Here is a 57,671-nt window from a genome sequence, read left to right on the forward strand (position 1 = left end):
ACCAAAAACTGGCATCAAAAAAACACCACACCCACAAACGGGAAAACAGGGCATGGCAAAAAACAACAACAAACAAAAACCACCAAACACACTATTGAGTTCTCAAACAACACACCCGCACGGCCGCGCCACTAGTCCGCGGCTTTGAAGCCGCGTACTCGTAGTGCGGACGCTCAGGAACCCACCGAAGTGGGATTTCCCTCTGGGAGTCGCCGCGCTCTTCGGGCTTGGCCCGTGTCGCAGCGACGAGTCCATAAGTTACGTGAGGGAAAAGTAGGAGTCAAATGGCCTGATAGAACGGGTTTTTCAGATCGATACCCGTCGCGCGCACCGGAGTGCGTTGGCTCCTACCGAGGTGTTCAACGCTTCCCCCCGCGTTATTGTTCCCGCCTCGCTCGAGCCCTCAAGCCACCCGTTCGATGCCGGCGATGTTGCGCTTACCGCGACGCAGCACCAGCCATCGCTCATGCAGGAAGTCAGCGGGCTGTGGAACCCATTCCTCGCTGTCGACCCGGGCATTGTTGACGTAGACGCCGCCTTCGGCGACGGTGCGCCTGGCCGCACCCCTGCTCGGCGAGAGCCCACTGGCCACGAGCAGGTCGATGATCGTGTCGGGCCCGCCGGGGTCCAGCTGGGCTACGGCGGCCTCGCGCAGCGCGGCACCCAGTGTCGGCTCGTCCAGCTCTGCCAGCTCGGCCCGGCCGAAAAGAGCCTGGCTGGCGTGCTCGACGGACTGCGTCGCGGCTTCGCCGTGCACCAATGTGGTGAGCTCGCGCGCCAGGCGTCGCTGCGCGGCACGTTCGTGGGCCCGTTCCGCCGTCGCCTGTTCCAGCTCGGTCAACTCCTCGGGCGACAGGAAGGTGAACCAACGCAAATAGCGGACGACGTCCGCGTCGGCGGTGTTGATGAAGTACTGGTACCAGGCGTACGGGCTCGTCATCTCGGGGTCCAGCCACAGGCTGCCGCCTCCGGTCGACTTACCGAACTTCTTGCCTTCGGAGTCGGTCACCAACGGGGTGGTCAGGGCGTGCACCGTGGCTGCGTCCTTCTGGCGGACCAGCCGGACGCCGGCGATGATGTTGCCCCACTGATCGGAACCGCCGATCTGCAGAGAACAGTCGTAGCGCCGATGCAGCTCCACATAATCGTTGGCCTGCAGCAGCATGTAGCTGAACTCGGTGTAGGAGATGCCCTCGCCCTCGAGGCGGCGCCGGACGGTGTCGCGGTCGAGCATGACGTTGACAGAGAAGTACTTGCCGACGTCGCGCAGGAACTCGATCGCCGACAGCGGGCGGGTCCACGACAGGTTGTTCTCGATGACGGCCCCGGTGTCGGTGTCGTCGAACTCGACGAAGCGCTCGAGCTGCCCGCGGATACGGTCCGCCCATTCCGCGACGGTGTCGGCGGTGTTCAGCGTGCGTTCCCCGGCATCGCGGGGGTCACCGATCATGCCGGTCGCACCGCCTGCCAGAACGATGGGCCGATGGCCCGACTGCTGGAAGCGGCGCAGTGTCAGCAGCGGGATGAGATGGCCCGCATGCAGGCTCGGAGCGGTCGGGTCAAAGCCCGAGTAGACGGTGACCGGTCCGGCCCCAAGTGCTTCGGCCAGCGCGTCACGGTCGGTGGATTGCGCGATCAGCCCGCGCCACTCCAATTCGTCGAGGATCGACGTACCCATGCGTGCGATCTTTCCGTACTAGTCGCTTTCTCCGGGAGCCGGTGCCCGCGGGCTCCGCCGATACGCCGACACCTCGGGTCGGCCTTCCAGCCAGAATCGCCAGGGACGGTCGGCGGCCTTGCTCACGCCGACGCGCGGCCCCTCGGCGGCCACATGCCGCTCACCCAGCGTCAACTGGATCGGGCTGTCGGGGCCGAAGATGTCGATCCCGTTGTCTTCCATCGTGATTCCCAGTGCCGAGCACAGGTTGCCCGGCCCTCGAGCCAGCGCAGCGGGGCGGACCGACTCTCCGCGGCGGGCGTATGCGGCGCTCAAACCCGCCTCGATGGCGGCGGCCCTGAGCAGCACGGCACCTGCCACACCGTCCGTCGCGCACACGACGTTGGCGCAGACGTGGATGCCGTGGCTGCGATAGGTGTACAGCCGCCCCGGCGGGCCGAACATCACGCGATTGCGCGTTCCGGGTCCGCGGTACGAATGGGCGGCGGCGTCGGGCCACGGTCCGTCCGGTGGCCCGCCGTAGGCCTCGACCTCGACGATCATTGCGCTGACCCCGCGGCAGGTGAGGTCGGCGCCGAGCAGTCGGTGGGCAGCGGTCAGCGGGTCGACCGACAACAGTTCAGTGGTCACCGTCGACCGGGCCTTTTCGATTCATCGATGGCGATCCTACGGAGGCTCTTGACACGACGGCGCAGCGCGAGGATATTTCATCACATGATGACTTCATCGGCTGATGAATTACTCGAGCAGCGTGTTTCTCCGGCCGTTGAGATCAGGAACCTGCGGGTCATCCGCGGTAATCGCCTGGCAGTCGATGACGTCACGGTGTCCGTCGCCCCCGGCACGATCACGGGCCTGCTCGGACCATCCGGCTGCGGCAAGACGACGCTGATGCGAAGCGTTGTCGGCACCCAGATCATCAGTTCCGGCACGGTGACGGTGCTAGGGAAACCGGTCGGCTCGGCCGGCCTACGCCACCGCGTCGGCTATGTCACCCAGAACCCCACGATCTACGACGACCTACGGGTCATCGACAACGTCCGCTACTTCGCATCGCTGTACGGCACCGGCGCCGACTCCGCCGACGACGCCGTAACCGCCGTAGGGCTCAACGACCACAGAACAGCGTTGGGGGCCAACCTTTCCGGAGGCCAACGTACGCGGGTCTCGCTGGCGTGTGCGTTGGTCTCGCATCCCGATCTGCTGGTGCTCGACGAACCCACCGTGGGACTCGATCCCGTTCTGCGCGTGGAGCTGTGGGCCCATTTTCAGCAGCTGTCCCGCCAAGGGACCACTCTCCTGGTCTCCAGCCATGTGATGGACGAGGCCGACCACTGCGGCGACCTGCTGCTCATGCGTGAAGGCCGGGTGCTCGCCCACACCACGCCCTCGAAACTACGAGAGGACACGAGATGTCAGTCACTGGAGGAGGCGTTTCTCTCCGTCATCAAGCGCAGCACCGCAGCCAGCGCAGCCGGAGCCGACTGAGCCCGCAGGCGTACCTGGCCACCACCGGCCGCATCCTGCGCCAACTCGCCACCGATCACCGCAGTGTCGCGATGATCTTGATCGTGCCGAGCGCGGTCATCGCCCTGATGTACTTCATGTTTCAGAATTCCCCGCACCCGCCCGGTGCACCGAGTCCGTTCAACACCGCCTGCCTGATCATGCTCGGTCTGTTCCCCCTGGTGGTGATGTTTCTGATCACATCGATAACGATGCAGCGGGAACGGGTTTCGGGCACGTTGGAGCGGATCCTGACCACTCCCCTGCGCAGGCTCGACCTGCTCGCGGCGTACGGCACCGCGTTCTCGCTTGCCGCCGCAGCTCAGGCGACGATCGCGTGCGTCGTGTCCTACGCGTTCTTCGGCCTGCACACCGAAGGCAGCCCGGTGTGGGTCTTCACGATCGCGATCATCAACGCCGTCCTCGGAGTCGGGTTGGGATTGTTGTGTAGCGCGTTCGCGCGCACCGAATTTCAGGCCGTGCAGTTCATGCCCGTGGTGATCGTCCCCCAACTTCTGCTGAGCGGGATCATCGTGCCGCGCGCCGTGCTGCCGGAGTGGCTGCAGTGGATCAGCAACGTGATGCCGGCAAGTTACGCTCTGGAGGCGCTGCAACAGGTCGGGGCATACGCAGAGCCGACCTTCACCGTGGTGCGCGACGTCGCGGTCGTCATCGGCTTCGCGGTCGTCTCCCTCTGCCTGGCCGCGGCCACGCTACGACGAAGGACACCGTGACTACGTTGACCACCAACGCCGAACGTAAACGGCCGGGACGCCCACCCGGGCCGTCCGATACCCGTGAACGGATCCTGAACAGTGCGCGGGAGTTGTTCGCGCGCAATGGTATCGACAAGACCTCGATCCGCGCGATCGCCGCGGCGGCGGGCGTCGACCCCGCGCTGGTACATCACTACTTCGGAACCAAGACCCAGCTGTTCGCCGCGGCGATTCACATTCCGATCGATCCCATGCAGGTCATCGGCCCGCTGCAGCAAGTCCCCGTCGAGGAGATCGGCCGCACGCTGCCGTCCCTTCTGCTGCCGCTGTGGGATTCGGAACTGGGTAAGGGTTTCATCGCGACGTTGCGGTCGATCATCGCCGGCAACGACACCTCGTTGGTGCGGTCCTTCCTGCAGGAGGTGATCGCCAGAGAAGTCGGTTCGCGCGTCGACGATCCCCCGGGCAGCGGACCGGTCCGCGTGCAGTTCGTCGCCTCGCAACTGGTGGGCGTGGTGATGGCCCGCTACATCCTCGAACTCGAGCCGTTCAAATCGCTGCCGGTGGACCAGATCGTCGACACCATTGCCCCGAATCTGCAGCGCTACCTCACCGGAGAGCTACCCGGGTTCACCTGATGCGCGATCCAGCATCCGCTGATGCTCGGCGTCATCGGTGATGTCGACGGCCTCGTCGATCAGCAGCACCGGGATGCCGTCGTCGATGCGATACGCCCGGCGCAGCCGCGGGTTGTAGAGGAATTCGTCGCCGATGAGCAGCAAGGAGCCCCGGTCCTGCGGGCATACCAGGATGTCGAGCAGTTTCTCGTCGAGGGCCACGGCGATCAGCCGGCCGGGACGGGGACGGCGGGCGTGACGGGAATCCCGGCGATCGACCCGCCGCCGGCAGCGGCCTGCTGCGCCGCGCGCGCCTGCATCTTGCGCTGGTGGGTGATCGTTTCCTTGAGCGCTTCGACCAGCGGCGTCTGATTCGGCCGGTCCTCGAGGGCCTCCTTGAGCGCGATGGCGTTCGCGTTGGACGGTCGGAAGCCCAGCTTGCGCAGCTTCACGGCGTCGTCGATCAGCACAGAGACCTGGCCGCCGCCGTCGCCCTGCCGGTACTCCTCGTGGATCATCTGCAGTACCTGGTCAGCGTTGACCTTCGGCGCGGTCTCCTCGGCCCTGTTGCAGTCGTCGCCGGTGCACGGTCTCTTCGGGCTGTCGGCTTGCGGCTCGGGCGCCTCGGTCTGAACGGTCGGCTCGGCGGGCTGCGCCACAGCCGTCGGACCCGCGACACCGATGAGTACACCGACTGTCAATACGCCTCCGGCCATACCGCCGATGACGAGGCGGCGCCAGATGTCGCGTGAGCTACCGGTTCGCGATGTCATCAATCCTCCAGCTCGGTGGCGCGGTCGCCAGGCTGCCGACTTAGCGGGAGCCTAACAGCGCTCGGCCCCGCCGGCAGGTCGTCATGACCGACCTTCGCTACTGGCCTTCGGCGATCTCGGAGCGGACCGCCACGGTCAGCCGCTTGTACCGATTCGTATCGGGGTCGAGGTACCACGCGTTACGCGACGGCTTCGGAACGCCCTCCGCCCGCAGCGGGCTGACCAGCGGCCGGTAGGACGCGCTGAGCGCCATCCCCGGCACCACATGGACGATGTCGGGTGGTTCGCCGACGGCCAGGTTCGCGAGGGCCTCGGTCAGGTCGGCAGACGGAATGCTGCCGCCGGGCTGCAACTCCAACGCCGTGATGGCCAGCTGGCGCCCGTTGGCTTGCACCCCGTAGGTGACCGCGAGGTCGACCGCGCCGAGGCAGCCGACCGCATCGTTGACGGTCGATGAGTAGACGCAGCCACGGTCGGTCTGGATGACCAGTCCGCGGCTGTCGACAAGCCAGTAGTCGCCGTCGTCGTCGCGACGGAACAGGTACTCGGTGGACACCCAGGTGTCGGCCGGGGCGAAAACGCCCCGCTTGATCGGGGCGGTCGGGTCGACCGGCCCGCGTGGCCGGGCGAGCAGCACACCGACTTCGTTGGTCTCGGCGCGGCGGACGAAGCCCTGGTCGTCCTCCAGAATCAGGTCCTCGGCGGGGTCGTAGGCCGCCAGCGCGAGTTCGCGTGCACCCGGCAGCGGGCGGCCCTTGCTGCCGATCTTCGCGCCGGACACGTTGGCCAGCACGGCTTGTCCGTCGGTGGTCGCGAAGAATTCGACGACGTGGGCGGGTTGGAAGATTTCGACCACACGCTTCCACAGTCCGGTCGGCATACCCGAACCGATGAACAGCCGAACCGGGTGGCTGCCGTGCAGCGCGAACGACGGGTCGTCGATGACGTCGCGCAGCATCGCCCACGTGTAGCTGACGACCGTGACGCCGTACTGGCGAAGCTCGTTGAGGAACCGGTCCGGCCGCAGGCTGCGCGACAGCGCGATCCGCGAGCCGCCGACGGTGGCGCCGCCGATCGCCACCAACAGGGCGGACTGGTGGTGTAGCGGCGTCAGGCAGTAGACCGTGTCGCTGCGGCTGAGATTGGCCGCCGACGCGGTGCCGAACGCCGAGATCGCCCACCGAGCGTTGGTGATCTGACGAGCGACCAGGTCGCCGCTGATCGAGCTGAAACCGATGAAGGCCAGGTCGCGGGCCAGACCGGGGTTCGGCCGGTACCACCCGGGCAGGTCGACCGCTTCCGGATCGATCTTCTCCATGTCGATGACGTCGCTGTCCTCGGGAACGTCGAGGTCGCGGGCCTCACCGCCGCCGAGCACCAGCACACGCATATCGAGTCGCCGGGCGGCTTCGAGGTTGCTGGGGTCGGTGATGATGTCGGACACCGAGCCGAGCCGCGCAGCGGTGGGTAGATCGACGTCCGGCGGCATGAGCACCGCCACCGCGCCCAGTCGCGAGAGCGCGGCGATCGCCACCAGCGCGCTGGGCCTGGTCTCCATCAGGACGCCGACGCGCGTGCCTTGGCGTACCCCGACCTCGATGAGGCCTCGGACGACGTTGTTGATGCGCCGGTCCACTGCTTCATAGGTGTGGACTCGGCCGTCGAACAGCAGGCAGTCACCGCGCGGGAAGTCGCGGGCCTGTTCGGACATGATGCGGCCGAACGAGATTCGGGTGTGCTCGTTGATCTGGCCGAGCCGGGCCAGGCGCGGCAGCGTGCGCGCCGTTTCGACGGCCAGTGCTCTGGCCGACTTGTTGGCGCTCACCACGGCGTCGGCAGCCGAGCGGGCCAGGGTCCACGCCATCTCGGTCGCCGCGGCGGTGCCGTGCGCCAGGCGTGAGCTGATCGAGACGCCGGTCTCGTTGGGTTCGGCTTGCTGCAGGGCCATCGGGTTGACGCCTTCGGGCCGCTCGCCGGTGCCGTCGAGCCACTTGACCCACTGCGCCACCGCCGGCCACGTCTGGCTGGATGCCTTCGATCCGACGACAAGCCCGAAATGGCCTGCGCGAATGAGGAATTCGTAGACATCGGCTTTCGGGGCGGCGCGCTTGATACCGCGCACCGAAGCCGGCTGGCCGATGTCGTCGACTTCGCCGACCACGGCCAGCACCGGGCACTCGATATCCGACAGCGTGACCAGGTCACCGTGAATCGAGAAGCCGCCGCTCATCATCCGGTTGTGCGCGATGAACTGTTTCAGCAGCTCGGCGATGGCGGGGCCCGACCACGCGATCCAGCCATCGGAGGCCAGGAACCGGCGTTGCTGCTCGCGGGGCAACAGGGCCTCGCGATCGTGTAGCTGACGCAGGAAGTCGAGGCGCGACTGGGCGGTCTTGATCGGGTCGAGCATCTGGAAGCCGGTGCGGGCCAGCCAGCCCGGGATGTCGATCCGGCTGAACACGTGGTCGGCCATGAAATCGGCGGCCGCGGGCGCGACGCTGGCGGGCAGGTTCATCGGCAGCGCGGCCAAGGTGTCGACCGGCGAGCCGAATGCGATGATGCTCGCCAGATCCTTCGACCTGCGGTAGGCCGCGACCTGGTAGGCGAACATTCCGCCCTGCGAGTAGCCGGCCAGATGCACGTCGCGACCGGTGACCTCTTTGACGGTGTCGATGGCCTCGCTGAGCGCGACGACGTGGTCGGCCAGCGTGCGTTCCATACCGCCTTCGACCTTGTCGGGTGAGCCGAAGTCGATGACCCACGGGTCGATGCCCGCGTTGTGCAGGATGCCGACGGCGCCGTCGTCGCGGGTGACGTCCCACATATCGGCGGACATCATCATCGGGTGCACCATCAGCACGGGCGGGCCGGGTTGCTTGGATCCCGGCCTCGTGTCAGGCGGGAAATAGCGCCGCAACCGGTACATCGGCACGCTCTGGATGATCTGGAACGGCGAGGGTACGGCGCCGGTCTCCAGGCCGCCGTACCGCAGCACCTCCAGCCCGTTCTGGGCGGTCGCCACCAGCCGTCCGACCGGGTTCGTTATCGCCGACAGATCCACGCCGCACGCTCCCCTTCTGGCCGCCATAGAACCCCCGAATCGGCCGACGTCATCATGGCACAGGGGCCCGGCGGGCAGGGCCGACCTATCATCGGCGGCTGATGACGAACCTGATCAATGTCGAGCGCGCGACCGTCGGCTACGGCACCCGCACGCTTCTCGATGCGGTCAGCCTGGGCATCGACGACGGCGACGCGATCGGCGTGGTCGGGCGCAACGGCGACGGTAAGACCACGCTGCTGCAGATCTTGACGCTCACCCGCGAGCCGGATTCGGGCCGGGTGACCCACACCTCGGGGTTGTCGGTGGGCTATCTGCGGCAGAGTGACGACTTCGCCGCCGACTCCACCGTGCGCGATGTGATCGTCGGTGGCCGTCCCGATCACGTCTGGGCGGCCGAACCCGAGACCCGCGACGTCGTCTCGCACCTATTGGCCGACGTCTCTCTCGACAGTGCGGTCGGCCGGCTCTCCGGCGGCGAGCGGCGCCGGGTGGCGCTGGCAGCGGTGCTGATCGCCGGTCATGACGTCCTCGTGCTCGACGAGCCGACCAACCACCTCGACGTCGAGGTGATCGGCTGGCTGGCCGCACACCTCAATCGGCGCCTGGCCAAGGCACTGGTGGTGGTGAGCCACGACCGCTGGTTCCTCGACGCGGTGTGCACAAGGACGTGGGAGGTGCATGCCAGCAGCGGAAAAGGGAAGGTAGACGGCTACGAAGGCGGTTACGCGGCCTACGTGCTCGCGCGGGCAGAGCGGATGCGGCTGGCGGCCGGTGCCGAGGCGCGCAGGCAGAACCTCATGCGCAAGGAGCTGGCATGGCTGCGGCGCGGACCGCCGGCGCGGACGTCGAAACCGAAGTTCCGCATCCAGGCCGCCAACGAGTTGATCGCCAACGAACCGCCGCCACGGGACTCCCTGGTTCTGCAGCGGTTCGCCACCACCCGGCTGGGCAAGGATGTGTTCGACCTGCACCGGGTGCGGCTCGAGGTGGGCGACACCGTGGTGCTGGACCAAGTCGACTGGTCGATCGGCCCCGGCGCGCGGATCGGGCTGGTCGGCGTCAACGGCACCGGCAAGACGTCGGTGCTGCGACTGCTGGCAGGTGAGCTAGCGCCGACGGCGGGCACGATCAAGCGGGGCGCGACGCTGCGGATCGGTTACCTCAGCCAGGCCCTGGCCGAACTCGACGGCGCCGACCGGGTGCTGGACGCGGTCGAGGACCGACGAAGGATCACCCAACTGGCCGGCGGCGGCGAGATCAGCGCCGACACGTTGCTGCGCGACTTTGGGTTCACGGGCGACAAGCTGACGACGCGGGTGTCGGAGCTCTCAGGTGGTGAACGGCGCAGGTTGCAGTTTCTGCGGCTGTTGCTCGACGAACCGAACGTGCTGCTGCTCGACGAGCCGACCAACGACCTCGATATCGACACGTTGACCGTCATCGAGGATTATCTCGACGGCTGGCCGGGCACGCTGATCGCCGTCACCCACGATCGTTACTTCCTCGAACGGGTCTCCGATGTCACCTACGCCCTGACCGGAGGTGGGCGCTGCGAGCTGTTGCCGGGCGGAATCGAGCAGTATCTGGCGGACCGCGCGGCGGCCGCGTCACCGGCACCTACATCGACGGCGAGTGCAGCGACGGCGGGTTCACAAGGCGAAACAGCGTCCGCGCGGGAGCGACGCACCGGCAAGGAGATGGCGCGCATCGAGGGGCAGCTGGAAAAACTGGAGTCGCGAATCGCCGCGCTGCACGAGTCCATGGCCGAGGCCGCCGCGGACCACGTCCGGTTGGGTGAGCTCAACGCCGAGCTCCAAGAGCTGTTGAACCGCAAGGAATCTCTCGAAGAAGCGTGGCTGGCCGCCGCAGACGGCTGACGCCGTAGCCTGGGAGCATGGCAACCAGATCGATCGGTGTCACCGCGCTCGCCGGGGTCGCTCTGCTCCTTCCGGGGTGCGGCTCGGGCGCCGAACCCCAGTCCACGGTGACCGTCACGGAGTCCGCCTCGCCCTCGAGCAGTCCACAGGCCCCGCCGCCCCAGACCACACCGCCGCCTGCGGCGCCGCAGACGGGAGTCGCCGCCCCCGCCCGGCCGGCCCGCAATCAATGCGTCCGCCTCGAACCCGCCCCGGATGGGCGGTACCAGGTGTACGACGCGGGGTCAGCAGTCGTCACATTCGCTGACGGTCGCCTCACCCTCGAGTCGGTGACGCCGGCCGAGGGTTGGACGCATCGGGTCGACGATCAGGAACCCGAGGAGGTCGAGATCTCGTTCCGCAGAGGGGCTGAGGACCTCGACCTGGAAATCGAGGTCGACGACGGTCGTCTCGAGGTCAGCATCTGCAACGACGACGACTGATTCTGGGCGGCTAAGCGAGTACCCGGCGCAGGAACGCGATCTGATCCGCGATCACGCGCTGCCGGACGTCGTCGCGGTAGAAGTCGAAATGGGCGAGGTCGTAGCTCTTTAGCTCACCTCGGGGCGCGAGTTCAGCCAGTCGTGCCGCGTCGGCCTCTTGAATTTCCTTGTCCTGCTTGCCGATGCACACCAACACGGGCGCACGCACGCGTGGTGCATGGTCGCCGGGCTTGTAGCGCATCATCGCGAAGAGCGCTCGCGGTGCGACCTCGTTGCGCCAGGTCGCGCTCTGCATGCCCTCGATGGTCTGGTGCGCCTCGGAAGTGGCCATGACCGCGAGCTCACCCGGCTCTCCCACCGCTTTGATGTAAGCGGGCGATGCACCCAGAGCGCCGCGCACGGTGTCGGTGGTCATCGCCCACAGCAACCGCAGAGTGGCGGCCCTCGACCGCCCCTCGACCTTCTTCGGAAATCCGTTGAACGGGATCTGGGCGATCACCGCCGCGATCCGTGGGTCGCGTGCCGCGGCCGTGACCACATGGCCACCACCGAGCGAGCTGCCCCACAACACGATGCGGTCGGGGTCGATACCGCTGCGGCCGCGAGCGAACGTGACCGCTGCGGCGATGTCGTCGAGTTGGCCGCCGATGTCCACCAGTTGCCTTGGTTCACCTTGGCTTTCACCGAAGTTGCGGTAGTCGAACGTGAGGGCCGCGTAACCGGCGGCGGCGAAGCCCGTCGCGTTCGCCGTCAACGCCGGGGTGTCCTGCGTGCCGCCGAAGCCGTGGCACAGCACCACACACGGCCGGGGTTCGTCGGGGTCGCCGTCGTAGAGGTGGCCGACCAGAGTCGTCGCACCGGAGCGGAATTCGACGCGTTCGGTCATCTCCTCAACCGTAGCCGCAGCCGGTCAGCGGTTTCGCGCACGGCGCCGAGCTGCCGGGCGACCTGCGTCGGTGCAGTGCCGCCGCGGGCGTCGCGGGAGTCGACCGATCCCTCGACGGTCAGGACCTCACGCACCTGCGGGGTGAGTTCGGGATGGATTGCGGCGAGTTCGGCGTCCTCGAGTTTTTCCAGCCCGATGCCGCGCGCTTCGGCTGCGCGCACCGCGGCACCCGCCGCCTCATGCGCCACCCGGAACGGCACTCCCCTGCGCACAAGCCATTCGGCGACGTCGGTGGCCAGGGTGTAGCCGAGCGGCGCGAGCTCGGTCATCCGGTCGACGTCGAAGCGCAAGGTCGCCACCAGCCCCGCCATGGCCGGCAGCAGGAGTTCGAGCTGCGCGACGGAGTCGAACACCGGTTCCTTGTCCTCCTGCAGGTCCCGGTTGTAGGCCAGCGGTTGAGCTTTGAGCGTCGCCAGCAGCCCGGTGAGGTTGCCGATCAACCGGCCGGACTTGCCGCGGGCGAGTTCGGCGATGTCGGGGTTCTTCTTCTGCGGCATGATGGAGCTACCGGTCGACCAGGCGTCGTGCAGGGTGACGTAGCCGAATTCGGTTGTGCTCCATAAGATGATGTCCTCGGCCAGCCGCGACAGGTCGACGCCGATCATCGAGAACACGAATGCCGCCTCCGCGGCGAAGTCGCGCGACGCGGTGGCATCGATCGAATTGTCGGCGGCGGTGTCGAAGCCGAGATCCTCGGCGATCGCGTCGGGGTTCAAGCCCAGGGACGACCCGGCCAGCGCACCGGACCCGTAGGGCGATACCGCAGCCCGCTTGTCGAAATCGGCCAGGCGGTCGACGTCGCGCAGCAACGGATGCGCATGCGCCAGTAGGTGATGCGCGAGGAGCACGGGTTGTGCGGACTGCAGATGCGTCTTGCCCGGCATGATCGCGGTCGGGTGGGCGGCCGCCTGGGTCGCCAACGCGTCGACGACCTGCAGAGCCCCGTCGGCGACGCGCCTGATCGCGTCGCGCAGCCACATCCGAAACAGCGTGGCAACCTGGTCGTTTCGCGACCGGCCCGCCCGCAACCGGCCGCCAAGTTCCGCGCCGACCCGATCGATCAGGCCGCGCTCGAGGGCGCCGTGCACGTCTTCGTCCGTGACCAGGGGTTCGAAGCTGCCGTCGGCGACGTCGGCGGCCAGGCTGTCGAGGCCCGCGAGTAGCCCGTCGCGCTGATCGTCGGTCAGTAGCCCGGCGCCGTGCAGCACCTGCGCGTGCGCCTTCGACGCCCGGATGTCGTAAGGAGCGAGCACCCAGTCGAAGTGGGTCGACTTCGACAGGGCCGCGAGCGCGTCGGACGGTCCGTCGGCGAACCGTCCGCCCCACAGCGAACCTTCGTTCGTGCTCATCTGAGGACCCTCACTTCTGGCGAGTGACCGCGGTTGTACGCCCGAACCCGGCGTGTCGCCGTACAGACACGGTCGCTCGCGGTAGTGGAGCGGAGGGCATCACGTGTCGAGGTCCCGGCGGGCGGCGATGCTGGACGACAGACCGTGGATCTGCACGAAACCGCGGGCCGCCGACTGGTCGAACGTATCGCCCTCGTCGTAGGTGGCGAGGTTGAAGTCGTAGAGCGACTCGGCGCTGCGACGGCCGTTCACCGCGATGTGTCCGCCGTGCAACACCAGCCGGATCTCTCCGGTCACGTGCTCCTGGGTCTTGGCGACGAAGGACTCGAGCGCGGTCTTCAGCGGCGAGTACCAGAGCCCGTCGTAGACCAGCTCCCCCCACTTCTGGTCGGTGTGGCGCTTGAACCGGCCGAGTTCGCGCTCCAGCGTGACGTGTTCGAGTTCGGTGTGCGCGGTGATCAACACCATCGCGCCCGGCGCCTCGTAGATCTCGCGGCTCTTGATGCCGACCAGCCGGTCCTCGACGACGTCGAGCCTGCCGACACCCTGTTCGCCGGCCCGGCGGTTCAACTCCTCGATCGCCTGCAGCACCGTCACCGGGCGCCCGTCGATCGACACCGGCACGCCACGCTCGAAACCGATGATCACCTCGTCGGGTGTGCTCCAGTTGACCGTCGGATCCTCGGTGTAGTCGTAGACGTCCTTGGTCGGGGCGTTCCACAGATGCTCGAGGAAGCCGGTCTCCACGGCGCGACCCCAGACGTTCTGATCGATCGAGAACGGCGAACGTTTGGTGACGTTGATCGGGATCGCGTTCTCCTCGGCGAACGCGATCGCCTTCTCCCGTGTCCAGGCGTAGTCACGCACCGGCGCCAGCACCTTGAGATCCGGTGCCAGCGAAGCGAACCCGACCTCGAAGCGGACCTGGTCGTTGCCCTTGCCGGTGCAGCCGTGCGCGACGGTGCCGCCGCCGTGTTCGCGCGCCGCGGCCACGAGGTGCTTGACGATCAGCGGTCGGCTCAGCGCCGAGACCAGTGGGTAGCGGTCCATGTACAGCGCGTTCGACTGGATCGCGGGCAGGCAGTACTCGTCGGCGAACTCGTCCTTGGCGTCGACGACGACGGCTTCCACGGCGCCGCAGTCGATGGCGCGCTTGCGCACAACCTCCATGTCCTCACCGCCCTGGCCGAGATCGATTGCGACAGCGACGACCTCGCGCCCGGTCTCCTTGCCGATCCAGCTGATCGCCACCGAGGTGTCCAGGCCACCGGAATAGGCCAGGATGACGCGTTCGGACATCAGCAGGTCTCCTTTTGTCTAATGCTCTCGAGTTTCGTTGCCAGTTCGGCGCCGGTCATCGGCTCACGCGCGACGACCAGGATGGTGTCGTCGCCGGCGACGGTGCCGACGACGAACGGAAGCGCCGCGCGGTCCATCGCGCTGGCAAGGTAGTGCGCCGCCCCGGGCGGGGTGCGCAGGATGGCCAGGTTGCCGCTGGAGTCGGTCGACACGAGCAGTTCGGCCAGCAGCCGCGACATCCTCTCGGTGCCACCGGAAACGCCGCGCACCGGGCTGCCGTCCTCGGGGACGATGTACACGCCGACGCCGCCGTCGGCGCCGCGCAGTTTCACCGCGCCGAGTTCTTCCAGGTCGCGCGACAGCGTGGCCTGCGTGACCTCGATGCCCTCCTCGGCCAGCAGGGCGGCCAGCTCGGTCTGGCTGTGCACCGACCGCGACGACAGGATCGCCACGATGCGGGCCTGCCGCCCGGCACGAGTCACCGCGGAAGTCACTGCCCGGCTCCCGCCCGCTCCAGCAGCCACACCAGCAGCGCCTTCTGCGCGTGCAGGCGGTTCTCGGCTTCATCCCACACCGCGCTCTGCGCCCCGTCGATCACCTCGTCGGTGATCTCTTCACCACGGTGCGCCGGAAGGCAGTGCAGCACAACCGCATCGGCGTCGGCACGGCCCAGCAGGGCTTCGTTGACCTGATACGGCCGGAACGGCCCCACCCGGTCCAGGCCGTCGTTCTCCTGACCCATCGACGTCCACGTGTCGGTGACCAGGACGTCGGCACCGTCGGCTGCTGCGTTCGCATCGGCGGTCACCGTGACCGTCGCACCGGTCTCCGAAGCGCGTTTCTGTGCGGCGCCGACGAAGTCCGGATGCGGTTGGAAGCCGTCCGGTGCCGCGATCGTCACATCCACGCCCGCCGTGACGCCGCCCAGCATGAGCGAGTGCGCCATGTTGTTGGCGCCGTCGCCGAGATAGGTCATCCGCAAGCCCGCCAGCCTGCCCTTGCGCTCGGCGAGCGTCTGCAGATCGGCCAGCACCTGGCACGGGTGAAACTCGTCGGACAGCGCGTTGACGATCGGCACACTCGCACCCGCGGCCATCGCGGTCAACCGGTCTTGTGCGAAGGTGCGCCACACGATCGCCTTGACGTAGCGCGACAGCACCCGGCCGGTGTCCTCCAGCGTCTCGTCTCGACCCAGCTGAGTGCTGCGGCCGTCGACCACGACGGCGTGGCCACCGAGTTGGGCAACGCCCAACTCGAACGAGAACCGGGTCCGCGTGGAGTTCTTGTCGAAGATCACCGCTACGCCGCTCGGACCCTCCAGAGGCCGACGGCTGAACGGCTGAGCTTTCAATTCGGCTGCCAAAGCGAGCACCTCGGCCTGCTCGGCGGGGCTCAGATCGTCGTCACGCAGGAAGTGCCGGATGGTTGCGGTCATGAGGTTGCGCCCTTTTCAGAGCCGGTGTCGAGGACGGCGGGAAGCGCGGCGAGGAAGTCGTCGACCTGAGCCTCGCTGATCACCAGCGGCGGGGCCAGCCGGACCACGTCGGGAGCCGCGGCGTTGACGAGGAAGCCGGCGTCGCGGGCCGCGGTCTCGACGGCTTTGGCGGCTTCGGCGGTCAGCGCGACACCGAGCAGCAGGCCGCGGCCGCGGACGTGGTCGATCAACGGATGCCCGGTGGCCTCGATGCCCGTCGACAGCGTTTTGCCGAGCACGTCGGCGCGGCTGATCAGATCGTCGTCGGCCAGCACCCGCAGCACCGCGAGCGCGGCGGCGGTGCAGACAGGGTTGCCGCCGAACGTGCTGCCGTGCAATCCGGGCGTCAGCAGCTCCGCGGTGGCGCCCGTCGCGATGCATGCGCCGATCGGCAACCCGCCGCCGAGGCCCTTGGCCAGGGTTACGACATCCGGAGTGATCCCGTCGTGCTGATGCGCGAAAAACGCTCCGGTGCGGCCCATTCCGGTCTGCACCTCGTCGAGAACCAGCAGCGCGTTGTGCTGCGCGGTGATCTCGCGGGCGGCGACGAGGTAGCCGGCGGGCGGAACCACGACCCCGCCTTCGCCCATGATCGGCTCGAGAAACACCGCGGCGGTTTCGTCGTCGACGGCGGCTCGCAGCGCATCGATGTCGCCGTAGGGCACATGGGTCACCTCACCCGGAAGCGGCGCGAACGGCGCCTGCTTGGACGGCTGACCGGTGAGCGCAAGAGAGCCCATGGTGCGACCGTGGAAGGCGCCTTGCGCCGCAACCAGTTTCGTGCGCCCGGTGAGTCGTGTGATCTTGAAAGCGACTTCGTTGGCTTCGGTGCCGGAGTTGCAGAAGAACACCCTGGCGGGCGCGCCCGGGCCCGCTCCGAGCAGCCCGACCAGCGCTTCGGCCAGCGCGACACCGGGTTCGGTCGCATACAGGTTCGACGTGTGGCCCAGCGTGTTGAGCTGAGCGGTGACGGCTTCGATGACCGCGGGGTGTCGGTGGCCCAGGATGTTGACCGCGATGCCGCCGAGCAAATCGACATAGGTCTTGCCGTCGACGTCGGTCACCACCGCGCCGTCACCGCTGGACAACGCCAGCGGCGGGGTGCCGTAGTTATTCATCATCACGGTCTGCCACCGCTCCAGCAGGGTCATGACCGAACCACTTTCGTCCCCGTCCCCTCGTCGGTGAGCAGTTCGACCAGCACGCAATGCTCGACGCGACCGTCGATGACATGTGCGCTCGGCACACCGCCGGCGACCGCGCGCAGGCACGCCTCGATCTTGGGCACCATTCCGGCCTCCAGTGTCGGCAGCATTTGCGTCAGTGCAGCGGAGTCGATTTCACTGACCAGCGAGCCGCGGTCGGGCCAATTCGTATACAGGCCCTCCACATCGGTGAGCATCAGCAGCTTCTCGGCGCCCAACGCCTCGGCCAGCGCGGCGGCCGCCGTGTCGGCGTTGATGTTGTGCACCACCCCGCCGATATCGGGAGCGATGGTCGACACCACCGGAATCCGGCCCGCGGCAATGAGGTCCAGCAACGATTCGGCGTTGACCCTCTCGACGTCGCCGACCAGGCCGATGTCAGTGGCCACACCGTCGACGGTCACGCTGCGCCGCACCGCGGTGAACAACTGGGCATCCTCGCCGGTGACCCCGACCGCGTACGGGCCGTGGGCGTTGATCAGCCCGACCAGTTCCCGGCCGACCTGACCGAAAAGCACCATGCGCGCCACGTCCAGCACCTCGGGTGTGGTGACCCGGAATCCGCCCTTGAAATCGCCTTCAATGCCGAGGCGTTTGAGCATCGCGCTGATCTGCGGGCCGCCGCCGTGTACCACGACGGGATGGACCCCGCAGTTACGCAGGAAGACCATGTCGGCGGCGAACGCGGCCTTGAGCACGTCGTCGGTCATCGCGTTGCCGCCGTACTTGATCACGACGGTCTTGCCGTGCAGCTGTTTGAGCCACTCCAGTGCTTCGGCCAAAACCTTTGCCTTGACCGGGGTTTCAACGCTCATGAGCTGTACGCCGAGTTCTCTTCGACGTAACCGTGCGATAGGTCGGTGGTGCGGACGGAGGCCTGCGCCGACCCGTCGCCGAGGTCGATGGTGACGGTGATGTCGGCACCGGAGAGATCCACGTCGCGTGAACCCGGTTGCGGCGCCCCGTCCCGCCAGACCGCAAACCCGTTGAAGGACACGGTGACCCGCTCCGGATCCACCTTGAACGGCGCCATGCCGATGGCTGCCAGCACCCGACCCCAGTTCGGGTCCGAGCCGAACAGCGCGGTCTTGACGAGGCTGTCCCGCGCGACGATGCGGGCGCCGAGCAGTGCGTCGTCCTCGGAAGCCGCACCGGCCACCGTGATGACGATCCGTTTCGTCACACCCTCGGCGTCGGCCTGCAGCTGATGGCACAGGTCGTCGCACACCCTCAGGATCGCCTCGTCGAGTTCGCTCTGGCTGGGCTTGACCGCGCTGGCGCCGGACGACAGAAGCAATACCGAGTCGTTCGTCGAACAGCTGCCGTCGACGTCGAGACGGTCGAAGGTCAGCGAGGTGGCCTTGCGCAGCGCCTCGTCGAGTGCGGCGGAATCGGCGACCGCGTCGGTGGTGAGCACGCACAGCATCGTCGCCAGCGAAGGGGCGATCATGCCTGCGCCCTTGGCCATGCCGCCGACGGTCCAGTTGTCGGCGTGGTGCAGCGCGACCTGCTTGGGCACGGTGTCGGTGGTCATGATGGCCCGCGCGGCCTCTTCGCCGCCGTGCAGTCCACCCGACAGTTCGTGCACGATCTCGGTGACGCCGGGGAGCACTTTGTCCATCGGCAGCCGGTCGCCGATCAGCCCGGTCGAACAGACCGCGACCTCGATCGCGCCGGTTTCGGTGCCCCAGTCGCTCAACGCCGCCGCGACCGCCTCGGCGGTGGCGTGGGTGTCCTGGAAGCCCTGCGGCCCGGTGCAGGCGTTGGCGCCGCCGGAGTTCAGGATCACCGCGCGCAGGCGGCGGCCGGTGGTGAGCACTTGGCGGCTCCACAGCACCGGCGCGGCCTTGACCTGATTGCGGGTGAACACCCCCGCAGCGGCGTAGTCGGGACCCTCGTTGAACACCAACGCCAGGTCCGGCGCGCCGGATGCTTTGATGCCTGCGGCGATTCCGGTCGCGCGGAAGCCTTCGGGTGCCGTGACGCCCTGGGTGCGAAGCAGCCGGGTTCCGGAAGTCATGGTGCCATGCCCACGATCGAAAGCCCCTCGGTCTCGGGCCAACCCAGCGCCAGGTTCATCGACTGCACCGCGGCGCCGCCGGTGCCCTTGACGAGGTTGTCGATCGCGGCGACGGCGATCAACGTCTTCGCATCCTCGTCCAGGGCGACGGCCAGCTGGGCGGCGTTGCTGCCCAGCACCGAACCCGTCTTCGGCAGTTGCCCTTCGGGAAGCACATGGACGAACGGCTCGGCGTCGTAGGCCTTTTCGTAGGCGGCGCGGATCTCCGGAAGCGAGGCGTCGGTGCGTGCGGTGCAGGTGGCCAGGATGCCGCGAGAGGTCGGTATGAGCACCGGCGTGAACGACACGGTCACGTCCTTGTGGCCGACCGCGCGCAGCCCCTGGGCGATCTCCGGTGTGTGCCGGTGCTTACCGCCGATGTTGTACGCGCGTGCCGAGCCGATCACCTCGGCGCCCAGCAGATCGGGTTTGGCGGCCCGGCCCGCCCCCGACGCGCCGCTGACCGACACCACGGTCACGGCCGGCTCGATGAGGTCCTCTGCCACCGCGGGCCACAGCGCGAGCAGGGCCGCGGTCGGGTAGCACCCGGGCACGGCGATCCGCTTCGCACCGCGCAGCCGGTCGCGCGCACCCGGAAGCTCCGGCAGCCCGTAGGGCCAGGTACCGGCGTGCTCGGAGCCGTAGAACCGCTCCCAGGCGGCGGCGTCGGTGAGCCGGAAGTCGGCGCCGCAGTCCACGATCAGCGTGTCGTCGCCGAGTTGTTCGGCCAGCTGAGCGGAGTGCCCGTGCGGCAACCCCAGGAACACCACGTCGTGTCCCCGCAGCACCCCTTCGTCGGTGGCCTCCAGCACGCGGTCGGCCAGCGGCAACAGGTGCGGGTGATGCTCGGCCAGCGAGGTGCCCGCACTCGCCGCTGCGGTCAGCGCACCGATCGTCAGCCGGCCGTCGGCGTAGGCGGGATGTCCGAGAAGCAGGCGTAGGATCTCACCGCCGGCATATCCGCTGGCGCCCGCTACCGCAACTGAAACCATGCAGGCAATTCTGCATGTTTATGCATACCTATGCAAATTCATTACTATCAGCGGCGTTGTTCGGCGCCGACCCGCTCCGTGGCGGCCTGCACGGCCGCTTCGCGCGCCGCGCTGGCTTCGTCCTCGGTGAGCGTGCGATCGGCGGCACGGAACCGCAGTGCGAACGCCAGCGATTTGCGGCCCTCGCCGACCTGCGGACCGGTGTAGACGTCGAACAGCCGCACGTCCTCCAGCAGCGGCCCCGCGCCGGCCCGCACCGCCTCGACCACGGCGGCCGCGGCGACGTCCTCGTCGACGACCAGGCTGATGTCCTGAAATACGGCGGGAAACGGCGACACCCTCGGAGCCGGAAGTCGCTCGACGATGGGAATGGCGTCCAGATCCAGTTCGAGGGCACAGGTGCGCTTGGGCAGACCCGACCGCTCGACGACCGCCGGGTGCAGTTCACCGGCGTGGCCGACGACGGTCCCACTCTGCCGGTCGCCCAGCACCACTTCGGCGCAGCGGCCCGGATGCCACGGCAGGCGCTGAGCGGCGCGCAGGCTCAGCTCGACACCGGCGGCGCGAGCGATCACCTGCACCGCCTCGAACACGTCGCCGGGTTGCACCGCGCGACCCGGACCCCATGGGCCTGCGGGCTCGCGCAACCCGGCCACCACCAGGGCGACGTGCTGGGGCTGTCGCGGCAGCGACGCGTTCAGCGCGGCGATCTCGTCGTCGTCGGGCCGCCGGTCGGTCGGTATCCGTTCGAGGGAACGGGTGTCCGGCGTAGGTTGGACGACCTGCTGGATCGCGAACAAACCGACGTCCACGGTTCCGCGAGACACGTTGCGGCTCAGTGCCTCCAGTAGTCCTGGCAGCAGGGTGGTGGCCAACTGCGGGCGGTCGGAATCCAGCGGGTTGAGCACGTTGGTCGTGATCCGGCGGACGTCGTCGGCGGGCAGGCCCCACTGGTCGAACACGCCCGCGGGCAGAAACGGGGTGGGCAGGATCTCCACATACCCGTTGAGTCCCAACGACTTTCCGATCGCACGTCGTCGCCTCTGCACCGGGGTCAGCCCGCGGCCGGCCGGAGCCAGCGGCAACACCGACGGAATGGTCTCCAGATCCTCGAGACGCAGCACCTCTTCGACGAGGTCGGCGGGTTGACGCAGATCGGGCCGCCAACTCGGCGGCGTGACGGTGAGCGTGCCCTCGGCGGCGACGACCCGTGCGCCGATCTGGGTGAGCCGCCGTTCTGCGGTGCCCGGTGCGTACTCGACACCGGCGGTGCGGTCCGGCAAATCGGCCGCCATGGCGACCGGCGGTTGCGACCAGTCGTCTCGGGGTGGCTCGCCGCGCCAATCGGTCAGCGTGGGTTCGACCGTGCCGTTGGTGATCTCGGCGAGCAGCGCGGCGCAGCGGTCTAACGCGGCGACCGAAACCGCCGGATCGACGCTGCGTTCGTAGCGCCGACCCGCCTCGCTGTACAGGCGCAGCCGTCGCTGCGTGCGCGAGACGGCGGCCGGGTCCCACACGGCGGCCTCGAGCAGTACGTCGGTGGTCGTCTCGCGCACCTCGGTGGTGCCCGCACCCATCACGCCGCCGATCGCGGCGGTCGCTTCGTCGTCGACGATCAGCACATCGGCCGTGTCGAGGCGGCGTTCGACATCGTCGAGGGTGACCACGGTCTCCCCCGGTTCGGCGAAGCGCACGCGGAATCCGCCGCTGATCAGGCTGCGGTCGTGGGCGTGCATCGGGTGGCCGAGCTCGAGCATCACGTAGTTGGTGACGTCCACCGCGGGAGAGATGGCCCGGATGCCGGACAACAGGAGCCGTCGCTGCAGCCACCACGGCGAGATGGCGCCGGCATCGATGCCGGTCACCGGGCGCAGTCCGAACCGCTGGACACCGGTGCCCGGGTCGATCGACACGGGCAGCGCCTCGCCGTCGGCCGGTAACGGGGCGACGTCGGCGGGGTCGACGTAATCGAGGTCGTAGGCGGTGGCGACCTCGCGGGCCAGTCCGCGCACCGACAGGCAGTAGCCGCGGTCCGGTGTGATGGCCAGGTGGAAGACGACGTCGTCGAGGCCGAGGAGATCGGCGGCGGGGTGACCCGGTTCGGCGGTGCCGGCCGGTAGCACGAGAATGCCCGAATGGTCGGTGCCCAGGTTCAGTTCGGCCGTCGAGCAGATCATCCCGTCGGAGATCCGGCCGTAGGTCTTGCGGCTGGCGATGGTGAAGTCGCCAGGCAGCACCGTACCGGGCAGTGCCACCACGACCAGATCGCCGACGGCGAAGTTTGTTGCGCCGCAGACGATGTCACGTGGCTCGGCTTCTCCGACATCGACCTTGACGGCGCGGATGGGCTTCTTGAACTCGGTGAGCTCCTCTATGGCGGCCACCCGTCCCACTGTCAGCGGGCCCGTGACGGGGCCGACCGGGATGACCTCCTCGACCTCATGGCCGATGCGGATCAACGTCTCTTCGAGGTCGGCGGGGCTCACGTCCCAACCCGGCGCGCCGGCCCGCACAACGTCGCGCAGCCAGCTGTACGGCAGCCGCATCAGGCCCCTACCCCGAACGGCAGGGAGAACCGCACGTCACCTTCGACCATGTCGCGCATGTCCGGAATTCCGTTGCGGAACTGCAGAGTTCGTTCCAAACCCATACCGAAAGCGAAGCCGGAATAGGCATCAGGATCGATCCCGCAGGCGCGCAGCACGTTCGGATTGACCATGCCGCAGCCGCCCCACTCGACCCAGCCGGCTCCGCCCTTCTTGTTCTCGAACCAGATATCGACCTCGGCCGACGGTTCCGTGAACGGAAAGAAATGCGGACGGAACCGTGTGCGCGCCTGCGGACCGAACTCGGAGCGGGCGAACGCATCCAGCGTGCCGCGCAGATGGGCCATCGTCAGTCCTTTGTCCACCGCGAGGCCTTCGACCTGATGGAAGACCGGAGTGTGGGTGGCGTCGAGTTCGTCGGTGCGAAACGTGCGGCCGATCGAGACGATGTAGACCGGCGGCTCGCGTTCCAGAAGGGTGCGGATCTGCACCGGCGAGGTGTGCGTGCGCAACACCTGCCGCGACCCCTCGGGCGCGATGTGGAAGGTGTCCTGTTCGCTGCGCGCCGGATGGTCGGGAGCGAAGTTCAACGCATCGAAGTTGAACTGCTCGGTTTCGACCTCGGGCCCCTCGGCGAGTTCCCATCCCATCGCGACGAACGTGTCTGCGATGCGCTCGCCCAGAATCGTGATCGGGTGGCGGGCGCCGACCGGTTGCCGGGTCGAGGGCAACGTCACATCGATACGCTCGGCCACCAGCACCGCGGCGTCGCGCTCTGCCCGCAGCGCCGCCAGCCGCTCGTCGTACGCGCTCTGCGCCTGTGTGCGGGCGACGTTGACCCGTTTCCCCGCGTCGGCCCGATCGGCCTTGGCCAGTGACCCAAGCGACTGGCGCGCCAACGCGATCGGAGACCGGTCGCCAAGATGCTCGGTTTTCGCCCGCGCGAGCTCATCGAGGTCGGCGGCCGCCTCGAACGCACGCCGAGCAGCGCTGACAGCCTCGGTCAGCGCTTCTTCGGACAGGTCTGCGGGCCGATCAGCCACCCGGCGATCATAGGTGATGCGCCGATGGCCCTCGAACGCATGCCGAGGCCGGCGTACGCACCGCAGCCCGCTATTCCGCCGCGGGCTGGTCCTCATCGTCGCCAGCCTCCGGCGGGTGCCTGAGAGTCTTCAGTCGATACATGACGAGATCGGCCGGGACACCGTCATGTTTCGAGGCGAAGAGTTGCCTACGGAGGCGCTTGGCCTCGACTTCGAGCGAATCGAACTCCTCGGCGGGGATGCGGTCCAATGTGGTCTGCGACACCACCAGCTCTCCGCGGGTCGCGCGGTCCATCACGCGGGCCGCGATGTTGACGTCGACTCCGACCCAGTCCGACCCGATGCGCTGGGGATGGCCGGTGTGCACACCGACCCGCATCCGCGGCGTGAACCCGTCGACGTCAATGCTTTTCACCCCGTCGCGCGCGGCGATCGCGGCCCGCACCGCCGTCGTCGCTTCGAGGAAGACCGCCATGAGGCCGTCTCCCATGCGCTTGACGATCTGCCCGCCGGCCTCCAACAGGGGCGGCTCGGCCACCTGGGACACGCGGCGCAGCAGCCGCAGCGTGGCCTCGTCGCCGGCGTCGAGCGACCACGTCGAGAAGCCGACGAGATCGGTGAAGACAAGCGTCGCCTCGCGGTTGGCCGGTTTCCCGGACACGCGCTCGGTGAGGGCCTGCCACACTTGCAGCGCGCCGAGGCTCACCTCGCGGGTGGCGACGTTGTGCTGGAGCAGCCGATCGGCGGCGCGGGCGGCAGCGCGCGGCCCGCCCACCCCGTCGGCCGACAGGGGATCCCCGAACTCCGGATCACCCGGCAACGCGCGCCGCGTACGTCGCAGGAACGCGATGATGTTCTGGTTGCGATTGGTGTTCTTCAGCCAGCCCAGGGGCCCGGTCGACCGCTCGAACGGCTCGACATCCACGCCCGCCAGCCTATGCGGGCCGCTCGACGCCGAGCAATCTCCTCACGCGAAGCGGTCGTCCGAATGACGAAACCGGAGCCGTTGAAGCGGCTGGTCACGGGATTGTGGCGAGCCAGTAGCCGCTGCATAACGTTGTCCGGCGACGCGGCCCGCAAATCGTAGACAACGTTGGTTGTCAACATTATCGTGGAGTTCGACGCCGATTCAGCGAGGAATCAGATGACCGTGAGCAGCACCCCCAACCCCTTAGGTCCCGACTCGTTGACGTGGAAGTACTTCGGCGACCTTCGCACGGGATTGCTGGGTGTGTGGATCGGCGCCGTCCAGAACATGTATCCGGAACTGGGCGCGGGCGTCGAGGACCATTCGATCCTGCTGCGCGAACCGCTGCAGCGCGTCGCCCGCTCGGTGTATCCGATCATGGGTGTGGTCTACGACGGCGAACGCGCTTCCCAGACCGGCGAGCAGATCAAGAGCTACCACACCACGATCAAGGGTGTGGACACCGAGGGCCGGCGCTACCACGCGCTGAACCCCGAGACCTTCTACTGGGCGCACGCCACCTTCTTCATGCTGATCATCAAGACGGCCGAGTACTTCTGCGGCGGCCTGACCGAGGCCGAAAAGCGCCAGCTGTTCGACGAGCACGTGCAGTGGTACCGGATGTACGGCATGAGCATGCGGCCGGTGCCGGACAGCTGGGAAGAGTTCTGCGGATACTGGGACCGCAAGTGCCGCGAGGAACTCGAGATCAATCGCGCCACCCTCGACATCTTCTCGATCCGGATTCCCAAGCCCTGGTTCGTGTTGATGCCCACCGGGCTGTGGGATCAGCTCTTCAAGCCGATGGTCGGCGCGCAGCGCTGGATCGCGGCGGGCGTGTTCGACGACGCCCTTCGCGAGAAGGCCAACATGCGCTGGACGCCCGGGGACGAGGTGCTTCTTCGCCTGTTCGGCAAGCTGGTCGAATTCGCGTTCGTTGCGGTACCCGACGAAATCCGGTTGCATCCAAGGGCTTTGACTGCCTACCGGCGCGCCCAGGGCCGGCTTCCCTCCGACGCTCCACTGGTCGAAGCGCCTGCGTTCATGGCGCCGCCGAGCGATCGGCGCGGGCTGCCGATGCACTACGTCCCGCCGCGCAAGTCGCTGCTCGATCGGGCCGGGTCGCTGGTGCACACCACGTTCTCTTTGGCGGGGCTGCGTCCGGCCCGCGGACGCCATAAGGCAGCCTAGAGGGCATGCTCGAATGGTCTGATGTCGATCTCGCCGTGCGCGATGCCGTCCGCGAGTTCGTCGACAAGGAAATCCGCCCGCACGTCGATGCGCTGGAAAGCGGCGAGATGGAGCCCTACCCCATCGTCCGCAAGCTGTTCGCCACGTTCGGCATCGCCGACATGGCGCGTGAGTCGCTGAACAAGCGCCTGGCCCGGCTACGCGACGGCGGCGGTTCGTCGGAGAAGTCCTCGGGCGGCGGCATGTTCGGCGAGGGTTCCGGCGGCATGGGGTTCGTCGTGGTCAGCGAGCTGTGCCGGGTGTCGATGGGCGTCGTCACGGGCATGGGGGTCAGCCTCGGGCTGACGGTGCCGACGATCATGAGCCGCGGCACGCTGGCCCAGCAGGAACGCTGGCTGCCCGATCTGGTTACCTACGACAAGGTCGGCGCATGGGCGATCACCGAGCCCGACTCGGGCTCTGATGCCTTCGGCGGCATGAAGTCCTACGTCGTCCGTGATGGCGACGACTACATCCTCAACGGCCAGAAGACCTTCATCACCAACGGCCCCGACGCCGACGTCGTCGTGGTGTACGCGAAGCTCGACGAGGGCGACCCCAGCATCGACAAGCGCGACCGCAAGGTGCTCACCTTCGTGCTCGACCGCGGCATGGAAGGTTTCGTGCAGTCGAAGCCGTTCCGCAAGATGGGAATTCATAGCTCGCGCACCGGCGAGCTGTTCTTCAACAACGTGCGGTTGGGCCGGGACCGGTTGCTCGGCGAAACCGAGGACAACTCCGCCGGTGACGGGCGCGCCAGCGCACGGTCGAGCTTCAGCGCCGAACGCATCGGCGTCGCCGCGATGTCGCTGGGCGTGATCGAGGAATGCCTGCGGTTGTGCGTCGACTACGCCAAGAGTCGCACGCTGTGGGGTCAGGAGATCGGCCAGTTCCAGCTGATCCAGCTCAAGCTCGCGAACATGGAAGTGGCGCGGATGAACGTGCGCAACACTCTGTTTCGCGTGATCGAAGCGGCGCAGGACGGTGTGTCGATCTCACTGCCGGAGGCATCAGCGATCAAGTGGTACTGCTCACAGGCCGCCACCGACGTCGCGATGGAAGCGGTGCAGCTGTTCGGCGGCAACGGCTACATGACCGAGTACCGCGTCGAACAGCTTGCGCGCGACGCCAAGTCGTTGATGATCTACGCCGGCAGTAACGAGGTGCAGATCACCCACGTGGCGCGGGGCTTGTTGAGCTAGGAGCGGCGGTGCGCGCGTGCGCTCTGGTACAGGCAGATCGCCGCGGCCGCGGCCACATTGAGGCTCTCGGCGGCCCCCGGCATCGGGATGTGAACGCGATGCGTGGCCGACGCGGCCAGTTCTGCGGGCAGACCGTGGGCCTCCGGCCCGAACAACCACGCCGTCGGCTCGACCAGTGCGGCCTCCAGAGCGGGGCTGTCCAATGACATCTCGCCGTCGATGGTCGTCGCCAACACCTGCAGGCCGGCGCCGGCGAGTTCCGACACCGCCGAACCGGGATCGTCCTCGGTGACAACGGGAATCGAGAAGATGCTGCCCGCGGACGCGCGCAGGCACTTGCCGTTGTAGGGGTCCACGCTGTGCCCGGCGAACACGACGGCGTCCGCCCCCATCGCGTCGGCGATCCGAATCAGGGTGCCCGCGTTGCCCGGTTCGGAGATCTCGACCGCGACGGCGACCAGCCGCGGCGAGGCGGCCAAGACCTCGCCCAGCGACGTCTCCGGTGTCGCGCACACGGCGACCAGGCCGACCGGAGTCACCGTCTCCGACAACGCTTTGGCGGCGCGTTCTGTCACCAGGTGCACCGGGACATCGGCCAGCATCGCACCGAATCGGTGTGCGGCGTCCTCGGTGGCGAACACCTCGGAAACGAGTCCGCGCCGCAACGCCGCCTCGACGAGGTTGGGACCCTCGGCGAGGAAGCGTGCGGCGCGGCGTCGCCCGACGTGGCGGTGCAGTTTGACCGCTGCGACCACCCGGGCGGAGCGTTCGGTGAGCGTCAGGCAGCCTCGCCCGACGGCGCGTTCACGTCCTCGGGCAGTGCGCCCTTGGCGACCTCGACCAACGCGGTGAACGCCGCGGGATCGCTGACGGCGATCTCGGCGAGGTTCTTGCGGTCCACCTCGACGCCAGCGGCCTTCAGCCCCTGGATCAGCCGGTTGTAGGTGATGTCGTTGGCGCGGGCCGCGGCATTGATACGCGAGATCCACAGCTTGCGGAACTCGCCCTTGCGGGCGCGCCGGTCACGATAGGCGTAGTTGAGCGAATGCAGCTGCTGCTCTTTGGCCTTGCGGTACAGCCGCGACCGCTGCCCCCGGTAACCCTTGGAGGCCTTGAGGATTGTCCGCCGCTTCTTCTGGGCGTTGACTGCGCGCTTGACGCGTGCCATGGGAATGTCCTTCGTTCAGGTCGTACGTGTTCGTCGGTCAGCCGTTGAGCATCTTCTTGATGCGGGCGTTGTCGGCGGCCGACACCTCGGTGCGGCCGGCGAGTCGCCGGGTGCGCTTGCTCGGCTTGTGCTCGAGCAAGTGGCGGCGGTTGGCCTTCTGGCGCACGATCTTGCCGGTCCCGGTGCGACGGAACCGCTTGGAAGCGCCGCTGTGGGTCTTCGCCTTGGGCATAGGTCCTCTGCTCTGTTGTTCTAACTGTTTCGGTCGGGTGCTGCGGCCGGCTCTGCGGAGCCTTCGGCCTGTTGCGCCGCCTTGGCGCGAGTCTTCGCGCCGCGGTGCGGGGCCAGCACCATCGTCATGTTGCGGCCGTCCTGCTTGGCCGAGGTCTCGACGAAGCCGTAGTCGGCGACGTCGGCGCCCAGCCGCTGCAGGAGACGGAAGCCCAATTCGGGTCGCGACTGTTCGCGGCCGCGGAACATGATCGTCACCTTGACCTTGGACCCGGCCTCGAGGAAGCGGATCACGTGACCCTTTTTGGTCTCGTAGTCGTGCGGGTCGATCTTGGGACGGAGCTTCTGTTCCTTGACGACGGTCTGCTGCTGGTTCTTGCGAGACTCGCGCGCCTTCTGAGCCGTCTCGTATTTGAACTTTCCGTAGTCCATGATCTTGCAGACCGGGGGTTTGGCATCCGGTGCTACTTCGACGAGATCGAGATCGGCATCCGCGGCGACGCGGAGGGCATCTTCGATGCGCACGATGCCTACCTGTTCACCGCCCGGTCCGATCAGGCGGACTTCAGGTACGCGGATGCGCTCGTTGACGCGGGTCTCAGTGCTGATGGGGCCTCCTATGTTGTCCTCTAGGAGCCCACTCCGTCAGCTCTGCTCAACGAACAGAAAAGCCCTGCTCAAAGCAGGGCCCACAGCCGACCAGGACAGGCAATCTTTTGCCTGTGACCGGACCGCTGAGCCGGTATGGCCAGCGGTGGGAGGGGGACTCCACTTGCTGTCCCTGGCGTTTGCCGGGACGGTCGCGCATGCCAGTCTAGCAGGCATGACCGATGACCCGAACTCAGCTGACCCGGCCGGCCCAGGTGATCTGAACGGCACCGCCGTTCGTGAACTCGCGGAGATCCCCGCCGTCGAGGTGATCACCCGGTCGGCCGTGATGCTGATGAGCGCCGCCGCCGAGAAGCTCGGGCTGTCGTCCGACAATCCCGACGAGAGCCCGTACCGCGATCTCGACGAGGCCCGCCGGTTAATCATCGCGCTGGCCGGGTTGGTCACCGCGTCCGCGGAGTATCTCGGACCCCATGCCGGACCGGTGCGTGACGGCCTGAAGACGCTGCAGCTGGCCTTCCGTGAGGCCAGCGCATCGCCCGACGAACCAGGGCAAGGCCCCGGCGAGAAATTCACCGGACCCGTCTGGTCGTGAGTCGCCACCCATTTGGGGTCCCAACCGAATAATGTCGCGGCCTATGACCGTCGCTAGCCTGCCCGTTACCCGCCGCAGGTCGAGGTACTGGTGGGTGCCCGCGGCGGCGGGCTGGACGGTAGGCATCATCGCCACGCTCTCGTTGTTGGCGAGCGTCTCGCCGTTCGTGCGGTCGGTTATCCGGGTTCCGCGCGAGTTCGTCAATGACTACATCTTCAACTTCCCCGACACCAGCTTCGCCTGGGCGTTCGTGCTGGCGCTGCTGGCCGCGGCGCTGGCGGCGCGCAAGCGGATAGCCTGGTTGATCCTCGTCGCCTACATGGTGGGTGCGATCGTCTTCAACATCGCAGACCTGGTGTCCGGCGACGAGTCGGTGGTCGAGGAGATCGGCGAAGTCATCGGGCTGGCCTTCCACGTCGCCGCGATCCTGTTCCTGCTGCTGGCTCGTGGCGAGTTCTGGGCGAAGGTGCGCCGCGGTGCCCTGCTGAAGGCAGCGGTCGTGCTGGTCGCGGGGATGGCGATCGGCACCCTGATCGGATGGGGCCTGCTCGAACTGTTTCCGGGCACGCTGACCAGTGACGACCGGTTCTGGTATGCGCTGAACCGGGTCAGCGCGTTCGCGGGCGCCGACTCCTCGAACTTCACCGGTCATCCGCACGTCCTGATCAACGCTGTGCTCGGCCTTTTCGGCGCACTGGCCCTGATGGTCGCGGCGATCGTGTTGTTCCAGTCCCAGCGCGCCGAGAACGCGCTGACCGGTGAGGACGAATCCGCGCTGCGCGGGCTGCTGGAGTTGTTCGGCAAGAACGACTCGCTCGGGTACTTCGCGACGCGCCGCGACAAGGCGGTCGTGTTCGCGCCCAACGGGCGGGCCGCCATCACCTACCGCGTGGAAGTCGGTGTGTGCCTGGCGAGCGGGGACCCGGTCGGCGATCCCAAGGCGTGGCCGGCGGCGATCGAGGCGTGGCTCGCGTTGTGTCAGACCTACGGCTGGGCCCCCGGGGTGATGGGCGCGAGTTCGGCGGGCGCCGAGGCGTTCCGCGAGGCCGGGCTCAACGCCCTGCAACTCGGCGACGAGGCCATACTGTATCCCGACAGTTTCCGGCTGTCCGGGCCGGATATGCGCGCGGTCCGACAGGCCGTGACCCGGGCGCGGCGTGCAGGCGTGAGCGTGCGCATCCGCAGGCACCGCGACCTGGGCGCCGAGGAGATGGCCGACGTCATCGCCCGCGCCGAGGCCTGGCGCGACACCGAGGACGAACGCGGCTTCTCGATGGCACTCGGCCGGCTCGGCGACCCGGCCGACGGCGACTGCCTCCTTGTGGAGGCGGTCCAGAACGCGGGCGGGACAGACGAAGTCGTCGCCATGCTGTCACTGGTGCCCTGGGGCACCAACGGCGTCTCGCTGGACTTGATGCGGCGCGCACCCCACTCCCCCAACGGCACCATCGAGCTGATGGTCAGCGAACTGTGCATGCAGGCCGAAGACATCGGGATCACACGAATCTCGTTGAACTTCGCCATGTTCCGATCGGCGTTCGAACAGGGCGCTCAGCTCGGGGCGGGCCCGGTCGCCCGGCTGTGGCGCAGCCTGCTCGTGTTCTTCTCCCGATGGTGGCAGCTCGAGACGCTGTACCGCTCGAACATGAAATACCAACCGGACTGGGTGCCGCGTTACGCCTGCTACGACGACGCCCGACTGGTGCCCCGGGTCGGGGTGGCGTCGGTGATCGCCGAAGGATTTCTGGTGCTGCCCTTTTCGCGGCGTCACGAACAGCCGCACACCGGACACCACACGGCGGTGCCGCAGGATCTGATGGCGACCGGACTGTTGCACCACGACGGTACGGCCCCCGATCTCAGCGGGCTGGCGGCCGATCTGCCCGACGCCGATGAGCCGCGGCTGCCTGAACAGGTGCGAGTGCGCATGGCCAAGCTGAAGGCGCTGCAGGACAACGGAATCGATGCCTATCCCGTCGGTACGCCACCATCGCACACCATCGCCGAGGCGATCGAGGCCGACGACGACGTTTCGGTCACGGTGGCGGGGCGGGTGCTGCGCAGCCGCGACTACGGCGGCGTTCTGTTCGCCCAGTTGCGCGACTGGTCCGGCGAAGTCCAGCTGCTGCTGGACAACTCGCTGCTCGAATCGGCGACGACGGCCGACTTCACGCACGCCATCGATCTCGGCGACCTCATCGAGGTGTCGGGTACGATGGGCTACAGCAAGAAGAGCACCCGCTCACTTCTGGTCCGTGACTGGCGGATGATCGGCAAATGTCTGCGTCCACTGCCGGACAAGTGGAAGGGGTTGACCGACCAGGAAGCCCGTGTGCGCGCCCGCTACGTCGACCTGGCGATCAACACCGAGGCTCGCGACCTCATCCGCGCGCGCAGCGGCGTGCTGCATGCGATTCGGGAAACGTTGGTGGGCAAGGGGTTCCTGGAGGTCGAGACGCCGATCCTGCAACAGATCCACGGCGGCGCGAACGCCCGGCCGTTCCTCACCCACATCAACGCCTACGATCTGGACCTCTACCTGCGGATCGCTCCTGAGCTGTACCTCAAGCGGCTCTGCGTGGGCGGTGTCGAGCGGGTTTTCGAGCTGGGCAGGGCGTTCCGCAACGAAGGCGTCGACTTCAGCCACAACCCCGAATTCACTCTGCTGGAGGCGTATCAGGCGCATGCCGACTACAACGTCTGGATCGACGGCTGCCGGCAGCTCATCCAGAACGCCGCCGAGGCCGCCAACGGTGCCCAGGTGTTCTACCGGCCGCAGGAAGGCGGTGGACTCGAACCCGTCGACATCTCCGGTCAGTGGACGGTCAAAACCGTGCACGATGCGGTGTCCGAAGCCCTCGGTGAACAGATCGGCCCCGACACCGAACTGCCACGGTTGCGCAAACTGTGTGACGCCGCGGCCATTCCGTACCTGACGCACTGGGATGCTGGCGCGGTGGTGCTGGAACTCTATGAGCGGCTGGTCGAGGACCGCACCGAGGCGCCGACGTTCTACAAGGACTTCCCGACGTCCGTGTCGCCGCTGACCCGCCCACACCGCAGCATCCCAGGCGTCGCCGAACGGTGGGATCTGGTCGCGTGGGGAGTCGAACTCGGCACCGCCTACAGCGAACTCACCGATCCGGTCGAGCAGCGACGCCGGTTACAGGAGCAGTCGCTGCTGGCCGCGGGCGGCGATCCCGAGGCGATGGAACTCGACGAAGACTTCCTCCAGGCGATGGAGTACGCGATGCCGCCCACCGGCGGATTGGGCATGGGTGTGGACCGCGTCGTCATGCTGATCACGGGCCGCAGCATCCGCGAGACGCTGCCGTTCCCGTTGGCCAAGCCCCGTTGACAGCGAATCCGCGCGGTTGACAGCTGCCCCACAGCGCCCCACAAGGATTACCCGTCACTCTGTAGTTCGTGACATCGGCGACGCTGGCTCATGCGCTTCGTGGGCACCTGTCGTTGATGCATGGCTGGATTCCCACAGCGGTACAGGTAGCCGCCGCGATCGCGCTGATCGCTGCGATCGGCTGGCGAACACGTCGGTGGCGCCAGGTGTGGGTGCCGTGGGCGGCGCTGTGCGGCCTTGTGCTGACGGTGGCGACGTACGCCTTCTTTGCGTCGGAAGGACTTTCGGGCAACCCCGCACCACCTTCGCTGTGGGTGTGGGTGGGGCTCACGGGCGCCGCGTGCGCTGTGCTGGTCGCCGGCTGGCAAGGCGCCCGCTGGTGGCGTCGGGGCGTCTCGCTGATGGCGCTGCCGTTGTGTCTGTTGTCCGCGGCACTGGTCGTCAACCTATGGGTGGGCTACCTCCCCACCGTGCAAGCGGCGTGGAATCAACTGACCGCGGGACCGCTTCCTGACCAGACGGACGCGGCGACGATGCAGGCGATGCAGGATCGGCATCAGATCCCGGCGAAGGGCACGGTCGTCCCGGTGCACATCGCCGACACGGCCTCGGGCTTCCAACACCGCACCGAGCTCGTCTACCTGCCACCGGCGTGGTACGCGACCAGTCCCCCACCTCCGCTTCCCACCGTGATGATGATCGGAGGCGAGTTCAACACCCCGGCGGATTGGGTTCGTGCCGGCAATGCGGTCGCCACGGCGGACGACTTCGCCTCCGGGCACGGCGGGTACTCCCCGGTTCTCGTCTTCGTCGACGCCGGTGGCACGTTTCGCAACGACACCGAATGTGTCAACGGCAAGCGCGGTAACGCCGCCGACCATCTAACCAAGGATGTCGTGCCGTACATGATATCGACGTTCAAAGTCAGCTCCAGACAGGCGAACTGGGGAGTCGTGGGTTGGTCGATGGGAGGCACCTGCGCCGTCGACCTGGCGGTGATGCATCCCGATATGTTCGGGGTCTTCGACGACATCGCCGGCGACCTGAGCCCAAACTCGGGCACCAAGGATCAGACGGTCGAGCGCCTGTTCGGCGGTGATGCCGCAGCGTATGCGGCGTTCGACCCGACAACGGTGATCCGCCGGCACGGCTGGTATTTCGGCCTCACGGGCCGATTCGACGTCAACACGGCGGACGGCGCGCAGAAGGATGCGGCCGGCGTGCTGTCCGGCCTGGGCACGGCACATGGCATCACCTGCTCGGTGGTGGTCCAGCCGGGCGTGCACGACTGGCCGTACGCCGCCCATGCGTTCGCCACGGCGCTGCCGTGGCTGGCAAACCAACTGGGCACGCCGGGGTCCGATGCGACCCCTAGGCTGACCGCGGTCCGCGATGTCGGAACACCGACGCCACCGCCGGACGGGCCGCGTCAGCTTCCCGTTAGCAGCGACGCGCCGACCGGGAAGCCGAAGTAGCTGTCCGGCTGTTCGCGCGGGCCTGCCGCGAGGACGCTCCGGGTTGTCGAACGTCGCGGTAGGCAGCGAACCATAAGGGCAGCAGGCATTCCCGACAGTCGAGACCCGGAAGCGCCTGCGGGCGACCGCGTCGGAAAAGCTACGACGGACAGTACGACTGCGTTGCGGCACCGACGAAGAACCCGCTCTGGTCCAGGGTCCAGTTGGCCGGTTCGCTGATCTCGACCGCGACCTGTTCGGGCTTCTGCCCGGTGGCCACGTAGTCACATACCGCGTGGGCGAGGGTGATTGCGTCCTTGGGTGTCGAGAACGGGATTCCCTCTTCTTCGAGCACCGCGACGAAGATGTCGTCGGTCTCGTCGGCGAGGGCCGGTGCCGCTGTGCCCAGCGCCATGGCGACGCCGACAACCGCTGAGAAGATGATGGCGCCGCGCATGGTGGTTCCTTTCGCAGTGATAACGGCAAGACGCTACGCGCAGCGTTCGAGCAGCGCCGGACTTTCGTCAAAATTGTCACAACCGCCTCGGCCTGTGAGCGGGTAGCGTGGACGACATGCCGGGCGACACCACTCCGGAACACGATCAGCAACCCGCCGTCGAGGCCGAGGTCGTGGACCCGAAGCCCGAGTCCACCACGCCGGTCGAGCCCGTCGACAGCGGCTACACACCGGGTGGTGTGCCGACGTTCGACGCCGTGCGGGAGAAGGTGGAGACGCGCTACAGCACCGCGATCGGCGCCTCCGAGCTCGCGGCTGAAACCCCCGAGGGTCGAAGCGTCGCCGAGCAATACGACGAGCGCCAGCGAGCAGCGGCCGAGCGTCTCGAACAGATCCGCGAGCAGATGCGCAAACAGTCCGACGAATCTCAGTAGTCCGATTCGGCGGCGAGGATCTCGGCCAGGAACGCATCGGGGCCGGGTCGATCCATCCGCGACCGGGCAAACGCGCGGACCCGGTCGCGGGTGTGCGCCGACTCGTCGACATCGGCGCCCACCACCACCCTCGCGCCGCGCCAGTCATGGTTCCAGGCAACCGCTTCGGTGATCGGTGTCGCGTCGGTGTCGGCAACGGGAAACGACGCACGCCCGTCCGCCCCGAGTACGCCCGCCCCGCCGACGGCCCCTGACTCCAACCGCACCGCGATGCCGTGGGGCGAGCCCAGCCCCGTCAACTCCACCCCGACGAGCGCGCTCACACCGTCGTCGGCCGCTTCCACCGACCATTCGACGGTGTCCTCGGCGGCGTCGAAGACTCCCGGTGGTACGGCTGCCCAATTGAGCGAGGCGGTGCCGCCGGCGATGACCGCGGGACCTCGGGCTCGCGAATCCGCCCCTGCAGCAAGCGCATAGTCGGCGCGCCGACCGCTCACCTGGTCCGCATCGAGTGCGACCCCGACATCGTCGGCCACATCGCGACACAGCTCGATGAGCGCGGCCACCCGTGGATCACCTTCGTGCGCAGCAGCGTTCAGTGCCGCGGCATGCGGTGCAAGCAGATGGGCGATCTCCGAGTCGAAGGTGTCGTCGCCGAAGTAGTCCTGCGCCGCGGCCGTCAGCAGCGCGACTTCGGCATCCAGGAGCGCCCCGTCGAGCGTCGCGATCGCATCGCGTTGACTTGCCGGCCACCAGCGCCGCAGCCAGTGGCCGAGCGCGAGGCGGCGCAGCGGTTCGAGTGCATCGGGTACCAGGGCCACACCTGTCACCTCGACGCTGTCGACTGTGGCGCGGTCACCCAGCGCGGAGATCACCGCGTGGTGGCCGGCCTCGCCGACCACCCGCCACAACCAGTCCGCTCGCGCCGGATCGGTGAACGTGATCTGGGCATCCGTCGGCTCGTCGACCGTCCACGACAGCACCGCACCGCTGACTTCGAGAACGGCGACCACCGGAGCCGGGGCCACCAGCGGTCCCGTCGTCCACAGGCCCGAATCGGCCATCAGCCTCATCCCGCCACCTGCATCTCGAGCATCGTCTTGATCCGCTGGCGGTGGTCCAGGCTGACCGACCTCGCCACCCCTTCGAGCACCGCACGAACCTCGTCGACGTCGCCACACGGCTCCTGCCACACGTCGCGGCCGTGCAGCCGGGCCCACAACCGGCTCAGGTACGGGCGCGCGAACATCGCCAGCTCGTCGATCACCTGCTGCTGGCGCGGATGGATCGGCCCGTCGGCGGCCAGATAGCGGCGCGCATGCAGCACATATGCCTCTTTGCGGAGCCGCGCCTGAATCTGGCGGGCCAACTCGTAGCGGGGCACGGCGCCATCGGCCAGCGGCGCGAGATGCACCGCGACCTCGATTCCCGCGACCAGCGTGGCCTGCTTGTCCTCTCCTATCAGCCCCCACGGAGCGCACGCCCGGTCGACCTCTTCGGCGCACAATGTCGGCACATCGGGAAGTTCGTCGCGGTCCATAGCCCTTCGCAGCGTTGCGCGCACCCTGTCGATCACGCTGCGATTCAGGGGCCGGTCGTGGTCCGGCCCACCGATGATGCTCGGCTGCGGTTGTGGCTCAACAGAACTCAGGCCGAGATCGACGATCGACCATGGCAGCTCGGCCGGTCCGCTGCGCGCCTTGGCTCCGAGGTTGTACGGCGCGGCGTCGGCGATCAACGCCTGCCACACACGCTGCCGCGCGGCGGCGGCAGAGTGGCCGTCGGCGGGGCCGAGCACCGTGGTCAGTCCGGCCATGAACGGACCGGTGATATCGGTGCCCGCGCGAACATCTCGCCAACTGCGACTCAGCTGCCTCTCCAGTTCGGTGATGACCTTCTCGTCGGACACGAACCGGTTCAGTACTTCGATCGCGGTGCGGTCGCGTTCATCGTGTATCTCGCGCAGCACCTCCTCGGCGCCGGAACCATGTTGTGCGGGCGGCCCTTTCGTCACGGCCAGCTCGAAACACACCGGGAAGTACAGCTCTTGGGCATTGCCCGAGGTGATGCGCAACCGACGCCGCTCCCGTTTGAGGACGTCGAACCAGGCCGCGGTGTCCCGCAGTTGCGCACTGTGCCCGACGATCGCGTCGTACATCGCATCGGCCACATCGGGCGCCACGAACGGCGCCGAGAATTGGGTGTTCGATCGCAGCCGCAGGACCAGCGGATCGATGATCCGTTTCACCGTTCGCCGCAGCGGCCCGCCGTCCTCGCTGCTGAGCACCTCGACACCGGGCCCGATGGCGCGCCAGGCGCGGTCGATGACCGCCCGGCGCGGATGGGCGACGGCCACGGCCGTCCCGGTGCTCATCAGGACAGGATAGAAGTAGGTTCCGGTTGTGGACAGCAGGAAAGTTGGGTTCGGTAGCGGCGCGCCCGCCCGACCCTTGAGGTCATGTTCACTGCGCTGTTCGCGTTCGTCTGCATCGTTTACATCGGCACGGCCGCTTCGTTACTACCCGCCTGGAAGCTCTCCCGAGTGGATTGCGGTGAGGCCAACGAGCGCCTGGCCACGGCGGAGGACATCCTCGCCGCGCGAGCGGAGTTCGACCGGACGATGGTGCGCAAGGGCCTGCTCACCCGCGACCGACTCGAGTTGATCCGCAACGGCATCCGCTCACCGGCGGTCGTCACCGCAATGCGGCCGACCGGGCAGGCGCTCGAGGACTGCCGGGAAGTCGAACTCGATGTGATGGTCAAAAAGCCTGAAGGCGGGCAGTTTCCCGCCCGGGAGACCGCGTTGGTGCCGGCGTCCGCGCTGGTCAAGGTCTCCCCCGGCAGCGTCATCGACACCTACTACCGTCCCGGTGACGAGACCGCCGTGGCGATCTGCGTGGCGCCGGTGTGATCAGCGCGCGCCGTCAACGGCGAAGCTGGCCAGCGCCGCCCAATACAGCGGGCTGGCAGTCAGATCGCCACCGCGCCAGTCGCGCATCCGGTCCCGCTGCCAGCGGTTCACCGCCCGGCCGGCCTCGTCGGCCTCATGGGCGCGGTCGACGGCTACGATCGCCTCGCTCATCGGGTCGGCCTCGGATCCAGCGAACTGCCGGTAGCCCGCCGTCGTCGGCAGCGACCACAACGTGGCAGTGACCAATTGGGCCCCACCCAGGACCATCGCCGCCACCAGCCCACTGGCCTCGTCGAACTGATAGTCCCCGCCGGATGCGCACGCCAGCAGCGCAACCCGCGGAGGAAAGGGCAATCGCGCCGCCATGAGCTCACCCGCGGTGAGCGGTCGCTCTTCGGCGAGGTGCAGCGCCGCGCGGTCCGCGTGGCCGGCGTCGCCGTCGGCGGCGGTGGCGTGCCCGACGTAAACCATGCGACCGGGCCGGCGCGCGAGCTGACCGGCGAGCCAACCGCGGTCGGCGTCGGTACGCCGGAACAGCTCGGTGACGGCCGCCACGTCCGGCAGCACCGGGCGGCGGTCGGCGAGATCGGCGAAATGACGAGCCAGGGCGGTATCAGGCGACGGTTTGCCGAGCACGGAGCCCAACGCCGCGTCCGGACGCTGGCCGGGCACGCGCGGGTCGAGGACCAACAGAACGGGGTTGTCGCTTCTGTCGTTCCAATTCGCTGGTGCCCGCGGCGAATTGACGATATTGGGTGGCACGGCCATCATGACCTCGGCCAGTTCCATCAGCCGGATGCCGTCTTCCTCCGGCGCCGCCAGCAGACCCCAGGGGATTCTGGCCAGCCGCGCGCTCGGGGACACGAACAGCGTCGCGCGCGGTGACGCCGCATGCTCGACGAGCAGCTGCCAGGCGGCGGGGGCGATCAGTTGTGTGCCCAGTGCGCGCGCAAGCTCGATTTCGGCTGTGGGCGAGGCGAAGGCGCCTCGTGCGATCGCGCGGTCGAGTGCGTCACGACGGGTTTCGGTGCCGATGGGGTCGGGCAGCGCCTCGGCCAGCCGCTGTTCGGCTGCGACAAGGTCCGGCTGTTCGACCACCCAGGTGACGGTTCGCGACGGGTCTCCCACGACCCGCAGCCCGGCGTACGTCGCCACCCCGACGTCGGCGAACCGCAGGACGAGAGTCTTGGTCAGGGCCACGTGCACCACGCGGGCTCGTCCGCGGTCACGTCGCGGCCGTACCGCTCGGCTGCCAGGGCGCGGTAACGACCGATGATCGGCGCGGTGGCCGGGTCCATCACCAGCGGCGGCAACGGTCCGAGCCTGGTCAGCGACGCGCTCGCGGTGACCATCGGCCCGGCGGCGACCAGCGCGTACTCGTCGGCGGACTCCACGGGTACGGCCGCCGTCGCGGTGCCCGCCCAGTCCATAACGTCGGCGGAAGCGGGTTCGGCGGTGAAGGTTCCGCGCGCGCTGTGGTATTCGATGAGCTCGCTGACCAGTTCGGTGTTGCCCCACTCCCATGCGACGGCGAACGCGCCGGCGAGGATCGGAGCGGAAACGTAGGTTGCCCAACGCATTCGGGCGTCGGCGTCGGGAATCGCATATCGCACCGAGTCGACGGCCATCGCGGCGGGGAGTTTGAGTTCGGCGGCCTTCTGGAGCTTCTCCGCCGCGTGGACGGGATCGGCCAGTGCGTCGGCCCGCCAGATGTTGCCGAGCTGGTCGTCGAGGCGGGCGTACTGCAGCCAGCTGTGGCGGGGCCACGCGTCGAGCAGTTCACGAGCCTGTCCGACGCGCTCGAGTGCTGCGGCGAAGTCTCCGCGGAAGATGTCGACCCAGCTGCGCTGCAACAGGATCCGGTGGATGTGCAGGGGCTTCTCGATCTCACGCCAGTGCCGTTCGGCATGGCTGAGTCGTTCGTCGGCGTCGTCGAGCGCGTTCACGGAGATGCTGATCAGCCCGAAGTACAGCCAGCACCGCGAGACATCGTGTGCGCGAAGGTGTTCGGCGATGGCCGGATATGCCTCGTGGACCAACGTCTGCGCCTGCGGCCGGTCCCCCGCCGACCACGCCGCCGTCGCACGTTCGAGTTGGGTGCGCGCCACTGCGAGCCTCCACCCACGCGCCTCTGCGCGGGCCCCCGCCCGCCGCAGCCAGGGCTCGGCCGAAACGAGCCGGCCGGTCTCGACGCAGAACCTGCCATAGCCGGTGGCTCCCAGGACGAGGAGGTGATCGTGGTGTTCGCCACCGTCGCCGGGACGGTCGATCACGTCGATCACGCGCTCCCACAACGGGATTGACTTCACGTGCAGGTCGTCGTCACACAGCGCGACCGCACACAGGATCTCGGCGTAGGTGACCAGGAATCGGTGTTCGGTGGCGAGTTCGGCGACCGGCTCGTCGTCGGTCAGTGCGATCAACGCGGCCTCGGCGGTCTCATGGTCACCGTGCGCTGCGGCCAACCCGGTCTGCAGGAACTGCGCGCGCCGCGAGTACCGGCGCACCATCAGCTCGATCTCGGCCGTCGACGTCGTCACCTGTGCCGCGGCCTCGGGCTTGGTACCCGCGAGGATCGCCGAATAGGCGGCCAGGCATTCGCGCATCCGGTTCAGGCATTCCTCGGTGCCGTCGTATGCGGTGCGGACGAGGTAGATCTCGCCGAGCAGCGCGTACACCTCGAGCATCCAGTCGTCGCGGCCGGCCTGCTCGATCTGCGGCACCAGAGACAGCAGGAGATCCTTGGCCGCCTCCTCGTTGGCGGCGAATGCGAGGTGACGCGCACGCTCGAGGTCCGTGGGGATCGCCACCGCGCAATCATAGAAAGCGGCGGGCATGCCTGGCACGCCCGCCGCTTCAGGAGGTGGATCGCTCAACTGCAGTTGACCTTCACGGTGAACGGCTTGGTGATCGACCCTGCCATCGGGTTCGAGATGTCGGCGCCCGCCGCCTCGCCGGTGATGGTGTAGGTGTCGCCGTCGACCTTCACCTCGGCCGAACCGACCTTGGCACCCATGGTGTTGCTGACCGCGAGCGCGTTTCCGTCGACCACCATGCCCAGCGACTCCACCTTCGGATTCGCCTCATCGCTCATCACGATGCCCAGGCCCTGCTGGCCGCCGATCGCGCCGCTGGCGACGTTGATCCGGCCGCCCTGCTTCACGCAGGTGACGGTGTTGAGGTCCAGGCCTTCGAGATCCTTGCCGTCGACCTTCACCTCCGTGCTGCCGCCGCTGCTCACGCCCGCCGCGCTGGCCGCGGGGGCACTTCCCTTGTCGTCCGAACAGCCCACCAGCACGGTGGCGCCGGCGACCAGTCCGATCAGACCCACAACAACGCGATTCATCGATCTACCCTTCGTTGGGACGTCGCCCCGATGGCGCCCGTCATGGCGGTAAGTCAAAACCGCACCGGTCGCTACCGATCCCAAACTTCTGTCGGCGCCCACCGGTACGGTTCGCAGGCGATGCGCAGATTCACGGTCGACGAGCGGCGGGCACGGCTGGCCCGTCGACACTTCCTCTGTGCGCCTGCGGACTCCGTCGGCGCCGTCGTCCACGGTGTGCTCGGGCTGCATGCGACCGATCCGGCCAGCCCGTACCTGTCGCTGTGGGCGCGGCTGGCGGGGTTCGCCGTCGCCGATCTGGACACCGAACTCTACGAGCGGCGCACGCTGGTCAAACATCTCGCGATGCGCAGGACGCTGTGGACCGTCCACGCCGGCGACATGCCGCTGATCCAGTCCGCGGCAAGCGATCGGGTCGGCGACACCGAGCGTCGCCGACTCATCGCCGACGCGCAGAAGGCCGGTGTCTGCAACGATGGCGACGCGTGGCTCGACGCGGCCCGCACGGCGGTCCTTACGCATCTGAGTAAGCATGGGGCGACGAGTGCGAAGGACCTGCGCGAGTCGCTGCCGGAGTTGGCAGGGTCGTGGGATCCAGCCCCGGGTAAGCGGTGGGGCGGCGAAACCCCGTTGGCACCGCGCATCCTGACCGTGCTGGCGGTGCGCGGCGACATCATGCGCGGCCCCAACGACGGGAAGTGGACGACGTCGCGACCCCGCTGGATTGCCAGCGCCGAGTGGATCGGCACCGCCGGTGCCGCCGACCCGCAGACGGCCCGCTCCGAGGTCGTGCGCCGCTGGCTTGCCGCATTCGGCCCGGCCACCCTGACCGACATCAAGTGGTGGTTCGGCAACACGGTGACCTGGGCGCGAGAAGCGTTGCGGGACATCTGCGCGGTCGAGGTCGACCTCGACGGCACACCGGGTTTCGTCCTACCCGACGATCTCCACGCGGAACCCGAACCCGAACCGTGGTGCGCACTGCTGCCCGGTCTGGACGTCACGACGATGGGCTGGTTCGACCGCGACTGGTACCTCGGACCGCACCGGGCGCAGGTGTTCGACCGGAACGGCAACGGCGGTCCCACGGCATGGTGCGACGGCAGGATCGTCGGTGCCTGGGCTCAGGACGGTGCCGGGCGGGTCGAGCTGCGGTTGCTCGAGGACGTGGGTCGCTCGGCGCAGGGCCGGTTGCGCGAGCGCGCCGACCAGCTGACCGAGTGGCTCGACGGAGTACGGGTCAGCCCGCGGTTCCCGTCGCCGCTTTCGAAGGCTTAACGCCGAAGCTGAAGATCTGCACGAGATTTCGCTGAATTCTCGAACACAAGCTCAGTTTCGACGGGTGGTCAGGCGCTGACCTTGCTGCGTTTGGCGTTGCGCGCCTTGGGTTTCGGCCGTTCGACGCCCAGACACTCGGCGAGGAAGTGGCCGGTGTAGCTGTCGGGATTGGCGGCGACGTCCTCGGGTGTCCCGGACGCGACCAGGGTGCCGCCGCCCGCTCCGCCCTCGGGCCCCATGTCGACGATCCAGTCCGACGTCTTGATCACGTCGAGGTTGTGCTCGATGACGATGACCGTATTGCCTTTGTCGACAAGTCCGTTGATGACCTTGAGCAGCTTGCGGATGTCCTCGAAGTGCAGACCGGTGGTCGGCTCGTCGAGGATGTACACCGTGCGCCCGGTCGACCGCTTCTGCAGCTCGGAGGCCAGCTTCACGCGCTGGGCCTCACCACCGGACAGCGTCGGGGCCGGTTGGCCCAGCCGCACGTAGCCCAGACCGACGTCGACGAGCGTCTTGAGGTACCGGTGTATCGAGGTGATCGGGGCGAAGAACTCGGACGCCTCCTCGATCGACATGTCGAGGACCTCGGCGACGGTCTTGCCCTTGTAGTGCACCTCAAGCGTCTCGCGGTTGTACCGGGCGCCGTGGCACACCTCGCACGGCACGTACACGTCGGGAAGGAAGTTCATCTCGATCTTGATGGTGCCGTCGCCGGAACACGCCTCGCAGCGACCGCCCTTGACGTTGAAGGAGAACCGCCCCGGTTGATACCCGCGCACCTTGGCCTCGGTGGTGGCCGCGAACAGCGTGCGGATCTTGTCGAAGACGCCGGTGTAGGTGGCGGGGTTGGACCGCGGTGTGCGCCCGATCGGGGACTGGTCAACCCGAACGAGTTTGTCCAGCTTGTCCAAACCCGTGACCCGGGTGTGGCGGCCCGGCACCTGCCGGGCACCGTTGAGCTTGTTCGCCAGCACTGATGCCAGGATGTCGTTGACCAACGTCGACTTACCCGAGCCCGAAACACCGGTGACCGCCGTCAGCACGCCGAGGGGAAAGGACACGTCGATCTCGCGCAGGTTGTGCTCGCGGGCGCCGACGACCGTCAGCAACCGCTTCTTGTCGACCGGCCGCCGGATCGCCGGCACCTCGATCTCTTCCTTGCCCGAAAGATAGGCGCCGGTAAGCGATTCCGGGTTCTTCAGCAGCTCGTCGTAGGGCCCGCTGTGCACGATCTGACCGCCGTGCTCCCCCGCCGCGGGACCGATGTCGACGACCCAGTCGGCGTGGGCGATCGTGTCAAGATCGTGCTCGACGACAATCAGCGTGTTTCCCAAATCCCGCAGCCGGACGAGCGTGTCGATCAGCCGGCGGTTGTCCCGCTGATGCAGCCCGATCGACGGTTCGTCGAGCACGTAGAGCACCCCGACGAGGCCCGACCCGATCTGGGTGGCGAGCCGGATGCGTTGCGCCTCACCGCCGGACAGCGTGGCGGCGGCCCGCGAGAGCGACAGGTAGTCCAGTCCGACGTCGAGCAGGAAGCCCAACCGTGACTGGATCTCCTTGAGCACCTGACCCGCGATGGCCTGCTCGCGTGCGCCCAGCGTCAACGCGTTGAGAAACTCCGAGCATTCGGCGATCGACAGCTCGGCGACCTCGGCGATGGACTTCGGCCCGAACTCCCCTGCGGTCAGGGTCACCGCGAGGATTTCGGGCTTGAGCCGCGTGCCCTCACACTCCGGGCAGGGCACATCGCGCATAAAGCCTTCGTAACGCTCCTTCATCTGCTCGGAGTCCGTCTGCTCCATCCTGCGCTGCAGGAACGCCATCACGCCCTCGAAATCGGCGTAGTACGAACGGGTTCGGCCGTAACGGTTCTTGTACCGCACGTGCACCTGCTCGTCGCAGCCCTCGAGGATCGCCCGGCGCGCCTTGGCGGGCAGCTTCCTCCACGGCGTGTTGACATCGAACCCGAGCGCGTCACCGAGCCCCGCCAGCATCCGGGTGAAGTACTCCGCGGTCTGCCCCATCGACCAGGGCGCGATCGCCCCCTCGGCCAGGGTCAGGTCCGGGTCCGGCACCACCAGTTCCGGATCGACCTCCTTGCGGATGCCCAGGCCAAGACATTCGGGGCAGGCGCCGTAGGGCGAGTTGAACGAAAACGAGCGCGGCTCGAGATCGTCGACGGCCAGCGGATGTCCGTTGGGGCAGGCCAGCTTCTCGGAGAACCGCTGTTCGCGGTGCGGATGGTCGTCCTCGCGGTCGACGAACTCCAGCACGACGATGCCGTCGGCCAGATTCAGCGCCGTCTCGATCGAGTCCGTCAGCCGCTGCTTGGCGCTCGCCTTCACCGTCAGGCGGTCGACGACCACCTCGATGTCGTGTTTCTCCTGCTTCTTCAGCTTCGGCGGATCGGTGAGCGGATACACCACACCGTCGACGCGCACGCGGCTGTAGCCCTGCGTGTTCAGCTTGTCGAACAGGTCGACGAACTCGCCCTTGCGGGTGCGCACCACCGGAGCGAGCACCTGGAAACGCAGGCCCTCGTCCATCGCCAAGACCTGGTCGACGATCTGCTGCGGCGTCTGGCGGGCGATGCGCTCACCGCAGATGGGGCAGTGCGGGGTGCCCGCGCGGGCGTACAACAGCCGCAGGTAGTCGTAGACCTCGGTGATGGTGCCGACCGTCGACCGCGGGTTGCGGTTGGTCGACTTCTGGTCGATGGACACCGCAGGCGACAACCCCTCGATGAAGTCGACGTCGGGTTTGTCCATCTGACCGAGGAACTGGCGGGCGTAGGCCGACAGCGACTCGACGTAACGGCGCTGGCCCTCGGCGAAGATCGTGTCGAAGGCCAGTGACGACTTCCCCGAACCCGAGAGGCCGGTGAAGACGATCAGCGCGTCACGTGGTAAATCAAGATCGACACTTCGCAGGTTGTGCTCGCGCGCACCCTTGACGACAAGGCGGTCAGCCACCCGGTTTTTCCTCCCGCAGAGATAGTTCAAAACCACTCTATGTGGACCCACCGACAAGCCCCAGACCAGCCGGATACCGTGAGGACATGACCGTCGTCGACGACAACTACACCGGCCACGTCGAACCAGGCACAGGGGCCCGGCGCACGCTTCCGAACGCCTCGATCGTCAAGGTCTCGGTCGGCCCGATGGACAACAACGCCTACCTGATCACGTGTTCCCGAACAGGCGAAACGCTTCTGATCGACGCCGCCAACGATGCGCCGACACTGCTTGAAGTGATCGAGAAGCACGCCCCGAAACTGTCGCTGATTGTGACGAGCCACCAGCACTTCGACCACTGGCAGGCGCTGGAAGAAGTGGCCAAGGTCACCGGGGTGCCGACGGCGGCGCACCAACTCGACGCCGACCCGCTGCCGGTCCGGCCCGATCGGCTCCTCGCCCACGGCGACACCGTCGACATCGGCGAGCTGTCCTTCGACGTCATCCACCTGCAGGGCCACACCCCCGGTTCGGTGGCGCTCGCGCTCGACGGCGCCGACGAGGCCACCCACCTGTTCACCGGCGACTGCCTGTTTCCCGGCGGTGTCGGCAAGACGTGGGAGGACGGGGCTTTCGACCAGTTGCTCGGCGACGTCACCCGCCGCGTGTTCGACGTTTACGACGACTCGACGGTTGTCTACCCGGGCCACGGCGACGACACCACGCTCGGCACGGAACGGCCGCATCTGGCCGAGTGGAAAGAACGCGGTTGGTAGACGCGCCGATCGCGGTCGTCACAGGTGCCAGCCGCGGCGCCGGACGCGGGATCGCGCACGCGCTGGGCAGCCAGGGCTGCACGGTGTATGTCACCGGGCGCACCGAGCGCGCAGGCGAGTCCGTGCTCGACGGCACGATCCACGAGACCGCCAAACTCGTCACGGCCGCAGGCGGCACCGGAATCGCCGTCCGCGTCGACCATGCCGACGACGAGCAGACGAGGGCCCTGTTCGAGCGGGTCGGACGGGACCAGGGCCGGCTGGACATCCTGGTGAACAACGCGGTGATCATCCGCGAGGAGATGATGGGCCGAACCCGGTTCTGGGAAGAGCCCGTCAACGGCATCGACACCCTCGAGGTCGGCCTGCGCAGCAGCTACGTCGCGACCGTGTACGCGGCCCCGCTGATGCTCGCGCAGCGGCGCGGGCTGGTGGTGTTCACCTCCGCGCCCGGTGCCGCCCACTACGTGTTCGGCCCGGCATACGGCGTTCACAAAGCGGGCACCGACAAGATGGCCGCCGACATGGCCGTCGACTTCAAGGACTTCGGCATCGCCACCGCCTCCATCTGGATGGGGGTGCTGCTGACCGAACGCTTCAAGAAGCTGGTCGCGAGCGCGCCCGACAAACTCGCCCACCTGCTCGACAACACCGAGACACCGGAGTTCACCGGGCATCTGATCTGGGCCCTGTACAACGACCCCCAGTTGATGGACAAGAGCGGCCAGACCTTCATCGGCGCGGAGTTGGCCGCGCAGTACGGCATCGACGACGCCGGAGGCCGCAGGCCGCCGTCGTACCGGGACCTGCACGGAATCCATCCGATCCGCCAATTCGATCGCGTCCTGCGGTGACCCGGGCGTGCGGCCCCCGGCGTTATTGAGCGGCCATCTGACGCTCGGCCGTGTGAACTTCGATAGATTGCCTGGTGACGAAGAAAGGGCAGACATGAACACCGATCAGTTGAAGAAGGCGCAGAGCGGCGCCGGGTTCATCGCGGCACTCGACCAGAGCGGCGGCAGCACCCCCAAGGCGCTGAAGCTCTACGGGATCGCCGAGGACGCCTACTCCGGCGACGACCAGATGTTCGACCTCGTGCACGAGATGCGCACCCGGATCATCACCAGCCCCGCCTTCGACGGCGACCGCATCATGGGCACCATCCTGTTCGAGCAGACGATGGACCGCGAGATCGAGGGCCGTCCGACCGCCGACTACCTGTGGAACGTCAAGAACATCGTTCCGTTCCTCAAGATCGACAAGGGTCTCAACGATGAGCAGGACGGCGCGCAGACGATGAAGCCGATGCCCGGCCTCGACGAACTGCTCGACCGCGCCGCGGCGAACGGGGTCTTCGGGACCAAGGAGCGTTCGGTCATCAAACTGCCCGGCTCCGGTCTGGACGCGGTCGTCGCCCAGCAGTTCGAGGTCGCCGAGCAGGTACTCGCCAAGGGCCTGGTGCCGATCATCGAGCCCGAGGTCGACATCAAGAGCGCGAAGAAGGCGGAGGCCGAGGAGCAGCTCAAGGCCGCGCTGCTCGACGGCGTTGGCAAGCTCGGCGACAAGAAGGTCATGCTCAAGCTCACGCTGCCCGACACCGACGACCTGTACAAGGATCTGGTCGAGCATCCGAACGTGCTGCGGGTCGTGGCGCTGTCCGGCGGCTACAGCCGCGACGAGGCGAACGAGAAGCTGTCGCGCAACATCGGTGTCATCGCGAGCTTCTCGCGCGCGCTGACCGAGGGCCTGACCGCCCAGCAGAGCGACGAAGAGTTCAACTCCACGCTCGACCAGGCGATCGCGAGCATCGCTAAAGCGTCGAGCACCTGATCTCGCTGCGGGGCTACGCGTCGGCGGTCCTCGCCGGCGCGTTCCCCGCGCTCGCGTTCCCGGCGCCTGCCCTATGGTGGCTGGCCTGGATCGGGCTGGTCCCGCTGCTGCTCGTGCTCCGAGCGGCGCCGACGGCTGGACAGTCCGCCGCGCGAGCCTGGTTGGCGATGGCGGCGTTCGTCGGCGCCACCCAATACTGGCTGTGGCCGAGCACCGGTCCCCCGCTGCTCGTGCTCGCCGCCGGACTCGGTGCGCTGTGGCTGCCCTTCGGGTGGGCGGCGCACCGCCTGCTCTCCGGCGACGTCAATGCCGTTCGGGCCGTCAGCGCCGTAGCGGTATTGCCCAGCCTGTGGGTGCTCGCGGAAGCGGTCCGATCGTGGGACCGGCTCGGCGGGCCATGGGCCGCCCTTGGCGCATCGCAGTGGAATCAACCCGCCACACTGGCGCCCGCCACGCTGGGCGGCGTGTGGCTCGTCAGCTTCCTGGTGGTGGCGGTCAACACCGCGGTTGTCGCGGCCCTGGTGCGGCGTTCGGCGGCGCCGGCGGTGCTTGCGGTGGTTCTTCTGGCGGTCGGTCCGGCCTGGTTCTGGTGGGGGCCGACACCCACGTCCGGCCCGACGGTCCGCGTCGCGCTCGTCCAACCGGGTGACGTCGCCGAATCTACGGCGCGACAGGCCGCGAGCGAGGCCCTGACCTCGGAGCTGGCCGGGCAACCACTCGACCTGGTCGTATGGGGTGAGAGCAGCGTGGGCGTGGACCTGGCGGCCCACCCGGAAGTCACCGCGCGGCTCGCCGCCCTTTCGCGGCGCGTCGGTGCGGACCTGCTGGTCAACGTCGACGCCCGGGCGGCATCGGGCGGCATCTACAAGTCGTCGGTGCTGGTCGGACCGGGCGGTGTGCAGGGCTCCTACGCGAAGACGCGCCTGGTCCCCTTCGGCGAATACGTGCCGCTGCGACCCCTGATCGGCTGGGCCACGTCGGACACCCAGGCCGCGGGCGAGGATCGCAGCCGCGGGGAAGGACCCGTCGTCCTGGACACCGACGTCGTCGCGATCGGACCGCTGATCAGCTTCGAGACGATGTTCTCCGACCTCGCGCGGGCAGCGGTCCGACGGGGAGCGGAGCTCCTCGTCTACCAGAGTTCGACGTCGTCATACCAAGGCAGTTGGGCGCAACCGCAGTTGGCGGCGATGCCCGCCGTACATGCGGTCGAAACGGGCCGTCCCGCGGTCCACGCCGCGTTGTCGGGGGTCAGTTCGGCGTTCGATGCCCGCGGCCGCCGGCTGGCATGGATGCCGGCCGCCGAGCGGGAGGTCACTGTCGTTGGCGTTCCGCTGGACGCGCGGACGACCCTTTACCAGCGGTGGGGCGACTGGACGATCGTGGCGGCGCTGGTGGTGGTTACGGCGTGGTGTGCACAATCAGCACATCGCTCTTGGAGCGGCGTGCGACGTTGGCGGGAACGGAACCGAGCAACCGGCCGGCGATCGTGGACAGGCCGACGTTACCGACGACCAGCAGATCTGCCTTGACCTCCTCGGCGAGTTCGACCAGCGCGTCGACGGGGGCGCCGACGATGGCCTTCTCCTCGACGTTCGTGGCACCGGCCTGGTGGGCGCGTTCCTTCGCCTCGCGCAGGATCGCGTAGATCGGCGCGTTGCCGGACATCTTGTAGCCCTCGTCCTTGAGCACGTCGGCCGCGCGCTGATCTTCGTTCTGGGGGAAGTACGCCGTGGCGATGACCAGCTTGGCGTCACCGGCGATCTGACCCGCTTTCTCGACCGCGCGCAACGACGAGTCCGATCCGTCCGTGCCAACCAAGACGGTCTGATAGGCGCTCATCCATATCCTCCCAGTTTCAGTTCGTTGCCACCCGGAACAGTAGCCGCTCAGGTGGCATTTGCCTGCGATTTCGTCCTACTTCGCACCCAACGTCACGCTGGACCGGCCCAGGTGACGCCGCCTACACCCGGCCGCGCGAAGCGATCGCCGGCGGCGTCGGTACCTCGGTCGTCGTGACTTTCATACCGCTTCGGCGAGCGCTGCGCGAGCGCGCACGCTAGCGTTTTGCCGTTCGCGGGAAGGGTGGGTAACAGGGCGTGGATCTGTCGCTGGGACCGCACCGCCTCGCGCGTCTCGACCCGTCGGGATCCCTTCGCGCCGGCCGGTTCGACGCCGCGCTGACGGCACTGTTCGCGGTCGCGGTGTCGGCGGCGGGTGCGGCTCGGCCGTCGCTGTGGTTTGACGAGGCGGCCACGATCTCGGCGTCGACGCGGTCGATCCCCCAACTCTGGGGCCTGCTGCACAACATCGACGCGGTGCACGGCCTGTACTACCTGCTGATGCACGGGTGGTTCGCGGTGTTTCCGGTCACCGAGTTCTACTCCAGGCTGTCGAGCTGCCTCGCGGTCGGGCTGGCGAGCGGCGGCCTCGTCGTCCTGGCGCGCCGCTTCGCCTCGCGGACGACGGCCGTATGTGCGGGCATCGTGTTGGCGATCCTGCCGCGCGTCACGTGGGCGGGTATCGAGGCGAGGTCCTATGCGCTGACCGTGGCCGCGGCGGTCTGGCTGACGGTGTTGTTGCTGCTCGCGGTCCGCCGCAACGCCGGATGGCTGTGGGTCTGCTACGGGCTGGCGCTGGTCGGGTCGTCGCTGCTGAACATCTTCGTCGTGCTGATGGTGCTCGTGCACGCCGTGACGCTGGCCGCGGTGGCGGCACCGCGAGCGGTCGCGCGCCGGTGGATCGTGACGGCCGCGGTGGCCATCGCGGTCCTGGCCCCGTTTCTGGCGTTCAGCAGGACGCAGGTCGCCCAGGTGCGGTGGATCTCGCCGCCGGGCTGGCACACGGTCGCAGAAGTGCTGCAGGAGCAGTACTTCGACCACAGCGTGGCGTTCGCGGTCACGGCCGGGCTGGTGCTGGCGCTGCTCGCGATGCGACGGTTCCGGCCGACGGATCGCGGCGTCCGGTCGCTGGTGGGGATCAGCGCTGCGTGGATCGTGCTTCCGACGGCAGTGCTGCTGATGTACTCCGTGTGGTGGGAGCCCGTGTACTACCCGCGCTATCTGAGCTACACCTCGCCGGCGATGGCGCTGCTGTTGGCGGTCGGCATCACCGCGGTCGCCAGAACGCGTGAGGCCGTCGCGGTGGTGCTGACGGTGCTGGCGGTGGCGGCGACCCCGAACTATCTGCTCGCACAACGAGGTCCTTACGCCAAGGAGGGCATGGACTTCAGCCAGGTGGCCGACGTCTTGACGGCGAACGCCTCCCCCGGCGACTGCCTGGTCCTCGACAACACCACCAACTGGGCGCCCGGCCCGATTCGCCCGTTGACGGCAGCGCGCCCCGAGGCGTACGCGGCCCTCGTCGACCCCGGCCGCGGTCGCCGCGCAGCGGATCGAAACCGCTTGTGGGACTTCCATCTTGGGATCTGGGGTGTGGCCGACCGGCTTCGGCCCTGCACCGTGTTGTGGACGGTGTCACAACGCGATGCCACCGTCCCGGATCGGGAGAGCGGGCGCGCGCTAGACCCGGGACCGCGTCTGCGCCGAGCGCCTGCGTACCGGGTGCCGCAGGCGATGGGCTTTCGGATCGTCGAGCGCTGGCAGTTCAGCTTCGCGCAGGTGGTCAAGTCGACCCGGTAGCGCGAGTGGCGGCTGTATAACCGGGTAACCGTTCCCCATGCCCGCAAGGCCAGCCCACACCGCGGCGGAGTTCGTACCCGAGACCCGCGAGCTCGATGCGCTCGCCGACGCCGCGCACGGTTGCAAGGGATGCGATCTGTACCTCGACGCAACGCAGGTCGTGTTCGGCGGCGGTTCCTCCAGCGCGGACATGATGCTGGTCGGCGAGCAGCCCGGCGATCAGGAGGACAAGGCCGGACAGCCGTTCGTCGGCCCGGCGGGCAAGCTGCTGGACAAGGCGCTGGTGCAGGCCGGTATCGACCGTGAACGGGTGTACGTGACCAATGCGGTCAAGCACTTCAAGTTCACACTGCCCGAACGCGGCAAGCGGCGGATCCACAAGACCCCGGGCCGCACGGAAGTCGTGGCATGCCGACCGTGGCTGCTGGCCGAGCTGGATGCCGTCAGACCCGAGGTGCTCGTGCTGATGGGTGCGACCGCCGCACAGTCGCTGCTGGGCAGCAAGTTTCGGCTGACCGCACACCGCGGCCAGGCGCTGGAACTCCCGGCGATCGAGGAGCTCGACGTCGCACCCGAAGTCGCCGTGACCGTGCATCCGTCATCCGTGCTGCGCGGGCCACCGCAGGATCGGGAGAAAGCCTTCGACGCGCTGGTGTCCGATCTGCGGTTCGCCGACGGCCTGCGTGCACGCGGCTGACTCTTATCGCGCCCAACGTGAGGTTGTGACCGAAGATTCGAGCTCAGTTCGACAACAAGCTCACGTTCGGCGCCGTTGGCGGCAATTCCGCTAGCAGGCGGCCGGCGGCACCCACATCGAGACGGCGGGAGGCACCCAGGCGCAGGGACCGCCGTAATGCGGACCGTAGTAGGCCGGGCCGTCCCAGCGCGGACCACGACGCTTGTCCCAGTCGTCCCAGTCATCCCACTTGTCGAGCTTCCAGGTCACGCCTGGTGTGCTGGTCACCGCTACCTCGGCGTTGGCGACACCCGCTCCGACGCCCAAGGCAGTGAACGCCAGTGCACCGACAAGTCCCGCTTGCACTCCGACCTTCTTTACGCTCACGACCAATCCCTCACTACTGCAATGAATTATCGGTTCCCACCCGCGTCGATCCTATACGCGCGATCCTCGTTCGACGATCCCGCCTGCGCCCGGCGTGGCTCACTTCGCAACAGCAAAGCCCGGCGCAAAGCCGTCCAGAGTGCGCTGAATTAGGCTGTCGCACAGTTCGGTTGGGAGACGTCAGTTTGCCAGCCGGAGGCGGTCTGGTGAGCTTTGGCGTCCTCGGCTAAAGCGGCTCACCACAGCGCGGCCGGCCGCTTCGCGTCGACGCGATCAAGCCCAGCGCGGCAAGCCCGGCGAATGCGGCGAGTAGCCACCGCGCCGGCGTCGCATCGCCGTTGTCGGTCATGTTCACCAGCACTCCGGCCAGCCCCGCGCCGAAGGCGCCGGAAATCAGCTGAACGGTGTTGATCGCCGCGGCCGCGGTGGGCCCCTCCGACGGGTCGTCCACCCGGCTCATCGCCCATGCCGACAGATGCGGCCACGCAATCCCGATCCCGGTGCCCGCCACGATCAGCGCGACCGCCCATACCGCTACCGCGGCGGGCGATGCGTCGTCGCGCATGGCCACCGCCGTGAGGGCGAGACCGGTGGCCATCACCGCCGGCGCGATGGCGACCGTGCGCTTGATCGCGCGCCGGTCGCTCATCGAGGCACTGCCGATCTCACCGACCGTCCAACCGAGCGCCAGGCCCGCCCCGAGAAAACCCGCCGAGACCGGTGTGAGATCGGCCAGTCGCTGACCGAACAGCGGGATGTACATGTCCGCCATCGTTGCGGCCATCAACACAGCGAGGGTCAGATAAATCCACTTCAGCGGCCCGCGCCCGAAAGCGCTGGGCGGCAACACCGCTGCGGGTTGGCGCCGATCGACGAACAAGAACACCGCCACCATGACGGCGCCCAAGCCCAGCAACGCGACCGTGAGCCACACATCGCGCGGGATACCGGCCGCGCTGACGGCCAACGCCGCACCACCCAACAACATCAACGACCACACGGGAATCGGTGTCCGCGGCGCATCGACGTCGGCGCCCGTGCGTCTGGGCAACGCCAGCGGGACCAATACACCGATGGCCACGGTCAGAATCGCCAGCGCACCGAAAGCCCAACGCCACGAACCATACTGGGAGAACAGACCCCCGGCGGCGGGACCCAGCAGCGTCCCGACGCCCCACATCGCCGACACCAACGCCGACGCCTTGGTCCACAACCACTCGGGCAACGCCGTATTGATCACCGCATAGCCCAACCCGGCCAGCAGCCCGCCCGCCAGCCCCTGCACCGTGCGCCCCACGAGCAGGGCTTCCATCGTGGGCGCCGCGGCGCAGGCCAGGCTGCCCAGACCGAATACGCTGAGCGCCCCCAGATACGACACCCGCGGCCCGAAACGCATCAACGTCGAGTGCACCGTGGTCGCCGCGACCACCGAAGCGACCAGATACACCGTCGTCACCCATGCGTACAGCCGGTAACCGCCGATGTCGGCCACCGCGCTGGGCATCAGGCTGATGGTGAGGAACTCGTTGGTGGCATACAGCGCGACGCCGCCGGCCAGGACGGTGCTGGCGCCGAGGTACTTCGGCCCCAACAGGTCGCGCCAGCGTCCCGCAGGGGTCGTCGGCGCGGTGTCGGTCACGCCGGACACGCTACGAGCTCAACCGTCGTTCAGGTCAAGCGGCGACCTCAGTCGGCAGGAGTGATGAGCCCGTAGTGGCCGTCGTAGCGGTGGTAAAGCACGGCTGCACGACCTTGCGCCGCGTGGATGAAGAACATGAACGGCAGCCCGAGCATGCCCATCCGCTCGGCGGCCTGCTCGACGGTGTGGCATGGCGGCGGGTGGGGGCTGATCGTCAGCGGCAGTTCAAACGGTGCCAGTTCGTCTTCCGAAGCCGGTTGCACCTGCGCCAGCCGGTATTCGGACGGACCGCTCCTGTAGAGGACGCTCGCCATCTGAGTGCGCTCCTCGGTGAACAGGTGGAAGTCGTAGTCGAGCAGGTTCATCTCCATCGCCGCCTCGTCCACCGTGCACGGCGCCAGGGTGAACGACTTGCGCCGCACAATTTGGCGCTCCTCGGGCGGAAGGGCAAGGCGGTTGGGTTGCTGCGCGGATTCGTCGGTGTCCTGCGGAGCTCGCACCGTTCGGCCGTCGCGGCGAGCCTGCCAGTGCTCGGCGGCACGCCGGAGCTGGCTTCGAAGGCGCTCCCCGAGGCGGTCGATCGCATCGCGCGCGGTGTCGCCCGAAGCCTGAGCGCGGACCAGTCGGCCGTCGACGTCGAGATTGGCTTGCGCGATGACCGGACGTTCCAGTTCCGGGTCGCCATGGCGCGTCAGCTTCACGTGGGCATGTGTCAACGGTCGGTGCGCGAACCGGCTGACGTCGTCGATCTTGCTCCGCGCGTAGTCGGCCGCGCCGGGAAGATCACCGCGCGTCGTCACGTCGACGTGGACTGGCGATTCGATATCGGTTCTGTCACTCATACTTTCGTTTGTACGCGAGGCGACCGGCCGGGACTAGGGCCGAAGGTCCCGACGGGGTCCGTCCTACTTCAAACCCGCGGCGTCCATGCCGCGCAGTTCCTTCTTCAGGTCGTGGATCTCGTCGCGGATGCGCGCGGCCAACTCGAACTGCAGATCCCGCGCTGCGGCCATCATCTGTTCGGTCAGGTCCCTGATCAGATCGGCCAACTCGGCTCGCGGCATGTTCGAGGTGTCACGGCCCTCGATGATGCCTGCGCTGACCGCCCGCCCGGGCTCGCCCTGCGCCCTGCGGCCGCGCGACGCGTTCCGTCCCGAACCGCCCACTTCGACGTCGTCGGCTTCGCGGTACACCTGGTCGAGAATGTCGGCGATCTTTTTGCGCAACGGTTTCGGATCGATGCCGTGGGCCTCGTTGTAGGCGATCTGCTTGGCACGCCGGCGCTCGGTCTCGTCGATGGCTTCCCGCATCGAATCGGTGATGTTGTCGGCGTACATGTGCACCTCGCCCGACACGTTGCGGGCGGCGCGGCCGATGGTCTGGATCAGGCTGCGGGTCGACCGCAGGAACCCCTCCTTGTCCGCGTCGAGGATCGCGACCAGCGACACCTCCGGCAGGTCGAGACCCTCGCGCAGCAGGTTGATGCCGACCAGCACGTCGTAGTCGCCGAGGCGCAGTTGGCGCAGCAATTCGACGCGACGCAGCGTGTCCACCTCGGAGTGCAGGTAGCGAACCCTGATCCCCATCTCGAGCAGGTAGTCGGTCAGGTCCTCGGCCATCTTCTTGGTCAGCGTGGTCACGAGCACCCGCTCGTCGCGCTCGGTGCGCGTGCGGATCTCCCCGATCAGGTCATCGATCTGCCCCTTCGTCGGCTTCACGACCACCTTGGGATCCACCAAACCCGTCGGACGGATGACCTGTTCGACGAACTCACCGCCGGACTGGCTGAGCTCGTACGGTCCCGGCGTCGCCGACAGGTACACGGTCTGCCCGATGCGGTCGGCGAACTCCTCCCAGGTGAGCGGGCGGTTGTCGACGGCCGAGGGCAACCGGAAGCCGAAGTCGACCAGGTTTCGCTTACGCGACATGTCGCCTTCGTACATGCCGCCGATCTGCGGCACCGTCACGTGTGACTCGTCGATGACCAGCATGAAGTCTTCGGGGAAGTAGTCCAGCAGCGTGGCGGGCGCGGAACCGGCGGGCCTGGCGTCGATGTGACGCGAGTAGTTCTCGATACCCGAGCAGAAGCCGACCTGGCGCATCATCTCGATGTCGTAGTTGGTGCGCATCCGCAGCCGCTGCGCCTCCAGCAGCTTGCCCTGGCCCTCGAGCTCGGCCAGCCGCTCCTCGAGTTCCTGTTCGATGGTCGAGATCGCGTGCGCCATGCGCTCCGGGCCCGCGACGTAGTGGGTGGCCGGGAAGATCCGCAGCGAGTCGACCTTGCGGACGACGTCTCCTGTCAACGGGTGCAGGTAGTACAGCTCTTCGATCTCGTCGCCGAAGAACTCGATGCGGACCGCCAACTCCTCGTAGGACGGGATGATCTCGACGGTGTCTCCGCGCACGCGGAACGAGCCGCGGGTGAACGCCATGTCGTTGCGGGTGTACTGCACGTCGACGAGCAGCCGTAGCAGCGCGTCGCGCGGCACCTCGTCACCGATCTTGAGTTCGACGCTGCGGTCCAGGTAGGACTGCGGTGTGCCCAGGCCGTAGATGCAGGACACCGAGGCGACCACGACCACGTCGCGGCGGGACAGCAGGCTCGAGGTCGCCGAGTGGCGCAGCCGCTCGACGTCGTCGTTGATCGAGCTGTCCTTCTCGATGTAGGTGTCCGTCTGGGCGATGTACGCCTCGGGCTGGTAGTAGTCGTAGTACGAGACGAAGTACTCGACGGCGTTGTGCGGCAACATCTCCCGCAGTTCGTTCGCCATCTGCGCGGCAAGCGTCTTGTTCGGTTCCATCACCAGCGTCGGCCGCTGGACCCGCTCGATGAGCCACGCCGTCGTCGCCGACTTACCGGTGCCCGTTGCGCCCAGCAGCACCACATCGTGCTCGC

Annotated in this window: 51 protein-coding genes and 2 pseudogenes (1 of these 53 running past the window's edge); 20 read left to right on the forward strand and 33 right to left on the reverse strand. The window is 67.9% G+C overall.

All coding sequences use genetic code 11. The features are described from left to right. Positions 1-403 precede the first annotated feature (403 nt). Positions 404-1,678: a tyrosine--tRNA ligase gene (gene tyrS, locus A5790_RS24045; RefSeq protein ID WP_066850078.1), complete on the reverse strand. Its 1,275-nt coding sequence runs from the start codon at positions 1,676-1,678 to the stop codon at positions 404-406. An 18-nt stretch (positions 1,679-1,696) separates the two neighbouring features. After that, a complete protein-coding gene (locus tag A5790_RS24050) occupies positions 1,697-2,308 on the reverse strand; it encodes a DNA-3-methyladenine glycosylase (RefSeq protein ID WP_066850081.1) in 612 nt (203 codons plus the stop codon). An 84-nt stretch (positions 2,309-2,392) separates the two neighbouring features. Here A5790_RS24050 and A5790_RS24055 point away from each other — a divergent pair, with 84 nt between their 5' ends. The 3 genes from A5790_RS24055 to A5790_RS24065 are packed head-to-tail and all read left to right on the forward strand — an operon-like array spanning position 2,393 to position 4,538. Next, positions 2,393-3,166: an ABC transporter ATP-binding protein gene (locus tag A5790_RS24055; RefSeq protein ID WP_066850084.1), complete on the forward strand. Its 774-nt coding sequence runs from the start codon at positions 2,393-2,395 to the stop codon at positions 3,164-3,166. Then, a complete protein-coding gene (locus A5790_RS24060) occupies positions 3,091-3,918 on the forward strand; it encodes an ABC transporter permease (protein ID WP_082961869.1) in 828 nt (275 codons plus the stop codon). Before A5790_RS24055 ends, A5790_RS24060 begins: the two co-directional genes overlap by 76 nt. Positions 3,919-3,923: 5 nt before the next feature. Then, on the forward strand, positions 3,924-4,538 hold the full coding sequence (locus tag A5790_RS24065; RefSeq protein WP_066850440.1) for a TetR/AcrR family transcriptional regulator: 615 nt from the start codon (positions 3,924-3,926) through the stop codon (positions 4,536-4,538). Here the strand turns inward: A5790_RS24065 and A5790_RS24070 are convergent. The 3 genes from A5790_RS24070 to A5790_RS24080 form a co-directional block, all read right to left on the reverse strand. Further along, complete coding sequence (locus A5790_RS24070; RefSeq protein WP_174522812.1) at positions 4,521-4,745, reverse strand: Trm112 family protein; 225 nt, start codon at positions 4,743-4,745, stop codon at positions 4,521-4,523. The two genes, A5790_RS24065 and A5790_RS24070, sit on opposite strands and share 18 nt — an antisense overlap. Beyond that, positions 4,745-5,290: a hypothetical protein gene (locus A5790_RS24075; protein WP_066850090.1), complete on the reverse strand. Its 546-nt coding sequence runs from the start codon at positions 5,288-5,290 to the stop codon at positions 4,745-4,747. The genes A5790_RS24070 and A5790_RS24075 overlap by 1 nt, the downstream gene beginning before the upstream one ends. 97 nt (positions 5,291-5,387) lie before the next feature. Then, positions 5,388-8,378 carry an acyl-CoA synthetase gene (locus A5790_RS24080; RefSeq protein ID WP_369829816.1) on the reverse strand — a complete coding sequence of 997 codons (2,991 nt, stop codon included), beginning with the start codon at positions 8,376-8,378 and terminating at the stop codon, positions 5,388-5,390. A 74-nt stretch (positions 8,379-8,452) separates the two neighbouring features. Here A5790_RS24080 and A5790_RS24085 point away from each other — a divergent pair, with 74 nt between their 5' ends. Continuing rightward, the gene (locus tag A5790_RS24085) at positions 8,453-10,231 is read left to right on the forward strand and encodes an ABC-F family ATP-binding cassette domain-containing protein (protein WP_066850092.1); all 1,779 of its coding nucleotides are present in this window, start codon (positions 8,453-8,455) and stop codon (positions 10,229-10,231) included. Positions 10,232-10,248: 17 nt separating this feature from the next. Next, entirely contained in the window at positions 10,249-10,713 is a 465-nt protein-coding gene (locus A5790_RS24090; protein WP_066850095.1) for a hypothetical protein, read from the forward strand. 10 nt (positions 10,714-10,723) lie between these two features. On the opposite strand, the gene A5790_RS24095 is transcribed toward A5790_RS24090, so the two are convergent. From A5790_RS24095 to A5790_RS24150, 12 genes are all read right to left on the reverse strand, one after another. Beyond that, entirely contained in the window at positions 10,724-11,599 is an 876-nt protein-coding gene (locus A5790_RS24095; protein WP_066850097.1) for an alpha/beta hydrolase, read from the reverse strand. Next, the gene (gene argH / locus A5790_RS24100) at positions 11,596-13,008 is read right to left on the reverse strand and encodes an argininosuccinate lyase (protein WP_066850099.1); all 1,413 of its coding nucleotides are present in this window, start codon (positions 13,006-13,008) and stop codon (positions 11,596-11,598) included. The genes A5790_RS24095 and argH overlap by 4 nt, the downstream gene beginning before the upstream one ends. A gap of 99 nt (positions 13,009-13,107) precedes the next feature. Next, entirely contained in the window at positions 13,108-14,307 is a 1,200-nt protein-coding gene (locus A5790_RS24105) for an argininosuccinate synthase (protein ID WP_064395663.1), read from the reverse strand. Beyond that, positions 14,307-14,831: an arginine repressor gene (locus tag A5790_RS24110; RefSeq protein WP_197696879.1), complete on the reverse strand. Its 525-nt coding sequence runs from the start codon at positions 14,829-14,831 to the stop codon at positions 14,307-14,309. Before A5790_RS24110 ends, A5790_RS24105 begins: the two co-directional genes overlap by 1 nt. After that, on the reverse strand, positions 14,798-15,742 hold the full coding sequence (argF, locus tag A5790_RS24115) for an ornithine carbamoyltransferase (RefSeq protein ID WP_066850104.1): 945 nt from the start codon (positions 15,740-15,742) through the stop codon (positions 14,798-14,800). Before argF ends, A5790_RS24110 begins: the two co-directional genes overlap by 34 nt. Further along, on the reverse strand, positions 15,739-16,932 hold the full coding sequence (locus tag A5790_RS24120; RefSeq protein ID WP_066850107.1) for an acetylornithine transaminase: 1,194 nt from the start codon (positions 16,930-16,932) through the stop codon (positions 15,739-15,741). The genes argF and A5790_RS24120 overlap by 4 nt, the downstream gene beginning before the upstream one ends. Then, positions 16,929-17,801, reverse strand: coding sequence for an acetylglutamate kinase (argB, locus tag A5790_RS24125; protein ID WP_066850110.1), 873 nt, complete (start codon positions 17,799-17,801; stop codon positions 16,929-16,931). Before argB ends, A5790_RS24120 begins: the two co-directional genes overlap by 4 nt. Next, positions 17,798-19,006, reverse strand: a complete 1,209-nt coding sequence (argJ, locus tag A5790_RS24130) for a bifunctional glutamate N-acetyltransferase/amino-acid acetyltransferase ArgJ (RefSeq protein ID WP_066850113.1) — start codon at positions 19,004-19,006, stop codon at positions 17,798-17,800. Before argJ ends, argB begins: the two co-directional genes overlap by 4 nt. Further along, positions 19,003-20,037: an N-acetyl-gamma-glutamyl-phosphate reductase gene (gene argC, locus A5790_RS24135; RefSeq protein ID WP_066850115.1), complete on the reverse strand. Its 1,035-nt coding sequence runs from the start codon at positions 20,035-20,037 to the stop codon at positions 19,003-19,005. The genes argJ and argC overlap by 4 nt, the downstream gene beginning before the upstream one ends. A 47-nt stretch (positions 20,038-20,084) precedes the next feature. Then, positions 20,085-22,583, reverse strand: a complete 2,499-nt coding sequence (pheT, locus tag A5790_RS24140) for a phenylalanine--tRNA ligase subunit beta (RefSeq protein WP_066850119.1) — start codon at positions 22,581-22,583, stop codon at positions 20,085-20,087. Beyond that, on the reverse strand, positions 22,583-23,626 hold the full coding sequence (gene pheS / locus A5790_RS24145) for a phenylalanine--tRNA ligase subunit alpha (RefSeq protein ID WP_066850122.1): 1,044 nt from the start codon (positions 23,624-23,626) through the stop codon (positions 22,583-22,585). The genes pheT and pheS overlap by 1 nt, the downstream gene beginning before the upstream one ends. Positions 23,627-23,696: 70 nt before the next feature. After that, positions 23,697-24,551, reverse strand: a complete 855-nt coding sequence (locus A5790_RS24150) for an adenylate/guanylate cyclase domain-containing protein (protein WP_231987889.1) — start codon at positions 24,549-24,551, stop codon at positions 23,697-23,699. 219 nt (positions 24,552-24,770) lie between these two features. Here A5790_RS24150 and A5790_RS24155 point away from each other — a divergent pair, with 219 nt between their 5' ends. The 3 genes and pseudogenes from A5790_RS24155 (at position 24,771) to A5790_RS24160 (ending at position 27,025) form a co-directional block, all read left to right on the forward strand. Then, entirely contained in the window at positions 24,771-25,784 is a 1,014-nt protein-coding gene (locus tag A5790_RS24155) for an oxygenase MpaB family protein (protein WP_066850128.1), read from the forward strand. A 127-nt stretch (positions 25,785-25,911) separates the two neighbouring features. After that, positions 25,912-25,956: pseudogene (locus A5790_RS26560) on the forward strand (hypothetical protein); the annotation flags it as partial. Between the two features lie 94 nt (positions 25,957-26,050). Then, a complete protein-coding gene (locus tag A5790_RS24160; protein ID WP_369829818.1) occupies positions 26,051-27,025 on the forward strand; it encodes an acyl-CoA dehydrogenase family protein in 975 nt (324 codons plus the stop codon). On the opposite strand, the gene A5790_RS24165 is transcribed toward A5790_RS24160, so the two are convergent. Genes A5790_RS24165 through infC form a run of 4 tightly spaced genes read right to left on the reverse strand, consistent with a single transcriptional unit; the run spans position 27,022 to position 29,033 of the window. Continuing rightward, positions 27,022-27,780, reverse strand: coding sequence for an RNA methyltransferase (locus tag A5790_RS24165; RefSeq protein WP_066850132.1), 759 nt, complete (start codon positions 27,778-27,780; stop codon positions 27,022-27,024). The genes A5790_RS24160 and A5790_RS24165 overlap by 4 nt on opposite strands. A gap of 23 nt (positions 27,781-27,803) precedes the next feature. Beyond that, a complete protein-coding gene (gene rplT / locus A5790_RS24170; protein WP_064346258.1) occupies positions 27,804-28,193 on the reverse strand; it encodes a 50S ribosomal protein L20 in 390 nt (129 codons plus the stop codon). Between the two features lie 37 nt (positions 28,194-28,230). After that, positions 28,231-28,425: a 50S ribosomal protein L35 gene (gene rpmI, locus A5790_RS24175; protein ID WP_064395677.1), complete on the reverse strand. Its 195-nt coding sequence runs from the start codon at positions 28,423-28,425 to the stop codon at positions 28,231-28,233. 20 nt (positions 28,426-28,445) lie between these two features. Further along, complete coding sequence (gene infC, locus A5790_RS24180; protein ID WP_082693995.1) at positions 28,446-29,033, reverse strand: translation initiation factor IF-3; 588 nt, start codon at positions 29,031-29,033, stop codon at positions 28,446-28,448. Positions 29,034-29,247: 214 nt separating this feature from the next. Between infC and A5790_RS24185 the strand changes: the two genes are divergently transcribed. From A5790_RS24185 to A5790_RS24195, 3 genes are all read left to right on the forward strand, one after another. Continuing rightward, positions 29,248-29,628, forward strand: coding sequence for a DUF1844 domain-containing protein (locus tag A5790_RS24185; protein ID WP_066850135.1), 381 nt, complete (start codon positions 29,248-29,250; stop codon positions 29,626-29,628). A 43-nt stretch (positions 29,629-29,671) separates the two neighbouring features. Further along, positions 29,672-32,986 (forward strand): bifunctional lysylphosphatidylglycerol synthetase/lysine--tRNA ligase LysX, encoded by a 3,315-nt coding sequence (gene lysX, locus A5790_RS24190; protein ID WP_066850138.1) that lies wholly within the window; start codon positions 29,672-29,674, stop codon positions 32,984-32,986. A 116-nt stretch (positions 32,987-33,102) separates the two neighbouring features. Next, positions 33,103-34,461 carry an alpha/beta hydrolase family protein gene (locus tag A5790_RS24195; RefSeq protein ID WP_066850141.1) on the forward strand — a complete coding sequence of 453 codons (1,359 nt, stop codon included), beginning with the start codon at positions 33,103-33,105 and terminating at the stop codon, positions 34,459-34,461. Between the two features lie 139 nt (positions 34,462-34,600). Here A5790_RS24195 and A5790_RS24200 read toward each other — a convergent pair whose 3' ends face one another. Further along, positions 34,601-34,897, reverse strand: coding sequence for a DUF732 domain-containing protein (locus A5790_RS24200; RefSeq protein WP_066850144.1), 297 nt, complete (start codon positions 34,895-34,897; stop codon positions 34,601-34,603). Positions 34,898-35,013: 116 nt separating this feature from the next. Here A5790_RS24200 and A5790_RS24205 point away from each other — a divergent pair, with 116 nt between their 5' ends. Further along, positions 35,014-35,331: a hypothetical protein gene (locus A5790_RS24205; protein ID WP_066850442.1), complete on the forward strand. Its 318-nt coding sequence runs from the start codon at positions 35,014-35,016 to the stop codon at positions 35,329-35,331. Here the strand turns inward: A5790_RS24205 and A5790_RS24210 are convergent. Together A5790_RS24210 and A5790_RS24215 are read right to left on the reverse strand one after the other, a co-directional pair. After that, a complete protein-coding gene (locus A5790_RS24210; RefSeq protein ID WP_066850147.1) occupies positions 35,325-36,404 on the reverse strand; it encodes a hypothetical protein in 1,080 nt (359 codons plus the stop codon). The genes A5790_RS24205 and A5790_RS24210 overlap by 7 nt on opposite strands. Beyond that, entirely contained in the window at positions 36,401-37,705 is a 1,305-nt protein-coding gene (locus tag A5790_RS24215) for a hypothetical protein (protein WP_066850156.1), read from the reverse strand. The genes A5790_RS24210 and A5790_RS24215 overlap by 4 nt, the downstream gene beginning before the upstream one ends. 84 nt (positions 37,706-37,789) lie before the next feature. On the opposite strand from A5790_RS24215, the gene A5790_RS24220 reads away from it, so the two are divergent. Continuing rightward, the gene (locus A5790_RS24220) at positions 37,790-38,242 is read left to right on the forward strand and encodes a hypothetical protein (RefSeq protein WP_066850159.1); all 453 of its coding nucleotides are present in this window, start codon (positions 37,790-37,792) and stop codon (positions 38,240-38,242) included. On the opposite strand, the gene A5790_RS24225 is transcribed toward A5790_RS24220, so the two are convergent. From A5790_RS24225 to A5790_RS24235, 3 genes are read right to left on the reverse strand one after another with little or no spacing between them, the layout of a single operon-like run. Beyond that, positions 38,243-39,451, reverse strand: a complete 1,209-nt coding sequence (locus tag A5790_RS24225) for a CHAT domain-containing protein (protein WP_156656500.1) — start codon at positions 39,449-39,451, stop codon at positions 38,243-38,245. It lies immediately after the preceding gene. Next, a complete protein-coding gene (locus A5790_RS26335; RefSeq protein WP_369829817.1) occupies positions 39,433-41,079 on the reverse strand; it encodes a hypothetical protein in 1,647 nt (548 codons plus the stop codon). The genes A5790_RS24225 and A5790_RS26335 overlap by 19 nt, the downstream gene beginning before the upstream one ends. A gap of 35 nt (positions 41,080-41,114) precedes the next feature. Further along, complete coding sequence (locus tag A5790_RS24235; protein WP_064395685.1) at positions 41,115-41,588, reverse strand: lipoprotein LpqH; 474 nt, start codon at positions 41,586-41,588, stop codon at positions 41,115-41,117. A gap of 120 nt (positions 41,589-41,708) precedes the next feature. Between A5790_RS24235 and A5790_RS24240 the strand changes: the two genes are divergently transcribed. Beyond that, on the forward strand, positions 41,709-42,866 hold the full coding sequence (locus tag A5790_RS24240; protein WP_066850450.1) for a winged helix DNA-binding domain-containing protein: 1,158 nt from the start codon (positions 41,709-41,711) through the stop codon (positions 42,864-42,866). Positions 42,867-42,934: 68 nt separating this feature from the next. Here A5790_RS24240 and uvrA read toward each other — a convergent pair whose 3' ends face one another. Then, positions 42,935-45,844 (reverse strand): excinuclease ABC subunit UvrA, encoded by a 2,910-nt coding sequence (gene uvrA, locus A5790_RS24245; RefSeq protein WP_066850162.1) that lies wholly within the window; start codon positions 45,842-45,844, stop codon positions 42,935-42,937. Positions 45,845-45,930: 86 nt separating this feature from the next. Between uvrA and A5790_RS24250 the strand changes: the two genes are divergently transcribed. From A5790_RS24250 to lnt, 4 genes and pseudogenes are all read left to right on the forward strand, one after another. Further along, on the forward strand, positions 45,931-46,602 hold the full coding sequence (locus tag A5790_RS24250) for an MBL fold metallo-hydrolase (protein ID WP_066850165.1): 672 nt from the start codon (positions 45,931-45,933) through the stop codon (positions 46,600-46,602). Beyond that, on the forward strand, positions 46,596-47,456 hold the full coding sequence (locus tag A5790_RS24255) for an SDR family NAD(P)-dependent oxidoreductase (RefSeq protein ID WP_156656501.1): 861 nt from the start codon (positions 46,596-46,598) through the stop codon (positions 47,454-47,456). Before A5790_RS24250 ends, A5790_RS24255 begins: the two co-directional genes overlap by 7 nt. A 94-nt stretch (positions 47,457-47,550) precedes the next feature. Next, the gene (locus A5790_RS24260) at positions 47,551-48,432 is read left to right on the forward strand and encodes a fructose bisphosphate aldolase (protein WP_066850167.1); all 882 of its coding nucleotides are present in this window, start codon (positions 47,551-47,553) and stop codon (positions 48,430-48,432) included. Beyond that, positions 48,429-49,880: pseudogene (lnt, locus tag A5790_RS24265) on the forward strand (apolipoprotein N-acyltransferase); the annotation flags it as partial. The gene A5790_RS24260 and the pseudogene lnt, both read left to right, overlap by 4 nt. Here the strand turns inward: lnt and A5790_RS26340 are convergent. Then, complete coding sequence (locus tag A5790_RS26340; protein WP_064395689.1) at positions 49,834-50,274, reverse strand: universal stress protein; 441 nt, start codon at positions 50,272-50,274, stop codon at positions 49,834-49,836. The pseudogene lnt and the gene A5790_RS26340 sit on opposite strands and share 47 nt — an antisense overlap. Positions 50,275-50,531: 257 nt before the next feature. On the opposite strand from A5790_RS26340, the gene A5790_RS24275 reads away from it, so the two are divergent. Beyond that, positions 50,532-52,073: a glycosyltransferase family 39 protein gene (locus tag A5790_RS24275; RefSeq protein WP_066850170.1), complete on the forward strand. Its 1,542-nt coding sequence runs from the start codon at positions 50,532-50,534 to the stop codon at positions 52,071-52,073. A gap of 37 nt (positions 52,074-52,110) precedes the next feature. Beyond that, the gene (locus tag A5790_RS24280; RefSeq protein WP_066850173.1) at positions 52,111-52,770 is read left to right on the forward strand and encodes a UdgX family uracil-DNA binding protein; all 660 of its coding nucleotides are present in this window, start codon (positions 52,111-52,113) and stop codon (positions 52,768-52,770) included. A 90-nt stretch (positions 52,771-52,860) separates the two neighbouring features. On the opposite strand, the gene A5790_RS24285 is transcribed toward A5790_RS24280, so the two are convergent. The 4 genes from A5790_RS24285 to uvrB form a co-directional block, all read right to left on the reverse strand. Further along, complete coding sequence (locus A5790_RS24285; protein ID WP_066850175.1) at positions 52,861-53,136, reverse strand: hypothetical protein; 276 nt, start codon at positions 53,134-53,136, stop codon at positions 52,861-52,863. A 226-nt stretch (positions 53,137-53,362) separates the two neighbouring features. Next, on the reverse strand, positions 53,363-54,775 hold the full coding sequence (locus A5790_RS24290; RefSeq protein ID WP_066850454.1) for an MFS transporter: 1,413 nt from the start codon (positions 54,773-54,775) through the stop codon (positions 53,363-53,365). Between the two features lie 47 nt (positions 54,776-54,822). Further along, the gene (locus A5790_RS24295) at positions 54,823-55,617 is read right to left on the reverse strand and encodes an HPF/RaiA family ribosome-associated protein (protein WP_066850179.1); all 795 of its coding nucleotides are present in this window, start codon (positions 55,615-55,617) and stop codon (positions 54,823-54,825) included. A 63-nt stretch (positions 55,618-55,680) separates the two neighbouring features. Then, positions 55,681-57,671 carry the 3' portion of an excinuclease ABC subunit UvrB gene (uvrB, locus tag A5790_RS24300; RefSeq protein ID WP_066850183.1) on the reverse strand. It continues 160 nt past the right edge of the window, so the window shows 1,991 of its 2,151 coding nt (coding positions 161-2,151); its start codon lies beyond the right edge, outside the window; it ends in the stop codon at positions 55,681-55,683.

The organism is Mycobacterium sp. 852002-51152_SCH6134967, from assembly GCF_001667105.1.
GTDB classification, from domain to species: domain Bacteria; phylum Actinomycetota; class Actinomycetes; order Mycobacteriales; family Mycobacteriaceae; genus Mycobacterium; species Mycobacterium neumannii_A.

Bases quoted from the DNA above. Each gene is read 5' to 3' on its own strand.
- A5790_RS24260 (WP_066850167.1), top strand. From the start codon at position 47,551: ATGAACACCGATCAGTTGAAGAAGGCGCAGAGCGGCGCCGGGTTCATC.
- rplT (WP_064346258.1), bottom strand. From the start codon at position 28,193: ATGGCACGCGTCAAGCGCGCAGTCAACGCCCAGAAGAAGCGGCGGACA.
- pheT (WP_066850119.1), bottom strand. From the start codon at position 22,583: ATGCGGCTGCCGTACAGCTGGCTGCGCGACGTTGTGCGGGCCGGCGCG.
- A5790_RS24075 (WP_066850090.1), bottom strand. From the start codon at position 5,290: ATGACATCGCGAACCGGTAGCTCACGCGACATCTGGCGCCGCCTCGTC.
- A5790_RS24205 (WP_066850442.1), top strand. From the start codon at position 35,014: ATGCCGGGCGACACCACTCCGGAACACGATCAGCAACCCGCCGTCGAG.
- A5790_RS24185 (WP_066850135.1), top strand. From the start codon at position 29,248: ATGACCGATGACCCGAACTCAGCTGACCCGGCCGGCCCAGGTGATCTG.
- A5790_RS24295 (WP_066850179.1), bottom strand. From the start codon at position 55,617: ATGAGTGACAGAACCGATATCGAATCGCCAGTCCACGTCGACGTGACG.
- argB (WP_066850110.1), bottom strand. From the start codon at position 17,801: ATGAGCGTTGAAACCCCGGTCAAGGCAAAGGTTTTGGCCGAAGCACTG.
- lysX (WP_066850138.1), top strand. From the start codon at position 29,672: ATGACCGTCGCTAGCCTGCCCGTTACCCGCCGCAGGTCGAGGTACTGG.
- A5790_RS24280 (WP_066850173.1), top strand. From the start codon at position 52,111: ATGCCCGCAAGGCCAGCCCACACCGCGGCGGAGTTCGTACCCGAGACC.
- A5790_RS24210 (WP_066850147.1), bottom strand. From the start codon at position 36,404: ATGAGGCTGATGGCCGATTCGGGCCTGTGGACGACGGGACCGCTGGTG.
- A5790_RS24235 (WP_064395685.1), bottom strand. From the start codon at position 41,588: ATGAATCGCGTTGTTGTGGGTCTGATCGGACTGGTCGCCGGCGCCACC.
- A5790_RS24155 (WP_066850128.1), top strand. From the start codon at position 24,771: ATGACCGTGAGCAGCACCCCCAACCCCTTAGGTCCCGACTCGTTGACG.
- argH (WP_066850099.1), bottom strand. From the start codon at position 13,008: ATGAGCACGAACGAAGGTTCGCTGTGGGGCGGACGGTTCGCCGACGGA.
- A5790_RS26340 (WP_064395689.1), bottom strand. From the start codon at position 50,274: ATGAGCGCCTATCAGACCGTCTTGGTTGGCACGGACGGATCGGACTCG.
- A5790_RS24240 (WP_066850450.1), top strand. From the start codon at position 41,709: ATGCGCAGATTCACGGTCGACGAGCGGCGGGCACGGCTGGCCCGTCGA.
- A5790_RS24085 (WP_066850092.1), top strand. From the start codon at position 8,453: ATGACGAACCTGATCAATGTCGAGCGCGCGACCGTCGGCTACGGCACC.
- argC (WP_066850115.1), bottom strand. From the start codon at position 20,037: ATGGTTTCAGTTGCGGTAGCGGGCGCCAGCGGATATGCCGGCGGTGAG.
- A5790_RS24220 (WP_066850159.1), top strand. From the start codon at position 37,790: ATGTTCACTGCGCTGTTCGCGTTCGTCTGCATCGTTTACATCGGCACG.
- tyrS (WP_066850078.1), bottom strand. From the start codon at position 1,678: ATGGGTACGTCGATCCTCGACGAATTGGAGTGGCGCGGGCTGATCGCG.
- A5790_RS24250 (WP_066850165.1), top strand. From the start codon at position 45,931: ATGACCGTCGTCGACGACAACTACACCGGCCACGTCGAACCAGGCACA.
- A5790_RS26335 (WP_369829817.1), bottom strand. From the start codon at position 41,079: ATGCCCGCCGCTTTCTATGATTGCGCGGTGGCGATCCCCACGGACCTC.
- A5790_RS24080 (WP_369829816.1), bottom strand. From the start codon at position 8,378: ATGGCGGCCAGAAGGGGAGCGTGCGGCGTGGATCTGTCGGCGATAACG.
- A5790_RS24090 (WP_066850095.1), top strand. From the start codon at position 10,249: ATGGCAACCAGATCGATCGGTGTCACCGCGCTCGCCGGGGTCGCTCTG.
- rpmI (WP_064395677.1), bottom strand. From the start codon at position 28,425: ATGCCCAAGGCGAAGACCCACAGCGGCGCTTCCAAGCGGTTCCGTCGC.
- A5790_RS24160 (WP_369829818.1), top strand. From the start codon at position 26,051: ATGGGGTTCGTCGTGGTCAGCGAGCTGTGCCGGGTGTCGATGGGCGTC.
- A5790_RS24215 (WP_066850156.1), bottom strand. From the start codon at position 37,705: ATGAGCACCGGGACGGCCGTGGCCGTCGCCCATCCGCGCCGGGCGGTC.
- A5790_RS24195 (WP_066850141.1), top strand. From the start codon at position 33,103: ATGCATGGCTGGATTCCCACAGCGGTACAGGTAGCCGCCGCGATCGCG.
- argJ (WP_066850113.1), bottom strand. From the start codon at position 19,006: ATGACTTCCGGAACCCGGCTGCTTCGCACCCAGGGCGTCACGGCACCC.
- argF (WP_066850104.1), bottom strand. From the start codon at position 15,742: ATGACCGCAACCATCCGGCACTTCCTGCGTGACGACGATCTGAGCCCC.
- A5790_RS24200 (WP_066850144.1), bottom strand. From the start codon at position 34,897: ATGCGCGGCGCCATCATCTTCTCAGCGGTTGTCGGCGTCGCCATGGCG.
- A5790_RS24120 (WP_066850107.1), bottom strand. From the start codon at position 16,932: ATGACCCTGCTGGAGCGGTGGCAGACCGTGATGATGAATAACTACGGC.
- A5790_RS24055 (WP_066850084.1), top strand. From the start codon at position 2,393: ATGATGACTTCATCGGCTGATGAATTACTCGAGCAGCGTGTTTCTCCG.
- A5790_RS24095 (WP_066850097.1), bottom strand. From the start codon at position 11,599: ATGACCGAACGCGTCGAATTCCGCTCCGGTGCGACGACTCTGGTCGGC.
- A5790_RS24105 (WP_064395663.1), bottom strand. From the start codon at position 14,307: ATGTCCGAACGCGTCATCCTGGCCTATTCCGGTGGCCTGGACACCTCG.
- A5790_RS24060 (WP_082961869.1), top strand. From the start codon at position 3,091: ATGTCAGTCACTGGAGGAGGCGTTTCTCTCCGTCATCAAGCGCAGCAC.